Source organism: Bordetella tumbae (assembly GCF_054780995.1).
In genome coordinates, this window is record NZ_BAAGVG010000018.1 from 859101 (window position 1) to 914775 (window position 55675).

Annotated in this window: 55 protein-coding genes and 1 tRNA gene (2 of these 56 only partly in view); 25 read left to right on the forward strand and 31 right to left on the reverse strand. The window is 59.7% G+C overall.

Annotation, left to right across the window (positions count from 1 at the left end; all coding sequences use genetic code 11):
- The 6 genes from ACYVI2_RS18845 to ACYVI2_RS18870 all read left to right on the forward strand — a co-directional run.
- On the forward strand, window positions 1-1028 hold the 3' portion of the coding sequence (locus tag ACYVI2_RS18845; protein ID WP_415816384.1) for an ABC transporter substrate-binding protein. Its footprint begins 151 nt before the window's first position; only the last 1028 of its 1179 coding nucleotides appear in the window; its start codon lies beyond the left edge, outside the window; it ends in the stop codon at window positions 1026-1028.
- 16 nt (window positions 1029-1044) lie between these two features.
- Complete coding sequence (locus ACYVI2_RS18850; protein WP_415816386.1) at window positions 1045-1914, forward strand: branched-chain amino acid ABC transporter permease; 870 nt, start codon at window positions 1045-1047, stop codon at window positions 1912-1914.
- A complete protein-coding gene (locus ACYVI2_RS18855; protein WP_415816388.1) occupies window positions 1911-2924 on the forward strand; it encodes a branched-chain amino acid ABC transporter permease in 1014 nt (337 codons plus the stop codon). The genes ACYVI2_RS18850 and ACYVI2_RS18855 overlap by 4 nt, the downstream gene beginning before the upstream one ends.
- On the forward strand, window positions 2921-3673 hold the full coding sequence (locus ACYVI2_RS18860) for an ABC transporter ATP-binding protein (protein ID WP_415816390.1): 753 nt from the start codon (window positions 2921-2923) through the stop codon (window positions 3671-3673). The genes ACYVI2_RS18855 and ACYVI2_RS18860 overlap by 4 nt, the downstream gene beginning before the upstream one ends.
- Window positions 3666-4388, forward strand: a complete 723-nt coding sequence (locus ACYVI2_RS18865; RefSeq protein WP_415816392.1) for an ABC transporter ATP-binding protein — start codon at window positions 3666-3668, stop codon at window positions 4386-4388. The genes ACYVI2_RS18860 and ACYVI2_RS18865 overlap by 8 nt, the downstream gene beginning before the upstream one ends.
- A 97-nt stretch (window positions 4389-4485) precedes the next feature.
- Complete coding sequence (locus tag ACYVI2_RS18870) at window positions 4486-5358, forward strand: LysR substrate-binding domain-containing protein (protein WP_415816394.1); 873 nt, start codon at window positions 4486-4488, stop codon at window positions 5356-5358.
- A gap of 51 nt (window positions 5359-5409) precedes the next feature.
- Here the strand turns inward: ACYVI2_RS18870 and ACYVI2_RS18875 are convergent, their stop codons facing one another.
- From ACYVI2_RS18875 to ACYVI2_RS18910, 8 genes are all read right to left on the reverse strand, one after another.
- Entirely contained in the window at window positions 5410-6216 is an 807-nt protein-coding gene (locus ACYVI2_RS18875) for an MBL fold metallo-hydrolase (RefSeq protein ID WP_415816396.1), read from the reverse strand.
- A 749-nt stretch (window positions 6217-6965) separates the two neighbouring features.
- Window positions 6966-7949 carry a Bug family tripartite tricarboxylate transporter substrate binding protein gene (locus tag ACYVI2_RS18880; RefSeq protein ID WP_415816398.1) on the reverse strand — a complete coding sequence of 328 codons (984 nt, stop codon included), beginning with the start codon at window positions 7947-7949 and terminating at the stop codon, window positions 6966-6968.
- A gap of 114 nt (window positions 7950-8063) precedes the next feature.
- Window positions 8064-8840: an enoyl-CoA hydratase/isomerase family protein gene (locus tag ACYVI2_RS18885; RefSeq protein ID WP_415816400.1), complete on the reverse strand. Its 777-nt coding sequence runs from the start codon at window positions 8838-8840 to the stop codon at window positions 8064-8066.
- Window positions 8841-8849: 9 nt separating this feature from the next.
- A complete protein-coding gene (locus tag ACYVI2_RS18890; protein ID WP_415816402.1) occupies window positions 8850-10040 on the reverse strand; it encodes a CaiB/BaiF CoA transferase family protein in 1191 nt (396 codons plus the stop codon).
- A gap of 1 nt (window position 10041) precedes the next feature.
- On the reverse strand, window positions 10042-10860 hold the full coding sequence (locus ACYVI2_RS18895) for a Bug family tripartite tricarboxylate transporter substrate binding protein (protein WP_415816404.1): 819 nt from the start codon (window positions 10858-10860) through the stop codon (window positions 10042-10044).
- Between the two features lie 176 nt (window positions 10861-11036).
- Window positions 11037-11816 (reverse strand): SDR family NAD(P)-dependent oxidoreductase, encoded by a 780-nt coding sequence (locus ACYVI2_RS18900; protein ID WP_415816406.1) that lies wholly within the window; start codon window positions 11814-11816, stop codon window positions 11037-11039.
- An 11-nt stretch (window positions 11817-11827) separates the two neighbouring features.
- On the reverse strand, window positions 11828-12964 hold the full coding sequence (locus ACYVI2_RS18905) for a thiolase family protein (protein WP_415816408.1): 1137 nt from the start codon (window positions 12962-12964) through the stop codon (window positions 11828-11830).
- A gap of 4 nt (window positions 12965-12968) precedes the next feature.
- Window positions 12969-13325: a Zn-ribbon domain-containing OB-fold protein gene (locus tag ACYVI2_RS18910; RefSeq protein ID WP_415816410.1), complete on the reverse strand. Its 357-nt coding sequence runs from the start codon at window positions 13323-13325 to the stop codon at window positions 12969-12971.
- Window positions 13326-13513: 188 nt separating this feature from the next.
- Between ACYVI2_RS18910 and ACYVI2_RS18915 the strand changes: the two genes are divergently transcribed.
- Both ACYVI2_RS18915 and ACYVI2_RS18920 read left to right on the forward strand, forming a co-directional pair.
- A complete protein-coding gene (locus tag ACYVI2_RS18915) occupies window positions 13514-14656 on the forward strand; it encodes a PrpF domain-containing protein (protein ID WP_415816412.1) in 1143 nt (380 codons plus the stop codon).
- A gap of 67 nt (window positions 14657-14723) precedes the next feature.
- The gene (locus tag ACYVI2_RS18920) at window positions 14724-15503 is read left to right on the forward strand and encodes an SDR family oxidoreductase (RefSeq protein WP_415816414.1); all 780 of its coding nucleotides are present in this window, start codon (window positions 14724-14726) and stop codon (window positions 15501-15503) included.
- A 25-nt stretch (window positions 15504-15528) separates the two neighbouring features.
- On the opposite strand, the gene ACYVI2_RS18925 is transcribed toward ACYVI2_RS18920, so the two are convergent.
- Entirely contained in the window at window positions 15529-15690 is a 162-nt protein-coding gene (locus ACYVI2_RS18925) for a helix-turn-helix domain-containing protein (protein WP_415816416.1), read from the reverse strand.
- Window positions 15691-16561: 871 nt separating this feature from the next.
- Here ACYVI2_RS18925 and ACYVI2_RS18930 point away from each other — a divergent pair.
- Window positions 16562-17257: a hypothetical protein gene (locus ACYVI2_RS18930; RefSeq protein WP_415816418.1), complete on the forward strand. Its 696-nt coding sequence runs from the start codon at window positions 16562-16564 to the stop codon at window positions 17255-17257.
- Window positions 17258-18662: 1405 nt separating this feature from the next.
- Window positions 18663-19127: a hypothetical protein gene (locus ACYVI2_RS18935; RefSeq protein WP_415816420.1), complete on the forward strand. Its 465-nt coding sequence runs from the start codon at window positions 18663-18665 to the stop codon at window positions 19125-19127.
- 18 nt (window positions 19128-19145) lie between these two features.
- Here the strand turns inward: ACYVI2_RS18935 and ACYVI2_RS18940 are convergent, their stop codons facing one another.
- A complete protein-coding gene (locus tag ACYVI2_RS18940; RefSeq protein WP_415816422.1) occupies window positions 19146-20543 on the reverse strand; it encodes a uracil-xanthine permease family protein in 1398 nt (465 codons plus the stop codon).
- Between the two features lie 343 nt (window positions 20544-20886).
- On the opposite strand from ACYVI2_RS18940, the gene htpG reads away from it, so the two are divergent.
- Window positions 20887-22785 (forward strand): molecular chaperone HtpG, encoded by a 1899-nt coding sequence (gene htpG, locus ACYVI2_RS18945; RefSeq protein WP_415816424.1) that lies wholly within the window; start codon window positions 20887-20889, stop codon window positions 22783-22785.
- 258 nt (window positions 22786-23043) lie between these two features.
- On the opposite strand, the gene ACYVI2_RS18950 is transcribed toward htpG, so the two are convergent.
- Window positions 23044-23994: a LysR family transcriptional regulator gene (locus ACYVI2_RS18950; protein WP_415816426.1), complete on the reverse strand. Its 951-nt coding sequence runs from the start codon at window positions 23992-23994 to the stop codon at window positions 23044-23046.
- A 92-nt stretch (window positions 23995-24086) separates the two neighbouring features.
- Here ACYVI2_RS18950 and ACYVI2_RS18955 point away from each other — a divergent pair, with 92 nt between their 5' ends.
- Genes ACYVI2_RS18955 through ACYVI2_RS18965 form a run of 3 tightly spaced genes read left to right on the forward strand, consistent with a single transcriptional unit; the run spans window position 24087 to window position 27590 of the window.
- Window positions 24087-25562 carry an aldehyde dehydrogenase gene (locus tag ACYVI2_RS18955; protein WP_415816428.1) on the forward strand — a complete coding sequence of 492 codons (1476 nt, stop codon included), beginning with the start codon at window positions 24087-24089 and terminating at the stop codon, window positions 25560-25562.
- Between the two features lie 5 nt (window positions 25563-25567).
- Entirely contained in the window at window positions 25568-26590 is a 1023-nt protein-coding gene (locus ACYVI2_RS18960) for an NAD-dependent epimerase/dehydratase family protein (protein WP_415816430.1), read from the forward strand.
- A gap of 37 nt (window positions 26591-26627) precedes the next feature.
- Window positions 26628-27590: a tripartite tricarboxylate transporter substrate binding protein gene (locus ACYVI2_RS18965; protein WP_415816432.1), complete on the forward strand. Its 963-nt coding sequence runs from the start codon at window positions 26628-26630 to the stop codon at window positions 27588-27590.
- Window positions 27591-27599: 9 nt separating this feature from the next.
- Here ACYVI2_RS18965 and ACYVI2_RS18970 read toward each other — a convergent pair whose 3' ends face one another.
- Window positions 27600-28328: an ArsR/SmtB family transcription factor gene (locus ACYVI2_RS18970; protein WP_415816434.1), complete on the reverse strand. Its 729-nt coding sequence runs from the start codon at window positions 28326-28328 to the stop codon at window positions 27600-27602.
- A 189-nt stretch (window positions 28329-28517) separates the two neighbouring features.
- On the opposite strand from ACYVI2_RS18970, the gene ACYVI2_RS18975 reads away from it, so the two are divergent.
- The gene (locus ACYVI2_RS18975; protein WP_415816436.1) at window positions 28518-29795 is read left to right on the forward strand and encodes an MFS transporter; all 1278 of its coding nucleotides are present in this window, start codon (window positions 28518-28520) and stop codon (window positions 29793-29795) included.
- Between the two features lie 182 nt (window positions 29796-29977).
- Here ACYVI2_RS18975 and ACYVI2_RS18980 read toward each other — a convergent pair whose 3' ends face one another.
- The 3 genes from ACYVI2_RS18980 to ACYVI2_RS18990 all read right to left on the reverse strand — a co-directional run bounded on the left by ACYVI2_RS18980 (window position 29978) and on the right by ACYVI2_RS18990 (window position 32804).
- On the reverse strand, window positions 29978-30943 hold the full coding sequence (locus tag ACYVI2_RS18980; protein WP_094823441.1) for a Bug family tripartite tricarboxylate transporter substrate binding protein: 966 nt from the start codon (window positions 30941-30943) through the stop codon (window positions 29978-29980).
- 117 nt (window positions 30944-31060) lie between these two features.
- The gene (locus ACYVI2_RS18985) at window positions 31061-31543 is read right to left on the reverse strand and encodes a DUF3237 domain-containing protein (RefSeq protein WP_415816439.1); all 483 of its coding nucleotides are present in this window, start codon (window positions 31541-31543) and stop codon (window positions 31061-31063) included.
- On the reverse strand, window positions 31530-32804 hold the full coding sequence (locus ACYVI2_RS18990) for a flavin-dependent oxidoreductase (RefSeq protein ID WP_415816441.1): 1275 nt from the start codon (window positions 32802-32804) through the stop codon (window positions 31530-31532). Before ACYVI2_RS18990 ends, ACYVI2_RS18985 begins: the two co-directional genes overlap by 14 nt.
- A gap of 272 nt (window positions 32805-33076) precedes the next feature.
- Between ACYVI2_RS18990 and ACYVI2_RS18995 the strand changes: the two genes are divergently transcribed.
- The 3 genes from ACYVI2_RS18995 (at window position 33077) to ACYVI2_RS19005 (ending at window position 35271) form a co-directional block, all read left to right on the forward strand.
- Window positions 33077-33568 (forward strand): MarR family winged helix-turn-helix transcriptional regulator, encoded by a 492-nt coding sequence (locus ACYVI2_RS18995; RefSeq protein WP_415816443.1) that lies wholly within the window; start codon window positions 33077-33079, stop codon window positions 33566-33568.
- Window positions 33569-33754: 186 nt separating this feature from the next.
- Window positions 33755-34015 carry a helix-turn-helix domain-containing protein gene (locus ACYVI2_RS19000; protein ID WP_254924372.1) on the forward strand — a complete coding sequence of 87 codons (261 nt, stop codon included), beginning with the start codon at window positions 33755-33757 and terminating at the stop codon, window positions 34013-34015.
- Window positions 34015-35271: a type II toxin-antitoxin system HipA family toxin gene (locus tag ACYVI2_RS19005; protein WP_415816445.1), complete on the forward strand. Its 1257-nt coding sequence runs from the start codon at window positions 34015-34017 to the stop codon at window positions 35269-35271. The genes ACYVI2_RS19000 and ACYVI2_RS19005 overlap by 1 nt, the downstream gene beginning before the upstream one ends.
- Window positions 35272-35498: 227 nt before the next feature.
- Here ACYVI2_RS19005 and ACYVI2_RS19010 read toward each other — a convergent pair whose 3' ends face one another.
- From ACYVI2_RS19010 to ACYVI2_RS19025, 4 genes are all read right to left on the reverse strand, one after another.
- Entirely contained in the window at window positions 35499-36119 is a 621-nt protein-coding gene (locus tag ACYVI2_RS19010; RefSeq protein ID WP_415816447.1) for a glutathione S-transferase family protein, read from the reverse strand.
- A gap of 9 nt (window positions 36120-36128) precedes the next feature.
- A complete protein-coding gene (gene ampD / locus ACYVI2_RS19015; RefSeq protein WP_415816449.1) occupies window positions 36129-36710 on the reverse strand; it encodes a 1,6-anhydro-N-acetylmuramyl-L-alanine amidase AmpD in 582 nt (193 codons plus the stop codon).
- A 93-nt stretch (window positions 36711-36803) separates the two neighbouring features.
- Window positions 36804-37064, reverse strand: a complete 261-nt coding sequence (locus tag ACYVI2_RS19020; protein WP_094823433.1) for a PP0621 family protein — start codon at window positions 37062-37064, stop codon at window positions 36804-36806.
- 1 nt (window position 37065) lies between these two features.
- Window positions 37066-37908, reverse strand: coding sequence for a cytochrome C assembly family protein (locus ACYVI2_RS19025; RefSeq protein ID WP_415816451.1), 843 nt, complete (start codon window positions 37906-37908; stop codon window positions 37066-37068).
- Window positions 37909-38018: 110 nt separating this feature from the next.
- On the opposite strand from ACYVI2_RS19025, the gene ffh reads away from it, so the two are divergent.
- Window positions 38019-39428, forward strand: a complete 1410-nt coding sequence (ffh, locus tag ACYVI2_RS19030) for a signal recognition particle protein (RefSeq protein ID WP_415816453.1) — start codon at window positions 38019-38021, stop codon at window positions 39426-39428.
- A gap of 201 nt (window positions 39429-39629) precedes the next feature.
- On the opposite strand, the gene lysM is transcribed toward ffh, so the two are convergent.
- The 5 genes from lysM to trmB form a co-directional block, all read right to left on the reverse strand.
- On the reverse strand, window positions 39630-40076 hold the full coding sequence (lysM, locus tag ACYVI2_RS19035) for a peptidoglycan-binding protein LysM (protein WP_415816455.1): 447 nt from the start codon (window positions 40074-40076) through the stop codon (window positions 39630-39632).
- A gap of 156 nt (window positions 40077-40232) precedes the next feature.
- Window positions 40233-40949, reverse strand: a complete 717-nt coding sequence (locus ACYVI2_RS19040) for a class I SAM-dependent methyltransferase (RefSeq protein ID WP_415816457.1) — start codon at window positions 40947-40949, stop codon at window positions 40233-40235.
- A 223-nt stretch (window positions 40950-41172) separates the two neighbouring features.
- Window positions 41173-41373, reverse strand: a complete 201-nt coding sequence (thiS, locus tag ACYVI2_RS19045; protein WP_094839128.1) for a sulfur carrier protein ThiS — start codon at window positions 41371-41373, stop codon at window positions 41173-41175.
- A 9-nt stretch (window positions 41374-41382) separates the two neighbouring features.
- Window positions 41383-42324 (reverse strand): alpha/beta hydrolase family protein, encoded by a 942-nt coding sequence (gene pip, locus ACYVI2_RS19050; protein ID WP_460490334.1) that lies wholly within the window; start codon window positions 42322-42324, stop codon window positions 41383-41385.
- A gap of 2 nt (window positions 42325-42326) precedes the next feature.
- A complete protein-coding gene (gene trmB, locus ACYVI2_RS19055) occupies window positions 42327-43091 on the reverse strand; it encodes a tRNA (guanine(46)-N(7))-methyltransferase TrmB (RefSeq protein ID WP_460490335.1) in 765 nt (254 codons plus the stop codon).
- Window positions 43092-43239: 148 nt separating this feature from the next.
- Here trmB and ACYVI2_RS19060 point away from each other — a divergent pair, with 148 nt between their 5' ends.
- Entirely contained in the window at window positions 43240-44148 is a 909-nt protein-coding gene (locus ACYVI2_RS19060; protein WP_415822598.1) for a LysR family transcriptional regulator, read from the forward strand.
- A gap of 121 nt (window positions 44149-44269) precedes the next feature.
- Here the strand turns inward: ACYVI2_RS19060 and ACYVI2_RS19065 are convergent, their stop codons facing one another.
- On the reverse strand, window positions 44270-44935 hold the full coding sequence (locus ACYVI2_RS19065; protein WP_415822597.1) for a glutathione S-transferase: 666 nt from the start codon (window positions 44933-44935) through the stop codon (window positions 44270-44272).
- 195 nt (window positions 44936-45130) lie between these two features.
- Here ACYVI2_RS19065 and ACYVI2_RS19070 point away from each other — a divergent pair, with 195 nt between their 5' ends.
- The 4 genes from ACYVI2_RS19070 (at window position 45131) to ACYVI2_RS19085 (ending at window position 48585) form a co-directional block, all read left to right on the forward strand.
- A complete protein-coding gene (locus ACYVI2_RS19070; RefSeq protein WP_415822595.1) occupies window positions 45131-46324 on the forward strand; it encodes a CaiB/BaiF CoA transferase family protein in 1194 nt (397 codons plus the stop codon).
- Window positions 46321-47286 carry a hydroxymethylglutaryl-CoA lyase gene (locus tag ACYVI2_RS19075; protein WP_415822594.1) on the forward strand — a complete coding sequence of 322 codons (966 nt, stop codon included), beginning with the start codon at window positions 46321-46323 and terminating at the stop codon, window positions 47284-47286. The genes ACYVI2_RS19070 and ACYVI2_RS19075 overlap by 4 nt, the downstream gene beginning before the upstream one ends.
- Window positions 47287-47455: 169 nt before the next feature.
- On the forward strand, window positions 47456-48442 hold the full coding sequence (locus tag ACYVI2_RS19080) for a Bug family tripartite tricarboxylate transporter substrate binding protein (protein ID WP_415822593.1): 987 nt from the start codon (window positions 47456-47458) through the stop codon (window positions 48440-48442).
- Between the two features lie 69 nt (window positions 48443-48511).
- Window positions 48512-48585: transfer RNA gene (locus tag ACYVI2_RS19085), tRNA-Gly, on the forward strand.
- A gap of 124 nt (window positions 48586-48709) precedes the next feature.
- On the opposite strand, the gene ACYVI2_RS19090 is transcribed toward ACYVI2_RS19085, so the two are convergent.
- From ACYVI2_RS19090 to ACYVI2_RS19110, 5 genes are all read right to left on the reverse strand, one after another.
- On the reverse strand, window positions 48710-50002 hold the full coding sequence (locus ACYVI2_RS19090; protein ID WP_415818590.1) for a type II toxin-antitoxin system HipA family toxin: 1293 nt from the start codon (window positions 50000-50002) through the stop codon (window positions 48710-48712).
- A complete protein-coding gene (locus ACYVI2_RS19095; RefSeq protein WP_415818588.1) occupies window positions 50002-50328 on the reverse strand; it encodes a helix-turn-helix domain-containing protein in 327 nt (108 codons plus the stop codon). The genes ACYVI2_RS19090 and ACYVI2_RS19095 overlap by 1 nt, the downstream gene beginning before the upstream one ends.
- A gap of 180 nt (window positions 50329-50508) precedes the next feature.
- Complete coding sequence (locus tag ACYVI2_RS19100; RefSeq protein WP_415818586.1) at window positions 50509-51066, reverse strand: hypothetical protein; 558 nt, start codon at window positions 51064-51066, stop codon at window positions 50509-50511.
- Window positions 51067-51225: 159 nt separating this feature from the next.
- Window positions 51226-51579 carry a VOC family protein gene (locus ACYVI2_RS19105; RefSeq protein ID WP_415818584.1) on the reverse strand — a complete coding sequence of 118 codons (354 nt, stop codon included), beginning with the start codon at window positions 51577-51579 and terminating at the stop codon, window positions 51226-51228.
- 111 nt (window positions 51580-51690) lie between these two features.
- A complete protein-coding gene (locus ACYVI2_RS19110) occupies window positions 51691-52575 on the reverse strand; it encodes an arginase family protein (RefSeq protein ID WP_415818582.1) in 885 nt (294 codons plus the stop codon).
- 269 nt (window positions 52576-52844) lie between these two features.
- Between ACYVI2_RS19110 and ACYVI2_RS19115 the strand changes: the two genes are divergently transcribed.
- Window positions 52845-54941 carry a catalase gene (locus tag ACYVI2_RS19115; RefSeq protein ID WP_415818580.1) on the forward strand — a complete coding sequence of 699 codons (2097 nt, stop codon included), beginning with the start codon at window positions 52845-52847 and terminating at the stop codon, window positions 54939-54941.
- 71 nt (window positions 54942-55012) lie between these two features.
- Here the strand turns inward: ACYVI2_RS19115 and ACYVI2_RS19120 are convergent, their stop codons facing one another.
- Window positions 55013-55675, reverse strand: partial view of a DJ-1/PfpI family protein gene (locus ACYVI2_RS19120; protein WP_415818578.1) — the 3' portion only. The gene runs 18 nt beyond the window's last position; the window shows 663 of its 681 coding nt (coding positions 19-681); the start codon falls outside the window, past its right edge — the gene reads right to left on this strand; its stop codon occupies window positions 55013-55015.

The window sequence follows — 55675 nt, forward strand, 5'->3', positions numbered from 1 at the left end:
ATCAGAAGCTCAATGGAACAACGGCGGGAGGCCACACGGTCCAGGTCATTTTTCGCGATCTTCCTGAAATCAACCCCGCGCAAGCCAAAGCATTGGCGCAGGAGCTCATCATCAAAGAGGGCGCCCAGTACATCGGCGGCCTCTACTTCACGCCCGATACATTGGCCGTAGCGGCGCTCGCGCGAGAGGCCAAGGTGCCTGTCGTGATATTCAACGCATCAACATCTTCGCTTCTCGAGAAATCGGACTACCTTTTGCGAACTTCGTACACCCTGCCACAGATGGCAGTGCCCGTCGCCAAGTACGCACTGGAGAAAGACGTCAAAAATGTTGTTACGCTGGTCAGCGATTTCGGCCCAGGTCTCGATGCAGAAAAGGCCTTCACCACCGAGTTCGTCAACGGCGGAGGAAAATTGCTCGAAGCGATCCGCGCCCCGCTGAAGACGACTGACTTCGGCCCCCTGATGCAACGCGTGAAGGCGCTCAAGCCCGATGCGCTCTATGTCTTCGGCCCGAGTGGCCCCGCCACCTACGCAATGGTTAAAGCCTACAACGAAGCAGGCTTGAGGGCTGCGGGCGTGCGCTTTCTCGGCACTGCCGAAACCGATGAAGATCAATTGCGCGCGATCGGTCCGGACCTGCTCGGCATCGAGACCGGCTTGTTCTATTCGGCATCACACGACTCGCCATTGAACAACGTCGTCATCAAGACCTTGGGCGAAGTGGCACCCAAGGCTATCCCGACCGTTCAGTTGGTGAACGCATTTGACGGCTTGCATGTGATCTATCACATGGTCGAGGCAACGGATGGCAAGCGCGATGGCGCCAAGGCCCTGGCGGCCGCCAAGGGCTTTTCGTGGAAAAGCCCCCGTGGTCCTGTGAAGATCGATCCGGTCTCCCGCGATTTTGTGCAGAACGTCTACATGCGCGTGGTTGAGCAAGATGCTTTAGGCCGATACGTCAACCGGGAGTTCCGGACTTTCGAGATGCAACCCGACTACGGGCGCATTCAGAACGCGTCCAAGTAACCCCAGGACGGCAGACATGTCTCTTTCTCTTCTTAGCAGCATTCTGATCGACGGGGTCACATATGCGATGATCCTGTTCATGATCACCGTGGGTCTGTCGATGACCATGGGTCTCATGCGGGTAGTGAATCTGGCTCATGGTGCATTTGCCATGCTGGGCGGGTTTCTCGCTGCCAGTCTTCCTCGGCACCTGGGCGTACCGATCGGCGTGGGCTTCGTGCTTGCGATCGTTTTGGTCGGCCTCATCGCGTTGGTGTTCGAGCACATCCTGTTGCGCCGTTTGTACCGGCGCAACGATCTCGATCAGATGCTGGTGACGATCGGGCTGATGTTTGTCGCGACGGCCGCAGTAAACCTGCTCTTCGGATCCTCGGTGACATCGGTCGCGCTGCCCGAAGCATTCACCGGCTCGGTGGATCTTGGCTTTCGTTCGATCCCCCGGCATCGGCTCATTGTTGTTGCCTGCGGCCTGGTTGTCGTCATCGTTCTCTGGCTGGCGGTGGACCGATCGTCTTTCGGCATCCGAGTGCGTGCCGCGGTCGACAACGCACCCATCGCACGGACCATCGGTATCGACACCACGAAGATCTACGCGGCCACCTTTGCAATCGGCGCAGCACTTGCGGCGTTGGGAGGTATCGCTGGCGCGGAGTTGTTGCCGATGGAGCCTACCTACGCCTCCAAGTACCTGGTGATTCTCTTGGCGGTAGTGGCGGTGGGGGGCAACGGAAATTTGTTTGGCTCATTCTTCGCAGCGTTGCTGCTTGGTATTGTGGAGACCTTCATGAAATACATGGTTCCGCAGCTCGCATCTGCCGCATTTTTTCTGACGATGATTATCGTTTTGCTGGTGCGTCCGCAAGGATTATTCGGGAGGCAGGCATGAGCGTGGCGAGTCCACCCTTGGCGATGGTCGATTCGCCTCCAACCCGCCCGTGGACGCAACTGCGTGTCGAGATCGTGCTGACGCTGGTGGGATTGCTGGCCTTCGTGCTGTTCCCTCACGATCTCGGGTTGCTGACCAACATGGCAACCATGTCAATTTTTGCGCTGTCGTTAAGCCTCGTGCTTGGCCAAGCAGGCATCGCAACCCTTGGTCAGGCCGCGTTGTACGGCAGCGGCGCATACGTGGCAGGTTGGACGGCGCTGTACCTGACGGCCGATCCCATCGTTGGCCTGCTGCTGGGCGCACTGGGTGGTGGTTTGATCGCATTGCTGAGTGGTGCCATCATGCTGCGGGCGACCAAGCTCACGCTGGTCATGCTGACCATTGCAGTGGCCCAACTTCTGTTGGAGTTGGCCAACTGGGCCAGGTGGCTCACCGGCGGCGACGACGGTCTTGCGGGCTTCAACATAGGCCCTCTGTTCGGCATCTGGGAATTCAACTTCCTCGGCCACACTGGCTACTTCTATGCGCTGGGTTCGTTAGTTCTTGTGTACTTCCTTGTTCGCAATCTGGTGGAGTCGCCTTTTGGTCTGACGGCCAAGGCGATCCGGCATGACCCCGGACGGGTCCAGGCGTTGGGGGGCCGTGTCTACCTGCATTTGCTGGCCATCTACACCGTAGGCGGCATTGTGGCAGGTCTTGCTGGCGCGTTGACGGCGCAAACCAGCAAGGTGGCCAATCTCTTCATGCTGGACTTCACAACGTCTTCGGGTGTCGTGGTCATGATCGTGCTGGGTGGCACCCGCCGTCTTTCGGGTGCGGTGCTCGGCACTGTCGCTTATATGACAATCCACCATATCGCATCAACATTTAACCCGTATCACTGGCTGTTCTTTATCGGGTCGATGCTGATCGTCGTACTCATCGTCCTACCTGAAGGTCTGATCGGGCTTCTAGATCGCGCCATGGTATACGCGAAGCGGCTGGGTGCGAGCAGGAGATCCAAATGACTTTCCGACTGCAAACCCAGAATCTGTGCCACTCCTTTGGAGGCTTAGCCGTCACGCAGAATGTCTCGCTCGCCCTTGCTAAGGGCGCCCGCACGGCATTGATCGGACCCAATGGCGCCGGCAAGACGACCTTGGTGAACCTGCTGAGTGGATCGCTGCGCCCGCAGTCCGGTGACATCTTGCTCGATGGTCGGTCCATCGTCCAGCTACCGCAATACGCGCGCGTGCGCAACGGTATCGTCCGCACGTTCCAGATCAGCCGTCTGTTCAAAGACCTCACTGTGGAGGAAAACGTCAAGGTCGCCGTGCTGCAGCGGCAACGGGCATCCATGCAGTGGTGGCCCTCACGCGCGCGTTCTATACAGGTTCGCGAGGAAGTCTACGAGACGCTAGGCATACTGGGGCTGCAGCCTTTCGCGAATCGGGTGGTGGGGCAATTGGCGCTCGGCGAGCAAAGATTGGCGGAAATCGCCCTGGCACTTGCAATGAGGCCCGAAGTGCTGCTGCTTGACGAGCCAGGTGCAGGGGTACCGCAAGGAGAAGGCGGTCGCATCATGGACGCTGTCGAGAGCCTGCCGAAGGACCTGTCCGTTCTGCTCATAGAGCACGACATGGATCTGGTCTTCCGGTTTGCCTCGCACATCATCGTTCTTGTAGCCGGTGCGGTGATGGTCGAGGGGTCGCCGCAGGAAGTTTCCGCCAACGAACAAGTCAAACAAATCTACTTTGGCAGAGACGGTCATGCCTAAACCCCATATTGAACTTCGGTTCGACAACGTCACGACAGGCTATAGCGGTGTGCCGGTTGTCGAGCACCTCAGCTTCTGCGTGCGTGAGGGCGAGCGTCTCGGACTGATCGGACGCAATGGCGCGGGCAAGACAACGACACTGGCGACAGCGATGGGGCTGGCCGACTTGATGAAGGGGCGCATTCATTTCGGCGGCAACGACATCAGCGGCGCGAGCACGTATGCGCGCGCCCGAGCCGGCCTCGGATACGTACCACAAAGCCGCGACATCTTCCCGTCGCTGACGGTGGAAGAGAATCTGCTGTCAGGCCTGCAGGGGCGCTCGGCGAGCGTTGCCCTGCCACCGATCTATGCCCTGTTCCCGCGCCTCAAGGAGCGGCAACGCAACGGCGGCACGCAGCTTTCGGGCGGCGAGCAGCAAATGCTGTCCGTGGCGCGAGCCCTCGTCGGCCAGCCTCGCATTCTGCTGTTAGACGAGCCCCTGGAAGGTCTGGCCCCGATGGTGCGCGAGGAGTTGATGGATGCCATCGTTCGAATGAGCGATCAGTTGGGCGTCGGCTGTGTCCTCGTGGAGCAGCATGTGGACGTCGTTCTCGAGTTTTCCACGAACGTCATCGTGCTGGAACGCGGCATCGCCGCTTACTCGGGCTCAGCGGCAGCGCTGCGAGACGAAGAGGAACTACTGAACCGAACCATAGGTATCCAGAAGTGCTGAAGCCGACGCCTGACGCTCAACGTCAACATCGCGGTCTGTTGTGGCCGGTGGTCATCCTCGTCGCAAGGGCCGAATTACTCCGCGCTCCTATCTGGTCATGCAGACGCTGCGCGCACTCCTAGGCTCATTGCGTGTGTTCGACGCGGTATGCCGAGCCAGGGGGGTTTCGCGCGCCGCGCACCTGCTCCATGTCACGCCGGGTGCCGTAAGCCAGCAGATCAAGCATCTGGAGACGGGGCTTGGCGTACAGCTGTTTCAGAAGTCTGGTCGCGAAATCGAGCTTACAGCGGTGGGTGAACGACTCGCTCTCCGCGTCTCGGATGCGTTTGATCGCCTGAACGATGCGTTGAGCGAAGTGACGAACGAGGCGGCGGAAAAACGGCTGCGCCTGAAAGTGGTGCCCAGTTTGGCGATCCGCTGGCTGGTTCCTCGCCTGCACGGCTTCTACGCGCGCCATCCCGACATGGATCTGGAGATCGCCACGATTGCGATAGCTGACGACATCCGGCTCGAAGGGGTCGACTGTGCGATCCGGCACGGTATGGGCGAGTGGACCGATGTCGAACTGGATCACCTGTTTGATGACGAGTTTCTCCCTGTCTGCTCACCCAGTCTGGCTGCGCAGGTGCGAGCGCCTGAGGATCTGCTGCACGCGAATCTGCTGCACTCCATGATGCGTCCGGAAGCCTGGCCGATATGGTTCAGCTCCGCCGGGTTGGTGGATCCCCCGCGGCAGCGAGGAATCACGCTGGCCAATGCTGCTTTGTGCTACCAGGCAGCAGCAGATGGCCTTGGTATCGCAATGGCTCAACGAGCCTACGTGGAGGATGACGTGCGCATCGGGCGCCTCGTCATTGCCGCGGATCACGTCGCCAAGACAGAACTCGGCTATTACCTTGTCTGCGATGCCATGAAAGCGACCACGCCCCCCGTCCGGCTGTTTCGCGACTGGATCCGTTCGGTCCGATAGGGACGTTGTCAGACTGTCGCGCGCCAGCAACGTGGTCACGACAGACCTCCCTCAGCCATCGACTGCAGCCAGAAATCGATCGAAAGAGGCGTCCACCGCGGCCCTGCCGTCGCCGATGATGTTCAAGCCCCAGGTAAATCCGAACACGTCCGCAAAATCATAGCCGTTCAACCGCTCGCGCATCGCCCGAATGTCACTGGACTTCATCGGCACGAAGTTCGGATAGCTGTACATGAACGAGACGTGCCGTCGGTCGTATACCACTTGCAACGCGTCACCCGGGAAAAGCGCACCGCCCGCACGTGGCCCTTGCTTCCAATGAAGCACCGAGCTTCCTGGAAAATGGCCGCCGACGCGAAGGAGTGTCACCTGATCGGAAACCCTATGCACATCCCCATCCCAGAATTCGATCTGAGGCGCCTCTCGCTGGATCCACGCTTTATCTGCAGCGTTCAACAGGATCGGTACGCCGCCCAAAGCTTCGCTCCACTCGATCATGGATGCGTAGAAATGAGGATGTGAGATGATGATTTTTCTTACGTCCCCACGCGCCTTGATTGCGGCAACGGCCTCGTCTGTCACCAGACTCACGCATTCCCAAAGAATATTGCCGGCGTCCGTCGGCAGGAGAAGCGCCCGCTGCGGAATGGCGAACCCATTCGGCATGCCAATACCCAGCAGACCACAGTCCTCTTCGATTCGAAGCTTGTACTTCTCTATCAGAGCATCGTGTGTGGTCCACTTCTGACCTCCCCACCCGACATACTGTCGGTCATCCACGCATATGGGACACTGGAGCGGCGGCTGGTCGGATTCTGCGTATTGCGTTCCGCAGGTTTCACAAATGTAATTTGGCATCGTTCTCTTTCCTAGATCTACGTGGTGAAGCCTATGGTCTTCTTCTGCGAAAGTCCGCAACGGCCGAGGTCGAATTCCGTTCCCAAAGTTGCGATTCATCCCGTGATGCGCTCGACATATAGGGCTGATCAGAACGAAGTTTCGATGTCAATCCCAAAACTCCGAAGGAAGTAGCACACGCATTTATAGAGTCCTACTGTCAAGACCAGGTCAGACACCTGCCCTGTTTCGAAGGTTCGCAACGCTTGCTCCCGCCCCTCTGAAGACAGTCCGTCGTTCGCCAGAATGTCGTCAGTCAAGAAGATCACTGTCCGCTCGATGGACCGAATCGAAGAGATACCTTTGTTGGATCGTGCTGCTTCGATCGCCGCTCCGGACAAGCCGGCCAATCGGCCGTAGCGCTCGTGCCTTGACGTTTGGTAGGTTGCCCTACAGGTGTAACCCACACGAAGAATCGCTAACTCCGCCAAGTCAGCAGGCAGAGAATTTTCCCGCTTGACTGCCTCTGCAAAGGCAAGAAGACCGGGCGCTATCCTCGGTGAATGCATCAACATCCGGAAGACATTTGACCCTTTGGTCCGGAGCATTTCCTGAAGCGGCGGCGGAAGGGACTCAGCAGGGGGATAGTCGATATGCGCCATATTTGGATGTGGCCGATTCAGATATGAAACGACGCGTTGGAGTTAACGAATGAAACGACGCTGGCCTTGTGCCCGGGGCGGGCGATGAACCGAACAATGCACTGGTATTTAGTCTGCCTTGAATCCCGACTCCTTGACCACCGGTTCCCAAAAGTCGCGCATTTCCTTGAACCTGGCGCGCGCTTCAGCTGGCGAGCTTCCCATGTTCACAAAGCCGAGCGTTCGAATCTTGCTCGCGAACTGCTCGGTCGCAACCGCCTTGCGGACGGACGTGCTCCATTCAGAAACGACAGGCGCAGCCGTACCGGGGGCCAGGCATATGGCCAGTAAGCCAACTGCGGTGAGGTCCTTTCGGCCAAGTTCGCTGAAGGTCGGTACATCCGGCAGAAGTGGAGAACGCTGGGCAGAGGTGACGGCCAGCACACGCAGTTTGCCGGCATTGTGGTGCTGCGCAAAGTCTCCGACGGTGGAAGTTCCTGCAGCGACAATGCCTCCCATAAGGTTCGTAATCACGGGGGCTGCGCCTTGGAAAGGCACGTCTTGCAGTGGAGCACCAATAACCTTGGCAATCTGCAATCCTAGGAAGTGCGTCGGGCCGCCTGACGCGGCATGGCCGAAGTAGGCCTTCTCCGGGTTGGACTGCACCCAATCAGCGTACTCGCGGAAGCTCTTGGAAGATGAGGAAGCGGGAACCGCCAACGCCATCGCAAACTCGACCACCGTTGACACCGGCAGAATATCCCTTTGAGGATCGTAGTCGAGCTTGTTGAAGACGAAGGGATAGATCGATTCAAGGAAGTCCGGACACAACATCGCCACACTCCCATCGACTGGTGCGGCGAGTAGCGTATTGATCGCGATCCTACCGCCGGCTCCCGGCTTGTTCTCCACCACGACCGCCCGATTCAGCGGGGCACTCAATTGGTCCGCAAGCGCACGGGTCACCACGTCCAACGTCCCACCGGGGGAGAAACCCACCAGGATTTTTACCGGGGGCCGGCTGGTTTGCTGCGCAACAGCCTGTGATGCGCCGAGAGACGCGGCCATGATAATGCCGAGCTTACATAGCCACGTGGGAAGAGGGTTTTTCACGAGCTGCTCCAGGATGAATACAGGTCTGTCACATCGGGGTTGAAAGGGAGGGTACCGGGCGACAAGCTTCGTAGGACATGCAACGATGGCGCAGTAGTCCTCTCGACGAGGCTCTCAGCGGCCCCGAAAGACCGGAGGGCGCTTTTCGGCGAAGGCCCGGCGTCCCTCCAGCCGGTCCTCACTGTCCCTCAGCACCCCGAAGGCCTGGCGTTCCAGTTCCAGCCCGCCAGCGAGCGGCAGTTCCCGCCCGGTCATCGCCAGGCGCTTGGCAGCCGTCATCGCCAGCGGGGCATTGGCGGCCAGGGTGTGTGCCAGGCGTAGGGCCGTTGCCTGCAACTCGGGCAGGGGCACCACTTTACTGACCAGCCCGATTCTCCAGGCTTCGTTAGCATCGATGCGTTCACCCGTCAGCAGCATCCACATCGCGTCCGATTGCCCCACAGCACGGATCAGGCGTTGCGTCCCGCCGGCCCCCGGGATGCTGCCGACCCGCACTTCCGGCAAGCCGAACTGGGCGTTTTCAGAGCAGATCCGGATGTCCGCAAGCAACGCGAGTTCCAGTCCACCACCGAGGGCATAGCCATTGATTGCAGCAATGACCGGCTTGTCTGTGTGCAGCGTACCAAAGTTAAAATGCTTGCTCCCAGCACGAAAGACCTGTCGAGCTGCGCTGTCGGCGGGTGGCATCGTTTTCTTGAGGTCTGCACCTGTACAAAACGCACGCTCGCCCGCGCCGGTGAGGACGGCTACGTGAATGCCTTCGTCGTTCGATACCTCTTCCCAGATCTCGAGCAATCGCTCATTCGACTCAGGATCGATCGAGTTCATGGCTTCTGGCCGATTAAGGGTAACGATGGCGACGCCATCTTGGACTGTCTTGGTGATGGGCATGGGATTGCTTCAGTTATGTGTAGGGCAGGCGGCTGTCACCGCCTCAATGTCTTCAGGCGACATGCCGAGTTCGACAAGCACCTCTCGGGTGTGCTGTCCGATCGTGGGTGCAGTTCTCCGTGCATGAGGACGCTCACCAACCGCACCCAATACGCTGCGTGGCATCGTCAGAACGCCTGCGACTGGATGCTGCAGGCGCTCAGTGAGCGCTGCCTCGACAAAGGGCGCGGACCGCGTCACCTCTGCATAGTCGTTGATGGGGCCGCAAATAATGTCCACGGCGGTGAACTTCTCGAGCCAGAAAGCACGGGGATGGGCAAGCATCCGTGCTTCGAGCAAGCGAAGCAGCGCCTCGCGGTGTTGCAGCCGGCTCCTGTTCTCGGCGAAGCGCGGATCGGATGCCAGTTCCGGCGCGCCGATGGCGACACACAAGGCCTGCCATCGCGCGGGGTGATATGCCGCCACCATGACCCATCCATCGGCACAACGAAGCGCTTCGTTCGGCGTGGCATAGGGCGCCGCGTTGCCTTGTGGACCGGGCACCTCGCCATCCGCAAGATAGGACGCAAAACTCACGTGCTGCAGCGCAATGGCGCTGGCAAACATGCTGGCTTCTACGTGCTGCCCCAAGCCCGTCCTCTGCCTCTCGGCAAGGGCGGCCAGAACCGAGATCGTGGCCAGCGACCCCGTCATCAGGTCGACCACTGGCACCGGAACCTTGCACGGCTCTCCATCGCGTGCGCCTGTGACGCTCATCAGGCCACTGACCGCCTGCAGTACGCCGTCCACGCCCGGCAGGTCTTTTGCGGCTCCGTGCTGGCCGTAAGCCGAGATCGAGCAGTAGATCAGCCGCGGGTTTTCAGCAGAAACCGAGACGTAGTCCAGCCCGAACCGGGCCATCACGCCCGGGCGAAAGCTCTCCACCACGACATCTGCTTTCGCAATCAGATGCAACGCCGCCTGCCGGTGCAACGGCTGCTTGAGATCCAGCACGATGCTGCGTTTGTTGCGATTGAGCGCCAGAAAGGGAACGCCCTCTCCGTGGACCCAGGGCGAGAGCGCCCGCGAGAGATCGCCTGCAGGTGCCTCGACCTTCACGACATCAGCGCCGAGATCGGCCATGCACAGGGTGCAGGTCGGCCCTGCCATCACCTGGGTGAAGTCAATAACCCTCAAGCCCTTAAGCGAGTTCGCCAGCATCCTACGAACCTATTTGGATATGGTTGGCGCGGACGATCGGCTCCCATTTGGCTCGCTCTGCTTGCAGCATCCGTTGGTACTCATCCTGCGTGACGGCCATAGGTTCGAGTCCCGCCGCAGTGAGAGCTGTTCGGACCTCGGTGTCCTGCAGGGACTTGGTGACCTCAGTATGCAGGCGTCCCACGACGGCCTTCGGGACACCCTTAGCAACGCAAATATCATACCAGTAGCTTGCGTCGTACCCCTTCACTCCGTCCTCTGCCAGCGTCGGGATCCCAGGTGCCAGTTCGGAGCGCTTTACGCTGCCCACACCCAACACCTTCAACTGACCGCTTCGGGCAAATTGAATTGCGGTCGACAGCCCGACGATCGCAAGTGGTAAATGCCCGCCGATGACGTCTTGAACGGCGGGAGCAGTGCCTCGATAGCCGACGTGGGTCATTTGCAGTCCAGCCATTGAAGCGAGCAGCACTCCGGCCAAATGATGCGGAGTCGCGGGACCAGGCGTTCCATAATTCATACCCGGGTTCTGCTTGACATGAGAGATCAGTTCGGCGATGTTTTTGGCAGGAACCTTGTTGCCTGCGATCAGAACAATCGGCACGCTCGCCAGAGGGACTACCTGCAACAGGTCCGTGGCGGCATCGAATGGCAACTTGCTATTCAGGAGATTCAATAGCGATGTAATGCTGGAGCCCGTCGTCAACGTGTATCCGTCGGATTTGCTTCGCAAGAGCTCGGCGTAGGCAAGTACGGCCCCGGCTCCAGGCTTGTTCTCTACGATGATCGGCTGGCCCAGCTGCTCACTTAGCTTCCTCATCACGACTCGTGCCGCGAGATCGGTACCTCCGCCAGCGGTGTAGGGGACGAGCAATCGGAGCGGCCGAGACGGATACTCCTGCGCAAACGCTGGTCTGGCGGTCACTGGCCCTAATGCCGCCAAAGATTTGATGAATGTCCGGCGTTTCACCACGGCTGTCCTGTTGTTGGTTGGCATCAAACAGATGGGCTGCTCAGGCTGCGTCCGCCGCAGACGTAGAGAAGCTGTCCAGTGACGTAGCTGGAGCCGGGTTCCGCGAAGAAACGGACGGCGCGGGCAATGTCTTCCGGCTGGCCGATGCGCTCCATCGGCACGGTCTTGTGAAGACTCTGCCGGACCTCTTCCGTCAGCGTTTCAAACAGCGGGGTCTCGACGATGCCCGGCGCGATGGCATTCACGGTGATGCCCTTGCGCGCGTATTCCAGCGCCAGCGAGCGGGTCAGACTGACCACGGCGCCCTTGGATGCGGAGTACGCCGCCTGGCCGCGATTGCCCAGCCAGGCGCGAGAGCCGATGTTGATGATGCGTCCGAAGCGGTTCTCCGCCATGTGCGCCAGCACCGCTTTGGAGCAGATGAACTGGGAATGCAGGTTGATCTCGATCACCCGGCTCCAGAACGCGAGATCCATCTTGGAGACGAGCTTGTCGCCGCCAATGCCGGCGTTGTTGACCAAGATGTCGATACGCGCATGGGTCGCCAAGAGCTGCGCTACGGTCGCCTCCACCAGCTCCATGGAGCTGACGTCGACCTTGAAGGTCTTCACGTCCCCGCCTTCACTGGTGAGGATGCGTTCGGCCTCCTGCAGCGCCCCTTCGTCGAAGTCCCAAAGCGCGATGCGACAGCCGGCCGACGCCAGTTCGCGGGCAATGCCAAAGCCAATGCCTTTCGCACCGCCGGTGACGACGGCGACAAGGCCCCGCAGTGAGGCGGGCGCGGTGGTATTTGTCTGGTTCATGCTGTTTGCCATCAGAGCGACAGAATGTTGATTGAGCAGGCTGCGTGGTCCACTCCCCAGATGCCGCCGCCGGTCACCTGAGTGAGACCGATCCGCGCGCCCTGCACCTGCCGCGCTCCCGCACGGCCTTGCAGTTGTTCACACACCTCCACGATTTGTGCAACGCCGGTCGCACCCGGGGGATGCCCCTTGGCGATGAGTCCGCCACTCGGGTTGACGGGTACCCGTCCGCCCAGTGCGGGTGCGCCGCTTTGCAAGAAGCCTGCGGCGTCACCACGGGCGCAAAGCCCGAGCGCTTCGTAGTAGAGCAACTCGGAGATGGTGAACGCGTCGTGGACCTCGAGAAGACTCAGGTCCTGCGGTCCGATGCTGGCCTGCTCATAGGCGAGTCGGGCAGCGCGTGCCGTGATCTCGGCCTCGGTCATGTCAACCGGCGTGGTTTCGAACAGGCCGGACTGCACCACGGACGCCAGCACCCGCACCGGCTTTGCAACACCCTTCGGAGGTCGGGTGCTGAGCACGATCGCCGCTGCCCCGTCCACCACGGCGGGACAGCACTGCAGCAGCGTGAGCGGATCGGCCACGGGGCGCGAAGCGAGCACCTCCTCGCGCGTGGCCTGTTTCGCAAACTTGGCGATGGGATTCAGCGCCCCGTGCTTTCGGTTCTTGACCGAGATGTCCGCCAGCGTCTCCAGTTTCAGGCCATGGTCGTGCATGTAGCGCTTCGCGCGCATGGCGTACAGAGCTGGCATGATCATGCCGCGCCTGTTGTTCCAGTCCTTCTGGCTAAGCTGCAGCGGCCCGCCTCCGAGGCTGCTCAGGTGGTCCATGCCGAACACCATAACTGTGTCGTACTGCCCGACCTTGAGCGCCTGCAAGGCGAGGTTGAGTGCGGTCGCGCCGCTCGAGCAGGCGTTGTCCACGTTGTAGACAGCGCCGCCACTGACATGCAGTTCACGCAACGTGCGCTGCCCCGGCAACGAGGCGCCGAGTGCGTTGCCGCAATAGAACGCCTGCACCTCGGAAAGAGGCGTATCCGCATCTGCCAAGGCGTCAAGAATGGCCGACTGGGCCATGACCTCTTCGGTCAACTCAGGAAAGCGGCCAAAATCCGTGATGCCCACACCGGTGATCAGGGGTTGTTTCATGGCATCACTCCTGGAAGGCGTAGTCGGGCGTGCCGTCAGGCAACGTGAAGGGCACCACACGTAGGCGGCTTCCGATGGCGGGTGGCTGGGTATCGAAAAGCAGCCGTCCGAATGCGCGCACGCCAGGCTCAAAGTCGACCATGGCCAAGCCATATGGCGACTTATCCTTCCCAGGGTGAACAACGGTGAAGCTGTAGAGCGAGCCAGTCGGCCCGAGCTCGATGTCCTCGGCCTCCTGATCATTGTGAACGAATTCAATCGGCGGGAATTGGGGCGACTGTCCGACAGCGTGGGCTGCAATCAGTACCATGCCGCCAGCGGTTTCACGGAAATGAGATCCCGTTCGCTTGATGATCTTCAAAAGTATCTCCTGTTCGTGCAGTGCTTGCCACGGCGACAGGAAGCATAGGGTATTCATGACCAAGTGGTCACTGGAGTTCTGCTTTGCAAACTTTAGCTGCGCTAAAGCATGCAAAGCTTGCAGTTCCGCTAAAGAATGGCCAGCCGAACTGAAATGACGGCTGGCAGGTGGACATGCATACTGAAGCAATGAAAGAACAAATTCGCGTGCCGGTTACCATGATGCGCGGTGGTACCAGCAAGGCCGTTTTTCTCGCGCAACAGGACGTGCCCACCGACCCGCAGGCACGTCAGAGATTCCTTCTCGCACTGTTCGGTAGCCCGGATGTGCGTCAGATCGATGGACTCGGCGGCGCCGATATCTTGACGAGCAAATGCGCCATCATTGGACCGCCCTCGCGACCGGACGCTGACATCGACTACACGTTTGTGCAGATTGGCATCGACCAGCCCACCGTGAGTTTTGAGATCGTCTGCGGCAACATTTCATCCGCCACCGGGGTCTACGCCTTGCAGGAGCGCTTGATCCCTGTGCAGGAACCGGTCACCACTGTGCGCGTGCACAACACCAACACCGGGAAGATCCTGCGGATGGTGGTGCAGTGTGCGGACGGCGAGCCGTGCGTGGAAGGCGACAGTGAGGTGGATGGGGTACCTGGCACGGGCGCTGAGGTCGCATTGGACTACTCGGGCACCAGCGGCGCCACCACAGGCAAGCTGTTGCCCACCGGCCAGGCACGGGACTGGGTGCATGTGTCCAGACTCGGTCGCGACATCCCCGTCTCGGTCGTGGATGTGGGCACGGCCTGTGTGTTCATCCGTGCGGCCGATCTGGGTGTCACCGGCAAGGAGTTGCCCGGCCAGCTCAGCCCCGACATTTACGAGATGGCCGAGGAGGTTAGGCGGTGGGCGGTCGATCGTTGCCATCTGCCCGCTGAAGGCATCCTCACGCCCTACCAGGTCCTCATCGGCCAAGCGCAAGACTACCGGACCATCGCCGACCGCGCCGTCGCGGCATCAGAGATTGACTTCGTCGCGCGGATGGTTCTGCATGGGGGGGCAATGCACAAGGCATTCCCGGGCGGCGGCTCCGTTTGCCTTTCCGTCGCGGCGCAGATCGCGGGGACGATTCCGGCTGAAGCGCGAGGGGCCCATGCGGGGCCGGCGCGCATCCGCATCGGCCATCCGAGCGGGGTGATCCAGATCTACGCGAATGTGGAACACACCGCCAAAGACGATTGGACGGTGCGCGAAGTGCACTTCTCCCGCACAGCCCGGCGCCTGTTCGACGGCACCGCTTACGTGCGGCGCGCCCTGCTCGAAACCATCTGATTCCGTAGATGGGAATTGACCCGAGAAGCACATTGATGCGGATGAATACCATGACGAAAGCTTCTCCATGAACACCCAGGATCTCTTTTCTCTACGGGGGCGCACGGCATTGATCACCGGCGGCTCACGAGGCATCGGCCGCATGATCGCCGAAGGGTTTCTGGCCCAGGGTGCACGGGTGTACATCAGCGCTCGCAAGGCCGAGGCCTGTGATCTGGCAGCGCAGGAGCTGGCTAAGCACGGCCACTGTGTCTCGTTGCCCTATGACGTGTCCACGATCGCCGGCTGCGAGGCTTTGGCCGCTGCCTACGCTCAGCACGAACCCACGTTGGACATTCTGGTCAACAACGCCGGGGCGGCCTGGGGTGAAGACTTTGATGCCTTCCCCGAGAACGGTTGGGACAAGGTGGTGGACTTGAACCTGAAAACGCCCTTCTTTCTGACGAAGGCGCTGGCCGAACCGCTGCGCGCTGCGGCGCAAGCCCGTGTGGGGAAGGTCATCAACATCGCGTCGACCGATGGCATCGGGCTTAACCCCCAGGAAAACTATTCCTACGTCGCCAGCAAAGCGGGCCTGATCCACCTCACGCGGCGCATGGCGCTGCGTCTGGCCCAGGACAACATCGGGGTCAGTGGCATCGCGCCCGGCGCGTTTCCCTCCGAGATGAACCGCAACGCGCGCGACCACGGGGAGAAATTGTCTGAGCACATTCCCGCCAAGCGCATAGGCACGGCGGAAGACATCGCGGGCGCGGCCATCTTTCTGGCCTCGCGAGCCGGCGACTACGTGATGGGCGCCACCGTGGTGGTGGATGGCGGCGTGACCCACGCCCGCGCCTACAGATGAAAGCTTCAGGCAGATCGGGCGCGTTTCAACCGCCGGCCTGAAGCCGGTCGTTGATGTAGGTCGCAGGAGGCTTTCTAAACGCTTTCCTGAACATCGTGATAAAGGCAGAAGGCGACTCGTAGCCCAGGTCGTAGGCCACTTGCTGGACGGTCGCCCCACCAGACAGTTCCCGCAACGCCATGATCATGTGCAGTTGGCGTCGCTAGCACCCAAAACTCAGGCCGGTCAGTGATGTGCACAACCTGTTCAGTGTGCCCTGCCATGTACGGGATCATCTCGCTCAACATCGGGCTGATGCGCAAGGTGCACCAGTGCGAGGGCAGTGGAGCAGCGCGTTGCGGTGACGTCCCATTCAAAAGCCAGTCACCTGCTGCGCAGCTGATCTCTGCCTGGCGCACGAGTGCGCGTAATCGTGCTCAGTATGCTTCTTTGCCGTGCCCATCCATCTTGGCGAAAGCCTTGCGCAAGTTCTCCTGAACCTGTTCCGGTGTCAGGTCTTGTTTGTGCGTGACCAGCGACCAACGATGGACGACTGGGTCGGTCGGTGGCCGTAACGATTGCCTCAGAGCATGCCGACCGGCGGCACGGTCACATTGTCAGGAGTCTGCCTGAACACGCGAAGGTTGGTGGCTGCTTGGGATATGAGAGCGTCCATTCCATTGATTATGGGGAAGAACCTGAGTAACCGGGCCTGATAAGTGTTCATCCTCCGTTAATTGGGGAAAAGCTGATTATCATTTGTATGTGTATGGGCACAAATGGGTGACTCCACTATTTGAACAGACGTTCTGGCAAGCGGTTGCGGCGACTGTGCTGCTTGTCCCTGTTGCTTAGTATGTCGACGGGCGACTTCCGTCGGTTGTTCCAGTTCGCACGCTGGAGTGGAGGGTATTCGGGACCATCTTGAAAGCTTTGCCAAAATCATCGATAGAAGCTAATTTTTAATATGCCGCATACCATGACCGCAAATCACTGACGGGCCGCACGATGAGCGATAGCCGAGGGGCAAACTTTATCTTTCGAGTTCTCCGTTCTACATTGATTAATTTTGGAGATTTATGATGGCCATGCTGTCTGACGCCTCATTGCGCCATGCATTGGAGCCAGCGGTAGTTGTGATGAACGCCTTTAGAAAGGCCTCTAGTTGGCGGGCGGTCCATGCGGCGTGGGCCGCCTCGAAACGGCGCGACCGCTGGTGCTTTATAGGTCTTTCCGTGCTTTTTATCTCACTGGGCGTTGGTTGCGTATGGCTGAATGATCGTTGGCTGTTTGGATTGGCATTAATTTTTGGCGTGCTGGGAATTTGGATCTTTCGTTGTCGAGTTATTGATCGTCATCCTCTTCGCCACGCATATGGACAGCTAGATCGCTACTTCGGGCTGAATTATCGGTTTCGGCGCTATCTGATGTTTCGAGCTCAGTTGCAGAGCGAAGGGATAGACTTAAACACGATAGATAGAGTGAAGAGAATGCTAGTTATAGAGGCGAAACTGCACGAAAGTCGTAGGCCAAAACTGGATTCTGTGGCCGGCACGGTGGTTTCTTTTGTCGCAGGCTTATTGTTAGCCCTGAGTACCCAAGAATATTTGATGAAGTCCGGATGGACCCTACTTATTTTCGTCATTTGCATGGTTGCTTTGTATTTTTACGTTCTATGGAAGAGCATATTTCCGGGGCATCGGCATACCGAACAAGAGTTAGAATGTTTTCTGACTTGGCATGCAGAAGAGTTTGCTTTTGCAAAGCAGAACTAATCGCGAATTGGCGTCACGAGATTTGAAAAGTCGTCCGCTTGCGGTGCGAACGGTACAAGAAGCCTGAGCGGCTAGTGCGCCTTCTCATAGCATGTGAAGAGTGGCAGCATCATCGTGCCCCGGCCACACGGGGAACATTGCCCATAAACCGTAGCCAGCACGGCGAAACGCAAGCGATCAAGGATTCCGGACGATCAGAGTCCTCCAACCTGCTCACAGGCACCGCCCTTGAACGCTGAGCACGCCGTGGTACGGTGAATGACAAGGTAAGCCACCCCAACGCGCAGCAAAAGGGTGGTTAAAGCCCCTCGACAATAGCAGACCTCGTTCGACAAAGAATATCGTCGCATTATCGGCCACAATGATGTGATCGGGCAGGCGGATATGACGCTGGAGAATACAGTGATAAAGGACGCTCTGAACCGAGAATTCTAACGCCGCCGGCCACGCGAAAAGTGGCTTTTCTCGCTAGGCAACTGCCTTCTGATCTCGGTTTCAGATTCCATAGGTCGAAAAAAACAAAAGGCCGTCTCTGCAAATACAGAAACGGCCTTCGAAATTGGTGCCCGGGGCCGGAATCGAACCGGCACGCCTTGCGGCGGGGGATTTTCTTCCCACTTCGGCTTTCGCCGCCGACGCTCCGAAGAACGGCGTTCGTGGTCTGGAGCACGCCTTCACCATAGCATCGCGTATTACCGCTATGCCTTAGGTGCCCGCCGTCTGCTCTCTACACCTTCCGAGGAGCCTTTCGGCTCCAGGGCTTGGCTCGGTATTAGCTCGGACTGATCGTCCAGGGCCTTCGCCGAGTTTGACGGGCTTCACCTCTGGGGTTTCCCCCGGAGGGCTCAAATTTGGTCTGAGTCCCCTGCGTCTACCAATTTCACCACCCGGGCAAAATTGTGAAGCAGTCCTACTGCACTACCTCGTACTACTACCTACTAGGAGCCAGTACGAACTGGCTTGGCTCCTATTTGGCTCCTAGAGCAAAAAGCGAACTTTCTGTTCCGGCGCCAACAAATCCCTCAAATCCTTGCCCCATGCGGCTTGGCGAGCATTTGACTCATGTTGCAAATAGGTAGAAGTCCCTATTTTTGAGTCCCCTGCGTCTACCAATTTCACCACCCGGGCTAGGAGGTCGCGAGCAGTCTGATGACTTGCTGCGGGAGATGCGAAGACAGCGATTGTATGCTGTTTTTAAAAAAATGTCAGCTCGCCCCAATTCTCGTCAGCGAGACGTGAAACTCTTCGGCGCGCACTACGCAATATTCACCTCCACCTATGTCAAATATTCACAACAATCGCAATGGATCGTTGCTTGGCGCGTTATAAAGCCTACTTGGACGGCGAGGGCTCGCCATACATGCCCATAGACCGTCACGCCGTCAACAGAGGAAGCCTGAGTAATATGAAGCGCAGCAATTCGCCATCGATCTCGTCGCCGTGTCGGTTTTTGGCGGTGCTGGCGATAGTCATGCTGGGTGCCTGCTCATCAACCCCACCGACGCCCCCAACCTCTGGAAACACCGGCCCTGTAGCCTATCTAAAGGCAAACAACGGCACTAACAACACGCGTATCCCAGGCAGCCCCCGGTCTGTACTGGAGCTACATGTGATCGAGGGCCGTCACCACGTCGAGCCGGTCGCCCAATGCGACCAGATCTACACCGGTACGGCGTTGGGCGGCGGCACGGCGCGCGAACTGCAAGTCGTGCTGTGCGATGGTGACTGGAATAACGACGGGGAATACTGGCTGATCAGCGAGGCGGGCGTCGTCAGCGTGCGCCGTGTTTCTGCCGGCAACTATCAGCAGACCGTCTTGGAATACCGCCTGCGCGATACAAAGGCGCGCGCGATTGCCAAGAGGGATTAGCAATTCCTCCGTTCGCGGTTACGCCCGCTTTCTCTCAGGCAAGAACCAATTCATCACCAACGCGCAGATCCCGCCCGTAGCTACCCCAGACTCCAGCACACTGCTGAGCGCATGCGGCAGATGCGACAGGATCTCCGGCACCTGCGATACCCCCAGCCCCAGAGCCAGGGACACAGAGATGATCAACAACGCCCGGCGGTCCAGCTGAATACTCGCCAGGATATTGATCCCCGCCGCCGCGACGGCGCCGAACATCACCATGGCAGCACCACCCAACACCGGCTCAGGCACGGCTTGCAGCGCCCCAGCCACGGCAGGAAACAGCCCCAGCACGATCAGCATGCCGGCAATCCAGATCCCTACGTGTCGGCTGGCGATCCCCGTCAGTTGAATCACGCCGTTATTCTGCGCAAACACCGAGCTGGGAAAGGTGTTGAACACGCCCGCCAGCAGCGAATTCACGCCGTTGACCAGCACGCCGCCCTTGATTCGCTGCATCCACAGGGGACCTTCGACAGGCTGCTTGGAAACCTTGCTGGTGGCGGTGACGTCGCCGATCGCCTCGAGCGAAGTGACCAGATAGATGATCAACATGGGCACAAACAGCGACCACGAGAATCCCAATCCAAAATGCAGCGGCACCGGGATCTGGAACAGCGCAGCCTCGCGCGCGCCGGTGAAATCCAGCCGTCCCATGTAGGCGGCGGCGACGTAGCCGACGATCAGCGCGATGACCAGCGCCGTGCTGCGGATCCAGACGATGGGCAGGCGGTTCAGCAGGATGATGGTGCCCAGGACCAGGCCGGACAGGGTCAGGTTTTCCGCGCTGGCGAATGTGCCGTCCTTCATGGCGTTGTAGCCACCGCCCATGCTGATGAGGCCGACTTTGATGAGGGTCAGGCCGATCAACAGGACGACGATGCCGGTGACGAGCGGGGTGATCAGCCGTTTGACGAACGGCAGGATGCGGCTGATGAAGATCTCGACAAAGGATCCCGCGATGACGACGCCGAACATGGTGGCGAGCACCGTTTCGACCGGGGTGCCGGATTTGACCATGGCCGAGCCGGCGGTGATCAGGGGCACGACGAAGTTGAAACTCGTGCCCTGCACGATGAGCAGGCCCGCGCCCAGCGGGCCGAATCGGCGGCACTGGATATAGGTGGCGATGCCGGAGACGACCAGCGACATGGAGACGATCAGGGTGGTGTCGCGGACGCTGACGCCCAGGGCCTGGCAGATCAGCAGGCCAGGGGTGACGATGGGCACCAGGATGGCCAGCAGGTGCTGCAGGGCGGCGACAAAGGCGACTGGCGGCGCGGGACGGTCGTCGGGACCGTAGACCAGGTCGTGCGCAGGGACGTCGTCGTCCGCAGCGCTGTGAGGGGCGGTTTGGGTGAGAGAGGCAGGTTGCATGAGCGGGCGCCGGCCGGCTGGGGAAAATGGGAATGGGCAGGATTTTAGCGAGGCAGGGGGCGGTATGTCCGAGGGAATGCCTGTTTTTAGGGCTCGCAGGGCAGTTTTGCGTGGGAAAGATGCCGGAAAAACCACAAAAAGGCTCAAAAAAGGGCTGATTTAGAGGTCGGTCTCGCCCAGGCCCCGCCTGACGGCGGTCTTGAAACCCTGGCCATCACCCCCATATGGGTGGGGTTTCTCAGGTTTCGTCCTGGCGAATTGCGCGGATTTCCCGGTTTTTGGGCATCCGATCAGATTCGCAGGGCTGTCCAATTTTCCTCTCGTTTTTCTGACCTTTAAAACTATGAGCCAAACCGCCACGTCTTCCAATTCTGAAACCCTGGGGTTCCAGGCCGAGGTAAAGCAACTGCTGCACCTGATGATCCACTCGCTCTACAGCAACAAGGAAATTTTCCTGCGCGAGCTGGTTTCTAACGCGTCGGATGCCTGCGACAAGCTGCGTTTCGAGGCGATTGACCAGCCGGGGCTGCTGGATGGTGATAGTGAGCTGGCGATCCGGGTGGACTACGACAAGGACGCGCGCACGATCACGATCTCGGATAACGGGATCGGCCTGTCGCGCGACGAGGCGATCGCCAATCTGGGTACGATCGCACGCTCGGGTACGCGTGAGTTTTTCTCGCAATTGACCGGTGACAAGCAGAAAGACGCGCAACTGATTGGTCAGTTTGGCGTGGGCTTTTATTCGTCGTTCATCGTGGCGGACAAGGTCACGGTGGTCAGCCGTCGTGCGGGCAGCACCGACGCTATCCGTTGGGAATCCGACGGCCAGGGCGAGTTCAACATCGCCGCAGCGGAAAAATCCACGCGCGGCACGGACGTGACGCTGCATCTGCGCGAGGACGAAGACGAGCTGCTCAATGGCTGGAAACTGCGCGAGATCCTGCGCCGCTATTCCGACCATATCTCGCTGCCGATCCGCATGTTCAAGGAAGACTGGGATTCGGAAAAGAGCGCACAGGTAAAGACCGAAGAACTGGAAACGGTGAACCAGGCCAATGCGCTGTGGACGCGCAGCAAGGGCGATGTCACCGACGAACAGTATCGCGAGTTCTACAAGACGGTCTCGCATGACTATGACGACCCGCTGGCCTGGACGCACAATCGCGTCGAGGGGCGCAGCGAATACACGCAGCTGTTGTATGTGCCAAAGCACGCGCCGTTCGATCTGTGGGATCGTGATGGTCGTCGCGGTGTGAAGCTCTACGTCAAGCGCGTATTCATCATGGACGATGCAGAGCAACTGCTGCCGTCGTACCTGCGTTTTGTGCGTGGGGTGATTGACTCGGCGGATCTGCCGTTGAACGTGTCGCGCGAGATCTTGCAGGAAAGCCGTGATGTGCGTGCGATCCGTGAGGGCTCGGCGAAACGCATTCTGTCCTTGCTCGAAGATATGGCCGAGAACAAGGCCGAAGACTACGCGACGTTCTGGACGGAATTCGGCCAGGTGTTGAAGGAAGGCACGGGCGAGGACGCGGGCAATATCGAGCGTATTGCAAAGCTGCTGCGTTTCGCCTCGACGCACACGGGCGATGCGATCCAGAACGTGTCGTTTGCCGATTACGTGTCGCGCATGAAGGAAGGCCAGGACAAGATCTACTACGTCACGGCTGATACCTTTGCAGCGGCTAGCAACAGCCCGCATCTGGAGATTTTCCGCAAGAAGGGCATCGAGGTGCTGTTGTTGTCGGATCGCGTTGACGAGTGGATGTTGTCGTATCTGCGCGAGTTTGATGGTAAGTCGTTGGTGTCGGTGGCCAAAGGCGGTCTGGATCTGGCCGAGTTGGCGGACGAGGACGAGAAAAAGCACCAGGCCGAGGTCGAGGAAAACTTCAAGCCTTTGGTCGAGCGTTTGAAAGAGACGCTGGCGGATCAGGTAAAAGAGGTGCGCGTGACGCTGCGTCTGGTGGACTCGCCGGCGTGCGTGGTGGTGGGGCAGAACGAGCTCAGCCCGCATTTGCTGCGCATGCTAAAGGCCGCGGGCCAAGAGGCGCCGGATGTGAAGCCGGTGCTGGAGATCAATCCCGAACACGCCTTGATCACGCGTGTGCGTGATGCTGACGATAGCGAGTTCGAACAATGGGCTCGTCTGTTGTTGGATCAGGCGTTGTTGGCTGAAGGCGCGCAGATCGCGGATCCGGCGGCGTTTGTGAAGCGGTTGAATGCGTTGTTGTTGAAGTAAGTGGGCGGCCTCTGTTTTTGAAGCAGAGGCGCGTTAGCAAGGTCACCCCTATGTGGTTGGATGTGAATTCAATCGCATAGGGGTGTTTTGTTGTCGGCTCGTCCCAGGCATGGGGCGAATCTGAACGGCACGCTAGCCGCGAGTGAACAGTCGAGCCAACGACGCCGCGTATTTTTTAGTAGGGCCATCTTGTGGGAACGCTATCTCAGAAATAACGCAAGATGTCCACGGGATATTGTCGCGACCTATCGATGGACTTCAGTCCGAGTCGGGAAGTGCCGGCAACGGCAACAGCTGTTGTGAAATGCTGTTGAGCGCAGCCTCGAGTTGCGCGATGAGCGCCTGCGCAGCAGGAGACAGTGATCGATCGCGCCGATGAAGCACACCGATATAGCGCCGTGCTGATGCGTCTCCTAGGGGCACGCAGCATAGCCCCGTCAGATTCAATTCCGGCAATGCCATGCGTGGCAACACACTGACGCCTAATCCCTGGCGCACCATGCCCGCTGCTGTGCCCATGTTGGTGACGTCATAACGCAGTGCAGTGATGGCGGCGCCGACTTCCTCTCGCACGGCCCGGTCGAATTGTTGACGCGCGTTGGATCCCTGGGACAGCAGGATCAGGTCATATTGCAGCAGATCGCGCCAGTGCAGCATGCGAGTCGCATGGCCCAAGGGATGACCGGCAGGGAACACAGCACAAAAGCAGTCCTCCGCCAATGGAGTGAAGGTCAAATCGGGGGCGGGCTCTGACTGCGCAGCGACCGCAAACTCGATCTGGTTGGTGCGCAGCATGGCGAGCAATTCGTCGTTGTGGGCCTCGACGACTCTCACCTTTAACGCTGGGTGCACCTGACGCAAGGTCCCCACGGCGGTAGGCAGCAAGGTCAATGCGGTCGAGGGCAGGGCGCCCAATGCAACGTTGCCCCGTCGTACGGCAGCGAGGTCTGCCAGGCTGCGGTAGGCCTCCTCCAGGTCGGCAATGGGGCGTTGAATGCGTGAATAGAAATCTTCACCGGCCGAGGTCAGGCTGATGGCGCGCGTGGTGCGCTCGAACAGGCGCAGGCCGAGGACTTCTTCCAGGTCCTGGATCAGTGCGGTGAACGACGGCTGCGTGACGCCCAGTTGATTGGCCGCATGGGTGAACGAGCCGGTGTGTATGGCCAGCAAAAAGGCTTTGAGAGGGCGGTATTTGATATTTATAGCCATGAGCTAATAATAGGGTAAAAATATCTATTTGTGTCTAATAATTGATCGGCTCATGATGACGTCACCGAAGAACTCTCGGATTCAAAGACGTTATGGACGCATCAAGCCACAAGCCTTTTCGGCTGGGCGCCAATTGGCGCCGTAGCCAGGACGGCGACGCCGTCATCACCTCCATCAATCCCGCCGACGGCAGTATTGCCGGCATCGTGACACGCGCATTGCCGCGAGACGTAGACACGGCTGTCGAGATTGCGCGGGACGCTTTTTTGCATAAGCCCTGGCGCAAGCTGCGCCCGGATCAGCGCGCGGCCACCTTGTATGAGATCGGCCGGCGTCTGTCGGCAGAGCGAGAGCCGCTCGCACGTCTGCAAATGCAGGATAGCGGCAAGCCCTGGAAAGAATGCCTGAATATGGTCGACAGTGCGGCCGGGCATTTTCGTTATTACGCCGCTGTGTGCGAGACATGGCAGAACGAGATGACCTCGCCACGTGGGGAATATTTTTCCATGGCACTGGCCGAGCCATTTGGCGTGGTCGCGGCGATTACGCCGTGGAATTCTCCGATCATGAATGAGGCGCAAAAGGTTGCGCCTGCGTTGGCGGCGGGTAATGCGGTACTGGTCAAGCCCTCTGAGGAAACGCCGCAACTGGCGCTGGAATTGGCCCGCATCTGCGACGAGGCCGGATTGCCGGAAGGTCTGGTGACGGTGTTGCCGGGACATGGCGAGGATGTGGGCGCGGCGCTGGTCAAGCATCCTGGTGTACGCATGGTGTCGTTCACAGGGGGGACCGAGACAGGGCGCGCGATTGGCGCGATTGCCGGTCAGCGGTTGATCCCTGTCGGGCTCGAGCTCGGCGGAAAGTCTCCGCATATTGTGTTTGACGATGCCGATCTGGATCGTGCTGTCGCGGGCGTGATCTCGGGGATTTTTGGCTCTGCGGGGCAGAGTTGTGTGGCGGGCTCACGCCTGTTTGTGCAGAAGTCTATCTACAAGCAGTTCATGGAAACGCTGGTGGCTCGCACACAGCAGTTGCGCGTGGGTCTGCCCGACGATCCGGCTACGCAGATGGGGCCGTTGGTATCGCGTGCGCATCGGGACAAGGTCGCAGGCTATGTGGATATCGGGCGCGCAGAAGGCGGCCGCGTATTGGTCGGTGGATCTGTGCCGGATCGTGCCGAGCTTGCGAATGGCTGGTTTTATCTGCCTACCGTGATCGATGGGCTGGGTAACAAGGCTCGTGTGTGCCAAGAGGAAATCTTTGGCCCGGTACTGGTTGCGTTGCCGTTCGAGGATGAGGGCGATGTGATTCAGCAGGCTAATGACACGCCCTTTGGACTGGGCGCCGGCATGTGGACCGGTGACTACGCTCGCGCATGGCGCGTGGCGCGCGAGATCGAGGCGGGCTCGGTCTGGATCAATACATACAAGCAATCGCATATCGCAACGCCGTTTGGTGGGTTCAAAGACAGCGGCATCGGACGCGAGAAAGGCCTGCATGGTCTGCGCCTGTATAGCCAGATCAAGAGCTTGTACTGGGGCATGCACGAAAAACCTATGGGACTGTAAAGAAAATGAGTACTGAAAAAAAGAACGCCGCGTTGTCGTTGGCGGATTCGCGTATTTTGATTGCTGGTGCGGCCAGCTTGGTGGGCTCGCACACTGCGGATGCGTTGTTGGAGGCCGGAGTAAAGGAAGTCATTCTGCTGGATAACTTCGCGTTTGGCACGCCGGAGGCTATCGCGCATCTGCAAGACAATCCTCGTGTGAAACTGGTGCGTGGCGATTTGATGCGCCTGCCGGATTTGTTGGCTGCCACTGAGGGCGTTGATGGGGTGCTGCATCTGGCGGCCTATATGACGCTGGGATTTGCGCAGACGCCTTGGCAGGCGGTGGACGTGAACGTGCGTGGCGCGCAAAACATGTTGGAAGCGTGCCGCGCCAACAAGGTGAAAAAGATCGTCTTTGCATCGTCCAATGCCGTTTATGGCTATGGCACAGGCATTGTCGGCGCGTTGGAGGAAACGGGACCGTTCCATTCGGTGGGGGCGCCTCCCGCGGCGATTCTGTATGGCGCGTCCAAGATCATGGGCGAACAGCTATGCCGTCAGTACTATCAAAAGGCTGGTCTGGATTACGTGGTGCTTCGTTATTCCACGGTCTATGGTGAACGGCAACACTATCGCGCCGCGAATTCTCTCTACATCATGGAGACCTATGATCGCGTGCGCAAAGGCGAGCGTCCCGTGCTGCCGGGTGATGGTACTGATACCAAGCATTTTGTGCATGTCTCCGATGTTGCGCGTGCCAACGTCGCTGCATTTCAGAGCCCGGCGACGGATGTGGCGGTGAATGTGTCGGGGCCCGAGCCTATTACGACGGGTGAGTTGGTGCGTCTGGTGCTGGACTATTGCAAGAGCGATCTGCAACCTGAAATCAAACCGGATCCCCCCGGCACGGTGCGTCTGACTTCGGGCGGTGCGTTTCATATTCCGCACGATCTGGCAGGCCAGCATATCGGCTGGCAGCCCAAGGTCGGTATGGCCGAGGGTGTCGCCAGGTTGCTGGCTTGGCGTGAGGCGCAGGAGTCTCGCTAGCGTTGTGCCCTAATTCTTATTCATAATCAGGAGACAAATGATGTTCCGTTCATGCAAGACGTTCGTGCGTGCCGTATTTTCCGCGGCGGTGCTGTGTGCCGCGATGCCGGCTTGGGCTTGGCCGGATCGGCCTATTGAGTTGGTGGTGGGATTTGCGCCCGGTGGTGGCACGGATCTCACGGCGCGTGCGCTTGCTGTGTATCTGGAAAAGGAATTGGGGACCACGGTTGTAGTGCAGAACAAGCCCGGGGCATCCAGCGCGATTGCGCTGTCATATGTCGCACGTGCCAAGCCTGATGGATACACGCTTGCCATGACGAACATGCCGGGCTTGGTGTCATTGCCTATTGAGCGCGATGCAGGTTTTACGACGGCGGATTTCACGTATTTGGCGAACCTGGTTCGTGATCCGAGCGCATTCAGTGTGGCGAGCACCAGCCCTTATCAGACATTGGAATCCCTGATCGCCGACGCCAAGGCGAAACCCGGGACGATCAGCTACGGATCTACCGGGGTGGGCACCGACGATCATCTGGCGTTGGTGTTGTTCCAGAGTTTGACTGGCACAAAGTTGAACCACGTTCCCTATAACGGTGCTGGCCCGTTGCGCAGTGCGGTGTTGGGCGGGCATACGGTGATCGGGGGACTCAACCTCGGTGAAGTCATGCCGTATCACGGCAAGAATATGCGTGTGCTGGCGCAAGCGAGTGAAAAGCGGTCGCCGCTGGGGAAGGATGTGCCCACGTTCAAGGAGTTGGGGGTAGACCTCGTGTTTGCCTCTGAACGCGGTATCGTGGCTCCAAAGGGTCTGCCCCCCGAGGTGTCGGAGAAACTGCGTGAAGCATTGAAGAAAGTGGCCGCGAATCCGGAGTTTCAGGCGCAGATGAAGCAACAGTTCACGGAGATGGATTATCTGGATGGACCGCAGTGGCAAGAGCGGCTAAAGGGCGATGATGCGCGTTTGCGTGAGATCTGGGCCAAGACGCCGTGGGTGGAATGAGCGCGAGGTTTATTGTCTTTGCGGTAGTTTGAATGTCTTTTCGAAGGCCGCCTGCCCGCGAGGGGTGACGGCTACCGCACGCGTGCCGTCCAGCCGTCGTACCCAATCCTGCTCGATATAGTGGGTCAGCAACGCCGCCCCAAGTGTGCCGGCCAGGTGGTGGCGGCGTTCGCTCCAGTCCAGACAGGCGCGGCAGAATACGCGATGGGATTTGCCGCGCATGGCGCTGACAGTTAACGCGTCGATGTCCATGCCTATGGATTGGAGGGTATTGATGCCTTTGGGGGTGAGCGCTCCGGCTTCTGCCGTCAATTCGATATGCCCCGCTTCGATCATGCCGTCGGTGATCGCGACGGCAATTTCGCCGGCCAGATGGTCGTAGCAGGTGCGGGCGTAACGCAGAGCCTTGTCGCGCGGGCCGGTGATGACGCGGGGGCCTCGCACCGCGGCGCCTTGTTCGCGCTCAATGGATACCGACATGATCTGTTCCAACATGCGGGCGACCGATGGGGTAGCGAGGCGGTGATAATGATGGCGGCCTTGTTTTTCCCGGGTTAATAGCCCTGCATCGGTGAGCTTCGCTAAATGCCCGCTGGCGGTTTGAGGCGAGATGCCTGCGATATGGGCGAGCTCGGAGGCGGTCAGGGCGCGGCCGTCCATCAGGGCGGCGAGCATGTTCGCGCGCGCCAGGTCGCCGATGAGGGCGGCGGTTTCGGCGAGTGAGGCGGTGCTGACCATGACGGCTCCTGTGATGAATCTGGTGATAGGTCCGGTATACGTCTCGTGATGAATCCCGTGATAAACCTCATCTGCGGGTTTCAGTCAGCTTAGCAATTTTTCTGCTGACGATACTACGGTCTGGGCCGTAGCATAGGCGCGTCGACACACGGCACAGTGTGGGCTCTGACTCTTTGGAGCGTTTGCGTGATGGTTAACGAATTTGCCTTGCCGCAGTATCGCTTTTTCGGGCCCTGGGTGGTCAGGGCGGCGTTTGTGCTGGCCATGTTCGGCTGGGGCGTGGGTTTTTACGGGCCTTCGATTTATCTGGCCGAGGTGATCGCGCGCACGGGATGGTCGTTGCAATGGGTGTCGACGGCAGTGACGGTGCATTTTTTGTTCGGTGCATTGGTGGTGGCGAATTTGCCGCGGGTGCACGCTCGGTTGGGATTGGCGCCGAGTATTGCTTTGGGGGCGGTGTGTACGGCGCTGGGCGTGTTTGGCTGGGCGATGGCTGCGCAACCGTGGCAATTGTTGGTGGCGGCCCTGGTTAGCGGCTCGGGCTGGGTGATGATGGGGGCGGTGGCAGTCAATGCGGTGATTGCGCGTTGGTACGCCGTGGGCCGGCCCTCTGCGCTGGCCAAGGCGTATAACGGCGCGAGTATCGGCGGGGCGATTTTTGCGCCCTTGTGGGTGGCGCTGATACAAGGCCTGGGCTTTCCTGCGGCAGCGGCGTTGGTTGGCGTGGTGATGATCACTGTCATCGCGGCGTTGAGTGTCGTGGTTTTTTCCAAGACGCCGCAAACCCTGGGGCAATCGCTGGATGGCCAGGCGGTCGCGCACGAGACGGTGAACAAGACCCCGTCATCAGCGCGTGGCGTGCTATCGGGCAAGGCGCTATGGCGGGATCGCGCCTTTGTCACGTTGTCGTTAGGGATGGCGATCGGCTTGTTTGCGCAGATTGGTTTGCTGGCGCATCTGTTCAAGCTATTGGTGCCGACGCTCGGTGCGCAACCGGCAGGTTGGTTGATGGGGGGCGGCACGGCGTGCGCCATTATCGGCCGTATGGTGGCGGCTCGGGCGATGGGATATGTGGGAGATCGACGCACGATCGCGGCGGCTAGTTACTGCATGCAGGCGCTGGGTTCGGCGGTGTTGTTGTGTGCGCCTGCAGGCACTGTCTGGCCTCTGGTGCTAGGTGTGGTGTTGTTGGGGGCGGGGATCGGTAATGCTACGTCGTTGCCCCCGTTGATCGCGCAAACGGACTTTGCATCGCAGGATGTATCGCGTGTGGTGGCGCTGATTGTGGCGATCAGCCAGGGGGCTTATGCGTTTGCGCCGGCTATTTTTGGTGTGTTGCAGGGGCCTACGGTCGATGTGTCGGCGGGCATGGTCCATCATGCAAGTGCGTTGTTTGCGACGGCGATGGTGATTCAGCTGATTGCTGCCGTCGTATTTTTGCTAGGCCGGCGTCGGGTGCTGGATTAGTGCGCGGATGGAGATGCGATTGGCAATGGGCTGCGGGTAAATGGCGGCGGCAGGCAGGATGCGAGACGACAGGAAAATGTGGTATCGGCATGCTCGAGCGGTGCCAAATGACAATGCGGCAGTTTCGCGAAGCCCGTTGCTGGACGCAAAGCTGACTCCCACGCTTTGCGTCCGCCTAGATATCAATTAGCCTTGAATCCTGTCGCCTTGACGACGGCGGACCAGCGTTTGGCTTCGCTGTCTAGCAGGCGTTGCAGATCTTGGCGCGTGGATCCCACCACGATAAAGCCTGCATCTCCTAACGTTTTTGCGGCCTCGGGGGTGCGTAGCGCAGCGGCGCTTTCTGTTTGCAGACGATCCAGAATGTCTGCGGGTGTGCCTGCTGGGGCAAACAGAGCGAACCACGCACCGAAATCGACTTTGCCGTATCCGGCCTGGGCAAAGGTCGGCACGCCAGGCAATGCGCTGGACGGCTTGGCACCAGTGATAGCCAGGGCACGCATTTTGCCGCCTTTTACCTGCGGCGCGGCCAAGGCCGTGGTGACAAATTCGGCCTGTACGCTGCCGGATACTAATCCGGACACGGCGTCGCCGGTGGATCGGTAATGGACGGGTTCGATTTGCATGCCGACTTCGCGTGCGAATAGTTCAGCGCCAAAATGGCCCGGTGTGCCCGCGCCGAATGTGCCGAAGTTCACGCGGTCTTTCGAGGCTTTGCCGGCTTTGATGAAGTCGGCCAACGTTTGATAGGGCGAGGTCGCCGGCACGACCAGGACGAAATCGGCGCGTACAACTTCGGATATGGGCGCAAAGTCTTTGGCCGGGTCGTAGTTCAGGTTGTTGTACGTGGCGGGTGAAATGCTGATGGAACCGACTTCGCCTAACAGCAGGGTGTAGCCATCAGCGGGGCTGCGCGCGACGGTTTGTGCGGCGATCTGGCCACCCGCGCCCGCGCGGTTTTCTACGACGACGCTTTGTTTCAGGCGCTCGCCGAGTTGTTGCGAGAGCGTGCGTGCAACGATGTCAGGTCCTGTGCCGGGCGGGAAGCCGACGTTCAGACGAATGGGCGCGTTGGGATACTGTGCGAGGGCGATGGCGGGCAAGCACAGCATGGCTGTGACGAGCAGTCGGCGCAAGGGGGATGGCATGGGATGTCTCCGTGTCGGTGATGTGAGCTGCCAGTACGTTGCTGGTGGCGTAAGTATTGATGGAACGGGGTGTTGAGCGCGGCGATGGGTGCGGCTGGTAGAGCCGTCCAAGCTTTCTCAGCAAACCCGGTAAAAGCACAACTCAACATGATCAGGAAAGCGCGCGCCGGTGCCGATGAAAATCTGTTCGTGCAACCAGCTCAGTTCGGGTGCGGCCGTTTCGAATCGTGGATAGCTGCGAAAGTAGATGCGCGACGGATCGACTTTTTCGCCGCGGGCCAGTTTCGCGATGTCCTCGGCGCTGCCGGTGCGGATGCCTGTGTTCTCGACATACACGCGATGACCGTCGGTCGTTTCGATGACGTAGCGTGCGTGAATGTCGGTATACGTGGCCGAACGGATCGACTGAAAATCCGCACCGCCGGGCAGGATGGTGCCGTTGAGCTTGGGGCCTGTGACAGTGCCGCCCAGAATCGGAATGACGCGGCGGCGGCCTTGTGGCGTGTCGCCGACCTCTTGCGGCGGGCCGACTTGTACGTGCAGCGTGGCGAGGTGTTCGAGTTTCGGAGGCGTGGGCTCGGTTGGATTAACGGTGCTCATTTTTTTCTCCGGTATGGCGACGCAGTGCGGCGGGGTCAAATCCCGCCAGCTGCTTGTAGCGCAGCGATACGGCTTGCAGTTCGTGTTCGGGGATGACGTCGGCAATGTTGGCAAAGCCTTGCGGGGCGCGCTCTTCGGCCATTTGCATGACTTGCTCTGGGCCGTTCAGGCGATTGCGCAATACGATACCGGCCGTGCGCGGCAGGCGATCGGCTTCGTATTCGAGCAGAGCGGTTTCTAACGCGCGTACTTTGCCTTGCTGGGCTTGGCTGATGCAATCGGCCAGGCAGCGGGCATCCAGAATGGCTTGGGCTGAACCGTTCGAGCCGATGGGGTACATGGGATGCGCGGCATCGCCTAACAAGGTGAGACGGCCCTTTGTCCAGCGTGGCAGGGGATCGCGGTCCACCAGCGGGAATTCATAGATGGCCTGTGCGCCGTCGATGATCGAGGGAATATCGATCCAGTCCCAGCGCCAGTCGGAAAATCGATCGGCAAAGACGGATTTGTCGACGCGGCGATTCCAATCGGTGGCGGGCAGCGTCGCGTCTGGAATGGCCAGTTCGGCGATCCAGTTGATGAGTGAACGGCCCTCCCGATACAAGGGCGCCGAGATCGGATAGCAGACGAATTTCTGATCCTGATGGCCCGCCATGAACATTGTGCGGCCATCCAGATACGGCGCCGCCTCGGTGACTGCGCGCCACAGCATGCGACCGGAGAAACGCGGTTCGTCGCCGGTGGAATAAAACTGTTTGCGTAGGGCCGAGTGAATGCCATCGGCGCCGATTACGGCATCACCCACTGCGGTATGCAACGAGCCGTCGGCGCGGCTGCGAAAATGCGCGCGCGCTGTGGTGCCGTCATTCTCGGCCGACTCCAACACCATTCCTGTGACGATGGCATCGTGACCCAGGCGCGCGCGTACTGCCTCGGCTAGCAACATCTGGAATTCGCCACGATGTATCGAGAATTGAGGCTGCGGATAGCCTGCTTTCAGGCCACGCGGTTCCTGCCAAATGGCTTGGCCGAACTTGTTGTAGTAGTGCAGGGCGGATGTGGGGATGGCGTGTTCGGCGAGCGTGTCCAGCAGACCCAGCGGTTCCAGTTCGTTCACCGCATGCGGCAGCAGGTTGATGCCCACGCCTAATGGGCGCAGTTCTTGCGTGCTTTCATAGACGCGGCAGTTGATGCCTCGCTGATGCAGCATCAGGGCCAGCGTCAGTCCACCTATGCCGCCGCCGGCAATCACGATATTCATAAAGTCTCTCTCTCTCCGACTTACCTTCGTCGCTCACGCACGAATTTTATATTGTTATGTACCATAACAAATTGGGCGTGAGAGTCGGCACTGGGACTAACCCGTAATGGGGTGGGCCTGGAGGCCGAGGACGGGCCGCGGGAGCCTGGATTCATCGAAGTATCAGGTCTTGTCATCCGTGGGCGGTTCACGCGCTTGTCGGGCGGCATGTAGCGCTAGACTCCCGTCTGCGGTAGTGTGTAGTTCCTTTTTTATTTCACTCATGGCGTGCTATGCCCTCAGCCTCTGCATCGCGACCGCGTCGGCCATCGGCCCGTGGCGAACATTTTGATCCACATGTCGCGGGCATCGAATATGGTGCGCTGGATTCGCTGGTGGGCTATGCGATCCGGCGAGCGCAGATCCTGATTTACGAGGATTTTCTGGCGGCGCTGGAGCCCTGGGACATTACGCCACAGCGATTCTCGGCTTTGACGCTGATTGCATCGAATGCCGAATTGAAGCTCACCGATCTGGCGCGGATTCTCGGTATTGCCCGGTCGGGAGCCGTGCAATTAGTCGATCAGCTGCAGGCGATGGGCTACGTCACGCGTCGCGACGCCGTAGCAGACAAACGAGCCTACGCCTTGACGCTGACGCCAGCCGGGCGACGCGCGCATACAAGTATCACTCGGGCGGTACAGGCCCACGATCAACGTATCAGTGCGCAGTTGAGTGATGTGGAACGCAAGCAGTTGATTGCGTTGTTGGGGCGGGTTGGGTAAATCAATATTCCCGGTCGGGAATAATCATGGGAATTTTGCGCGTCGTACGTTTTAAAATTACCGATCGGGAAATTTTTGATGAAAACGTCGCTTTTTTTGAATAAAAGTTCCTGAGCGGTAATTTTTTATCGCCAATCATCTATCAAACTCTCTAGAATTACCGATCGGGAATTAGCAAGTGTAATCATGACAACCGACTCTATGCCCATCGATGTGTACGCGCCGACCAAAGTCCGTACTTCTGCCGAGCTAGGCAAACTCGTCAAAGCCGTGCGGGCGGAACAAGCGTTATTGCAGGTCGACTTGGCCGGACTCGCGGGGACTGGTAACCGGTTTGTCGTTGATCTGGAGCGGGGCAAACCCACACTGCAGTTACAGAAGGTGCTCGACATGTTGGATCTGCTCGGGTTGGAGGTGGTGATCCAGCGCAAACGCGGAGACTTTTGATGGCGACGGTCGATGCGTTAGACGTCTATGCCGCCGGACGATGTGTTGGGCGTCTTTTTGACGACCAGCCGTTGAGGTTCCGCTATGACCCTGCTTGGTTGGCTTGGTCTGAAGCTCGCCCGATCGCACCGGATTTGCCCTTAGGCGAACAGGATCTGGTGGGCGATCATGTGTTCGCGTATTTCGAGAACTTGTTGCCAGAGGGCAACCTCCGGCGTTTGTTATCTGTCAGCCGCCATGCCAGTACGGTATTCGGACTCTTGCGCAGTGTGGGCGGTGATACTGCAAGCGGTGTGACGATTTTGCCTCAGGGCGAAAAACCCGCACCCCCCAGTTATCGGCCGACGAGTTGGGCGGAGATCGCGCAGCGGATGCAACAGGCAGTTGTTCCGGCGTTAGTCGCGGAGAATGCGGAGGGTACGCGCGTCTCTTTGGCGGGGGCACAAGACAAACTGCTGTTGATGGTGTTGCCGGACGGCTCACCCGCGATTCCAGAAGGCACGGCGCCGTCCACGCACATTCTCAAGCCCGATATTCGGGGGCTTGATGGTGTCTGGTCATCGGCATTGAATGAAACGATGGTGATGAAACTGGCTGCTGCGTTGCAGCTCGGGGCTGCCGAGGTCGAATATCAGCCCGATACGCGCGCTTGTCTGGTGCGCCGATATGATCGCAGGCCTGATGGCGCAGGAGGATTGGCCCGATTACATCAGTTGGATTTGTGCCAATTGGCGGGAACGCCATCGGAGGTCAAGTATGAGGCCGATGGTGGACCGACTCTGGCGCAATGTCGGGAGATCATGCGGCGTATGGGGGTGACGGCACAGGATGTGCAGCGTTTTGTGCGCTGGGTACTCTTTAATTTATTCGTGGGTAATAACGATAGTCATGCCAAGAATCTTTCGGTGATACAAGACGCGAGAGATGCATGGAGGCTGACGCCATTCTACGATTTGATGTGTACGGCTATTTATCCGGGATTGTCGCGACAGTTTGCCTTTCGGATTGGCGGTGAGATGCTGCCGGGCAAGATTGGGGTGAGCCAGTTGCAGGCGCTGGGGCGGGATCTGGGTGTTTCTGGTCGTTATGTGTTGCGCGCGGGGCGGGAGTTGGCAGATGAATTGCCTGCGGCGCTAGAGAAGGTAGTCGCAGAACTGCGAGGGCAGACTCGGGCGGGGACTGAGCATACGTTGCTGGAGCGACTGGAGCAGTGGATTCGGGGGAATACGCGTAAGCATGTGGCTCGGTGGGAGTAACGGGGGGCGTTAGTTGTCGTATGCGCAGCGGGTGTTTCTATTTTGGCCGTCCCTGTCGGTCGCCTGCAAGCCGCACCGAGCCTATCGCGGCGACTCGGCCCGTTAGCAGGGGCCTCGGCCTCGCTGCGCGAGGCTAAATCGCCGCTCAACGGCCCGGTGCGGCTTGCAGGCGACCGACAGGGACTCGCAGTAGTGGCATGCCGAGGCAGTGCTGAAGGGTTGTCGGGTTACGACAGCGGCAGCGTCAGCACGCCTTGGGTCGCCGGGCGCATCATCAGGCGGCGGTACCAGACGTTCAAGGCGGGTGTCGCGGGGCGCTCGATGGGCATTGCCAGCCAGCGGTGAGCGACGCAGCCTAGGACGATGTCGGCCATGGTGAGATGGCTGCCGATGATGTATTCCTTTTGCTGCAGGGCGTTTTCCAGGATCAGGCCCAGATCATTTGTCTTGCGCGTGGATGCCTCGATGACAGCGTGGTCGCGTTTGTCTTCCGGGGTGCGGATCAGGCCTAGGAATGCGGGGCCCATGGCGGGTTGCCATTCAGTCGCGGTCCAGTCCATCCAGCGATCGGCTTGGGCGCGCACGGCGACGTCGGTGGGCCAGAGGGTGCCTTCGCTGTAGCGTGCCGCCAGGTAGCGGACGATGGCGTTGGATTCCCACAGGATCAGGCCGCCGTCGTCGATGACGGGGACTTTGCGGTTGGGGTTCATGGCGCCGTATTCGGGCGTGTCCAGGCCACCAAATTTGCCGCCGACTTGTTCAGCGGTGTGCGGCAGCGCGAGTTCGCGCACGGTCCACAGGACTTTTTGTACGTTGACCGAGCTTGAACGTCCCCAGATTTTTAGCATGATGATTCCTTAGGTTTGCGGCGCAAGTTGGCGCCGCGCAAAGCCAGCCGTACGACCAAAGCGTGACCAATTGAATGCCGGCCCGGGGTCGGTCTTGCGCCCCGGAGCGATGTGTTCGTGGCCCCACGCCGCGCGCAGCGGATAGCGGGCGCGCAACAGACGGGTCAGTTTGGCCAGGCTGGTGTACTGGGCGTCAGTGTAGGGCAGAATGTCGGTGCCCTCGAGTTCGATGCCTAGAGAAAAATCATTGCAGCGCTCGCGGTTTTCAAAGCGCGAGACGCCTGCGTGCCAGGCCCGCTTGTCGGTCGATACGAATTGTACGATCTGGCCGTCACGTCTGATGAAGAAATGCGCCGATACTCGCAGGCCGCGTAGCCGCTCGAGCCAGGGATGGGCGGCATAGTCCAGGCGGTTCAGGAACAAACCGGCGACATGAGGCCCACCAAATTGGTTCGGCGGCAGGCTGATGTTGTGGATGACCAGTAAGGAAACCGTGGACCCGGCAGGGCGCGCGTCATGGTTGGGTGAGGGTAGCAGGCGCACCGCAGGAGCAGGCCTCAGCCACCCGTGTCGATCAAGCTGTAAAGACATAGATGCGGCTCGTTAATGGTAACTGTAAGCCTCATTATGCCTGCCTTGCTTGATGCATCAACTGGATGCCACGTTACGGCATGTGTGATCAGGTTAACGCTCGCCCAATCGCGCGTGCTCGTTGCTGCACCAGGTCTTGCCTGCGATCAGCAGCGCCTCTGAGCGCGGCAAATGCACACCACAGTGCGCACAGCGCACCATGGATTCGACGGGGCCGCTGCCGGGCTGGCGGGCGGGCGCGCTCGGGGGCGCTTTGGCGGCGGCGCTGCGTTTGGCGCTATTGCGGGCCGACACGATACGCATCACCACCATGACCGCCAGGATGATGACGACCCAGATTAACAACTTGCCCACTTCAACTCCGATGAAGAATGACTTCCAGTACAAACCGGCTGCCGGTGTAGGCCAGGATTAGAAAGGCGAATCCGGTCAGTGTCCAGCGCAACGCGACGCGGCCGCGCCAGCCGCGAATGTGGCGGCCCAGCAGTAATACTCCAAAGGTCAACCATGACAGGAGTGTGAAAACCGTTTTGTGGTCAAAGGGCAGGACCTTGCCTGTCAGTTCCATCGAGGCGATGGAACCGGTGATGACGGCGGCGGTCAGGACGGCGAAGCCGATCCAGATGACACGAAATAACAGCCGCTCCTGGACCAGTAGCGGTGCCTGGGCATCGAGGACGCGGCCGATGAGGCTGCGTGCTGCGGGGGCTTCGAGCGGGCGGTGCAGGTGGCGGTCGAGCAGGGCCATCAGCAGGGCATGCAGGGCCGCCACCGTGATCAGGGCATAGGCGGCCAGGGCGATGAGTAGATGCACGCGTAGCGAACTGTTTTCGGCATGGGGGACGAGCTGCCCCTGGGGAAACAGCGCCGCGAGGGCGCAGATCACCGTGGCGGCTGGCAATAGCAGTAGCTGCAGCCCGTCAATGTGGACCAGCAGGCTTTCCAGCCAGAACACCACCATGCCCAGCCAGACCGCGGCGGACAGGGCGAGCGCCCACCCTATGAACAGGGGTGAGCCGCCCAGCATGGCCTGATACAGGCCGATGCCGTGCAGAACCAGGGCGCCCAGCAGGCTCGCGCGGGCGACTTTGCCCGCTTTTTCGACGCTGCCTGCACCTTTCAGGCGCCACCAGAGGGCCCCACCGAGCACGGCGTAGGCCAGGGCGGCCGCTGCGTGAAATACAATGCCTAATGACATAAAAACCGTTGTCTGGATGGGGCCTCTCAGGCGCTAGTCGCTGGCAGGGATAAAACCCCCTGCTGCCCGGGCCACCGTTCAATCAACTAGTGTAAGCGGAAACGCCTCTCATGCTCGATAACCTGACTCAACGTTTGTCGCGCGTCGTCAAGACGCTGCGCGGCGAAGCCCGCCTGACCGAGGCCAACACGCAGGAAATGCTGCGCGAAGTGCGCATGGCCCTGCTCGAGGCTGACGTGGCCTTGCCTGTCGTGCGCGATTTTGTCGCACGCGTTAAAGAAAAAGCCCTGGGCGAAGATGTCGTCGGCAGCCTGAGCCCTGGCCAAGCCCTGGTGGGCGTGGTCAGCAAGGAGCTGACGGCTCTGATGGGCGGCGATCTGGGCGCCGGCGCCGGCGATCTGTCGCTGGCCGTGCAGCCCCCCGCCATCATCCTGATGGCTGGCCTGCAGGGGGCGGGTAAAACCACCACCACCGGCAAGCTCGGCCGCTGGCTGGCCGAGGGCAATCACACCCAAAACGGCCGCAATACCGGCAAGAAAAAGGTCCTGACGGTCAGCGCCGACGTTTATCGCCCGGCCGCTATCGATCAGCTGAAGGCCGTCGCGGCCCAGGCAGGTATCGATTTTCTGCCCTCGGATCCTAGCCAGAAACCCGAAGACATCGCCCGTAATGCCGTCGATCACGCCCGTCGCCATCACTACGATGTGCTGATTCTGGATACGGCAGGCCGTCTGGGTATCGACGAGGCCATGATGCGCGAGATCCGCGCACTATACGATCTGGTCAAACCTGTCGAAACCCTGTTCGTGGTCGATGCTATGCAGGGGCAGGATGCGGTCAATACGGCCAAGGCCTTTGCCGAGGCGCTGCCCCTGACGGGTGTGGTGCTGACCAAGCTGGATGGTGACGCACGCGGCGGCGCCGCTCTGTCCGTGCGCCACGTGACCGGCAAGCCTCTGAAATTCGTCGGTGTCTCGGAAAAATTGGATGGGCTGGAGCCTTTCTACCCCGACCGTATGGCGCAGCGTGTGCTGGGCATGGGCGACATCGTGTCGCTGGTCGAACAGGCACAAAAGAACATCGATATCGCCGAGGCGCAAAAGCTGGCGACGAAACTCAAATCGGGCAACAAGTTCGATCTGAACGATTTCCGTGAGCAATTGGGCCAGGTGAAAAAGCTGGGCGATATGGGTTCGTTGCTGGAAAAGCTGCCTTCGCAGTTCCAGCAGGCCGCGGGTCAGTTGCAGGGCGGCCAGGCTGAAAAGCAACTGCGTCGTACCGAAGGCATCCTGAACTCGATGACGGCTGCCGAACGCGCCAAGCCCGAATTGATCAAGGCATCACGTAAACGCCGTATTGCCGCGGGTTCCGGTGTCCCGGTGCAAGAGGTCAACCGTTTGCTGTCCCAGTTCGAGCAGATGCAGGGCATGATGAAGCAAATGAAGAAAGGCGGCATGGCCAAGATGATGCGCGCCATGGGCGGCATGAAAGGCCTGGGGCGCTTTGGCGGAATGCGATAAAGCAAAGCCGCCGGCGGCAAAAAATACCCCCACGCTGCGCCTTCGGCTTGCTGCCCCCCGAGGGGGTGTTTTTGTCTTGGGGCGGCCCGGCGACAAAAAAACGGCCAGACATGAGTCTGGCCGAGTCAACCAACGCGAACGGGGATTGTCCGCGTTGGTGCAAACCGGCAAACGCTGCGGGGGCTTGCCGGTTTGTGCGGTTCAGTTCAGCGGCGGGATGCGCAGTACTTGGCCCGGATAGATCTTGTCCGGATGCGTCAGCATGGGCTTGTTGGCTTCGAAAATCACGGTGTGCTTGGCGCCCTGGCCGGCACCGTAGTGAGCTTCGGCGATTTTCCAGAGGTTGTCGCCTTTTTTGACGGTGTACATCTGGGCCTCGGGTGCAGCTTGTTTGGCGGTCAGTTGGTTATCCACCTGGGCCACGCCCACGGTGTTGCCCAGCGCCAGCGTGATTTTCTCGGCTTCTTCGGTCGAAGCCGCTTCGCCGGTCACGGTGACTTTATCGCCATCGACTTGAATGTTCAGGCCATCGGCACTCAGACCGTGCTTGTCCAGTTCCTTCTTCAGTTCATCTACCGATGCCGCCTTGGCTTCGCTGGCGCCAAACAGTTTTTCGCCGACATCTTTAATAAAGCTGAGCAGACCCATAGTGTTTCCTCTTTTAGACTGTTAAGAAACGTTAAGTGCGTGTTGGCAGAAGATGGCGTTATTTAACCCGCTGACGACATCTGCTGGGAACTCATTATGGGCCGATTCCGTGAAGGCTGTGCTCTTCTCCCGCCGATAATCGGTAACTAAACATTACTATGTGGGGGCGTGCAAGGCGCCAGCCGCTGTCCGGCGGGTCAATTTCCACACATGCGCGGGTGGCATATTGGCGATGACTGTCTCGACGCGCCGTGCCCGCAGGCCGAGGCGATCGAGCACGCGTTGTCGGACGGGGCAACGTGGTCCATATGTAAATAGGACCATTGAACCGCCGGGGCGCAGTTGTGCAAACGTGCTGCGCAAAATGCCAATCTGCTGTTTCACCGGCATATTCAATAAGGGCAACCCACAGACGGCGACGCCGGCCAGGCTGTCGGCAAACAATGGCACGCCGACCAATTTGGCGGCATCCCCTTGATAAACATAGGCATCGGGGAAATCATGCCGCAGTTGCTTGGCGAACTGCGGGTCCATTTCCACCAAGGTGAGCTGTGCCGATGTCAGACCGCGCGCCACCAGGGCACGGGTAAAGGACCCGGTCCCTGCGCCCAACTCCAGGCACGGCCCCGAACTCGGCGTGATATCGCGCGTCATGGCGGCGGCCAAGCGGGCACTGGAAGGCCAGATAGCGCCAATGCCTTTGGGATTGGCGCGCCAGGCACGCAGAAAACGTATGCGCTCAGCCACCCAGGAATGGCGGCTAATGCGACTCGCAACATGCCCGGTGGCGCGGCCTGCAACCCCTGCGATACGAAACAGCCGCGAACCTACGGGCAGACCGGATTCGTCTCCGGTCAGGAACTTGAGCAGCATATGGACTCCTGTGAGCAGAGTTGGCTTGCCGCAACGCAATAAATATGCTTCTTGCGAGCCAACATCAAACACAGGCGCCAGCGTACTACGTGGTTGGTCTTGTGCAAGAGCTAACTACGTCTGGGTATCGCACCGTTGATAATTTTCACATTCTGTGTCGAATATCGCCGACGGTGACACGCTTGGTCACGCCTGTCTGCCCTGGGTCAGTGCGGCCTGCGATTCAGCCTCCGCCGACGGCCACGACGATTTCGACTTGGTCGCCGTCCTTTAGGATGGTGGCTTCGTGCTGGCTCTTGGGGACGATTTCGCCATTGCGTTCTACCGCCACGCGTTTGCCTGCGTAGCCCAGGGTCTGGAGCAGTTCGATAACCGTGGTGTCCAGCGGGAATTCGCGTGCGGCACCGTTGAGCGTGATGTGCATGATGGCTCCTTATTGTGCAGCGTAGGCGTCGGTGGCTTCGATGAGCTTGGCTAATGTGCCGGGCTCGTCAAAGGCATGGCCGGCATCCGGTACCAGGTGAAACTGCGCCTGGGGCCATGCACGGTGCAGGTCCCACGCGGTGCGTGCGGGGGTGCAGATATCGTAGCGCCCTTGCACGATGGTGCCAGGGATGTTGTGCAGTTTGTGCGCGTCGCGAATGAGCTGGCCTTCTTCCATGAAGCCGTTGTTCACAAAGTAGTGATTTTCAATGCGGGCAAAGGCCAATGCGGCGCGATCTGCGGCGTGGCTTTGCTGGTGGCGAGGGCTGGGCATGAGGGTAATGGTGCTGTCTTCCCATTTGCTCCAGGCCTTGGCGGCGCGCAGCTGCGCGACGGGGTCCGGGCCAGTCAGCCGCTTGTGATAGGCGCCGATCATGTCGTCCCGTTCCTCTGGCGGAATGGGTTCGAGATAGGCTTCCCAGTGGTCGGGGAACAACCACGATGCCCCCTCCTGGTAGAACCACTGCAGCTCCGAACGGCGCAGGCTGAAGATACCGCGCACGATGAGTTCGCTGACATGGCTGGGGTGCGTCTGTGCGTAGGCCAGCGCCAGCGTCGAGCCCCAGGATCCGCCGAATACCAGCCAGCGGTCTGCGCCCATGACTTCCGTGCGCAGGCGTTCGATGTCCGAGACCAGATCCCACGTTGTGTTGTTGTCCAGGCTCGCGTGCGGCGTCGAGCGGCCGCAGCCGCGTTGATCGAACAACAGCACGTTGTAGCGCTGTGGATCAAACAGTTGACGGTGCACGGGAGCGCTCCCGCTACCTGGGCCGCCATGCAGAAACACGGCCGGTTTGCCCTGCGGATTGCCACAGAGTTCCCAATAGACTAGGTGCCCGTCGCCAGTGTCCAGCATGCCGTGGCGATAGGGCTCGATAGCGGGGTACAACATAGTTAAGCGGTCCTCTGGAAGATCAGGTCCCAAACGCCATGGCCCAGACGCAGGCCGCGGGTTTCGAATTTGGTTTGTGGGCGGTAGTCAGGGCGCGGAGCGTAGTCGGCAACGGTGTTGCGCAGCAGCGGCTCGGCGCTCAGGACTTCCAGCATTTGTACGGCGTAGTCTTGCCAATCGGTGGCACAGTGCAGGTATCCGCCTGGGGCGATGCGGCTGGCCAACAGCGAGACGAACGGGGGTTGCAGCAGGCGGCGTTTGTGATGGCGTTTTTTGGGCCACGGGTCGGGGAAATAGACGTGGACGCCGGCCAGGCTGTCGGGGGGGATCATGTCGCGCACGACTTCTACGGCGTCGTGCTGAATGATGCGCAGGTTCTGCAGGTCGGATTCTTCGATGCGGCGTAGCAATGAACCTACGCCGGCGTTGAAGACTTCAACTCCCAGGAAATTGTCGTCAGGGCGGGCCTGAGCGATTTTCTGGGTGGTTTCGCCCATGCCGAAGCCGATTTCCAGCACGGTGGGGGCTTGGCGGCCAAACGGGGCCGCCAGATCCAGGCGCTGGGGAGAGTAGGGGATGGACCATTTCTCCAGCAGATGCTCCAGCGCATCGCGTTGGCCTTGGGTGATGTGGCCACGGCGGTGGACGAAACTGCGGATATGGGTCGCGCCTGGGCTGTTCGGGGCTTGCGTGGCCGGTTCTAGGGCGGCGCGGGTGGCTTCCGACAGGGGGGCGGAATCGGGAGAGTCGGGGGTGTTCGTGTTCATAGGGGGGATTGTAGTAGGGCCCGGGGGGAATTTCCCCGGGGGGGGAGTGGTTCTTCTGGAGGTCGTTCATGGGCAATAGGGTCGGAGGGGTTTCGCTGGGCCAGCCCGGCGCACGGGCGACGATAGCTATTGGGGTAGCATTTCGCCTATGAATGTTGCTCGGTTTGATCTCACTACGCTGGCTTTGTTCGCCGCTGTCGCGCGGGCGGGCAGTATTTCTGCGGGCGCGCGGCTGTCGCATTTGGCGGTGGGAGCGGCGAGCAAGCGGATTTCGGATCTGGAGGCGGCGTTGGGAACACCGTTGCTGTATCGGAATACGGCGGGGGTGGAACTGACGGATGCGGGGCAGGCTTGTCTGGTGCATGTGCAGCGTGTGCTGCAAGAGGTCGAGCAGATGGCGGGCAGTTTGTCCGACTTTGCCCAAGGGGTGAAGGGGCAGGTGCGGATTGCTGCGAATACGTCGTCGCTGACGCAGTTTTTGCCAGAGGACCTGGCGGCGTTCATGGACGAGCACCCGGCCGTGCGGATCGATCTGGAAGAGCAGAACAGCACCGATATCGTGACGGCGGTCTTGGAAAATCGTGCGGATATCGGCGTGTTTGCGGATCGCACGCCGGCGCAGGGATTGTTGACGGTGCCTTATCGACCGGATGAGTTGGTGTTGATTGCGCCGCAGCGTCATCCGCTGGCGAATTCACCGTCTATCGCATTCGCGCAAACGCTGGATTATGAGTATGTCAGCCTGCCGCCGTCGACGTCGTTAGCCTCGCGCTTGAACGAGGAAAGTGCGCGATTGGGCAAGGCGATGCGGCTGCGGATTCAGGTGCGCAGTTTTGATGCGATCTGTCGGATGGTGGTGGCGACGGGGGGCGTGGGGGTGTTGCCGCGTATCGCGGCGGAGCCGCATGCGCGGTCGATGTCGATACGTTTGATCCCGTTGACGGATGAGTGGGCGCACCGATGGTTGCTGTTGGGTGTACGTGATGCGGATACGCTGACAGTGGCAGCGCGGTTGTTGTTGGCGCATCTGCGCAGTGATGCGGGTGCGAATGTGTAGGCACGCGGGGCTCGTATCCATGGGCATTGCAGGCGGCGTGGATCACGCGGTATTGACTGACCGCCTCGTGTATAAACAGGCCTATTGATTCGCCCACTCGGCCGGCATCATGCGTTGATGACTACTCGTTGTCATGAGGAAAGCAAATGCCTTCTGTGCCGGATACCCACGGCGCGTATTTTTCCATGACTTGCTGAAACCGCGCGTCTGCCAGAAAGGCTTCTAACCAATGCGTCAACGCAGGCCAAGATTGCGCCTCGAACCATGCTTGGTCGACATGCGCGAATTGGCGCACGAAGGGCGCGATGGCCATGTCGGCCAGGCTGCGGCGTGCACCAAACAGATAATCCTGCCCCTGCAAGCGGCGGTCCAATTCCATCAAGTATTTCGCCCCTGCGGTGCGATGCGCAAGAGCATCGGCGTTCTCATAACGGCCAGGATATTTATAACGATCCAGATCGGTCTTGAACGCTCCATCGCATTGCTGAATCAGCGCTTCCATCTCTGTTGTCGAGCCTCGATCTGGCGTCAGCCAATATTCGGGGTCATGTTGTGTCAAGGCCCAACGCATGATGTCCAGACTCTGGTCTATCACTTTTCCATCCGGCAGCACTAACACCGGCACAGTGGCTTTGGGCGAGGCCGCCAGCAATTCCGCGGGTTTCGCGCGCAGAACCACTTCGCGTAATTCGCAATGCTGGCCACTGGCGGCTAATGCCAATCGTGCCCGCATCGCATAGGGGCAGCGACGGAACGAATAGAGGACGGGTAAAGCGGGCGAGGACATAAGCTGGGTAATAGGCGGGTTTCTTTGTGCGAGTTCTCAGGTTAGTACATTCCCTAGTTTTTCCGTCGGGTTTCTCCGCCCGTCAGTCGGGCCTTTCTCGTTTGGGAAACCCCATTTCTTATAAGAACAATTCCCGAGCCGCACGCTTTCGCGCACACTCCCATCCGCTGCAATCCATCTTTCATAGGAACACACATGGCTGGGCAAATTCTGGCGGGCATACGCGTACTGGAGCTGGGGCAACTGATCGCCGGTCCCTTCGCCGCCAAAACCTTGGCCGATTTCGGCGCGCAAGTCGTCAAGATCGAGCCGCCAGGCCTGGGCGATCCACTGCGTAAATGGCGATTGTTGCATGAGGGTACCTCTGTCTGGTGGGAGGCCCAATCCCGCAACAAGCAATCCGTCTGCGTAGATTTGCGCCAGAAAGAAGGCCAGGAAATCATTCGTTTGCTGGCGGCCCAAGCTGACGTGTTGATCGAGAATTTCCGCCCCGGCACCATGGAAAAATGGGGTATGTCCTGGGAAGAACTCCACGAGCTCAACCCACGCCTGATCATGCTGCGCGTATCCGGCTATGGCCAAACCGGCCCCAAAGCCCGCGAGCCCGGTTTTGCTGCGATTGGCGAGGCCATGGCTGGCCTGCGTTATCTGAATGGCGAACCTGGCCGTGCTCCTGTACGTGGTGGACTTTCATTGGGCGATACCATCGCCGGTCTGCACGGTGCAATGGGCGTGCTGCTGGCCCTGTATCAGCGCGATGCGCGCGGTGGACAAGGCCAGGTCATCGACGCAGCGCTCTACGAGAGCCTGTTCAACTTGACCGAAAGCCTGCTTCCCGAATACACCGCCTTTGGTGCTGTGCGCGAGCCGTCTGGCGCATCCTTGCCGGGCATCGCGCCCTCGAATGCCTATCGTTGCAAAGACGGCTACGTGCTCATTGCCGGCAATGGCGACGGTATCTACACCCGATTGATGTCTCGCATCGGTCGCGATGATCTGGGCAAAGATCCCGGCCTGGCTCACAACGATGGCCGTGCCGCCCGCGTACACGAAATCGACAGTGCCATCAGCGCCTGGACGGCGGAACGTGATATCGACGAGGTCCTGCAAGCCATGCGCGAGGCCGACGTTCCCAGCGGCCGTATCTATTCGGTCGCCGACATCGCTCGCGACCCGCATTACCGTGCGCGCAACGCGATCGCTGAAATAGAGGGCGCCAGCGGCATTCGCGTCGAAATGCCTGCCGTTTTCCCCATCCTGTCCGATAACCCCGGCGCCATTCATGATCGTGCGCCCACCCTGGGCGAGCATACCGATACCGTACTCGCCGGCGCCGGGATGACCGAAGAACAACGCGCCGAATTGCGCGCCCGCGGAGTGATCGCATGAATACCGGTACGCCCAGCATCGAAATCAACGAAGTCGGCCCGCGCGACGGCCTGCAAATCGAAAAGGCCTTTGTGCCTACCGAAGAAAAAATCGCTTTGGTCGACGCGCTTTCCGACTGCGGATTCTCACGCATCGAAGTCACCAGCTTTACCTCACCCAAAGCCATTCCCGCGTTGGCCGACGCGCAAGAAGTCATGCGCCGTATTCGCCGGCCTCCCGATGTCATCTACACCGCACTGGTTCCCAACATCCGCGGCCTGGAGCGCGCCATTGAGGTCGGCACCCAGGAGATGAATCTGGTGATGTCCAGCAGCGAAACACACAACCGCGCCAACCTGCGTATGACGCGCGATCAATCCCTGGCGGAGCTGACCAGCATTCTGCATGCGGCACAAGGCACCTCGACCCCTTGCAACGTCTCGCTGTCTACCGTATTCGGTTGTCCCTTTGATGGTGATGTGCTCGTGGACGATGTGCTGCGTCTGGCCCATCAACTGGCCGAGGCGGGCGCGGCTGGCATCACGCTGTGCGACACCACCGGCATGGCCTATCCCACCCAGGTCGCGGCGCTGTGCGAGACCGTATTGCGAGAACTGCCGGGTCTGCCCATCACCATTCATTTGCACAACACACGTGGCATGGCGCTCGCCAACGCCATTGCTGCCTGGCAAACCGGCGTGACGCGTTTTGATGCAGCGGTGGGCGGATTGGGCGGCTGTCCCTATGCGCCAGGCGCCAGCGGCAACGTCAACACTGAGGAACTCGTGCACATGTTCGAGTGCATGGGCGTGAAAACCGGCGTGTCGTTGCAGCCGCTATTGAACATCGTGCGCGGGTTGCCGCAACTGGTGCAGCGCGAATTCTCGACCCCATTGCTGGCGGCAGGCCATCGGCTGGCGACTCACCAACCGCCTGCATGGTTGGCGGAAAAATTTGGGCCGGCTGACGGCGTCCACGCGTAATCAGCCGTATGTAGTGACGTATTCCGCAGTGCTCTATCGCGGGCGCGTGATCTAGCTGAACAGCGTATTCAGCTAGATCAAAACTTTCGCATGGCATTACCCATAACAAGTTGGCCATCAGAATCATTCCAACAACATCGTCCAGAACAACTATCAGGAGACCTTGTCCATGAATCTATCTTTGCTATCTAAAACCCTGCGCGCTGGCTTGACCGCTACCACCCTGGCTATCGCTGCCAGCCCCGCTATTGCGCTGGCCGACTATCCCGATCGTCCTGTTACGCTGCTCGTTCCCGCAGCACCCGGCGGTACGACGGATCTGGCGGCGCGTCTGATCGCACAACCCTTGGGCGAGGCCCTCGGCCAAAGCGTCGTCGTGGAAAACAAACCTGGCGCCTCTGGCAGCATCGCCTCGCAAGCCGTCGCCAAAGCTGCGCCCGACGGCTATACCTTGTTGCTGCAGTACTCCGGATACAACGCGATTTCTCCGCATGTGCAGCCCACCGATTGGGATCCGATCAAGGATTTTGCGCCCATTGCCAACATCTTGTCCGCTCCGCAGGTCATTGTCATTCGTCCGAGTCTGCCGATTAATTCCTTAAAAGAATTGGTCGCCTATGCCAAGGCCAATCCCGACAAACTGAACTACGCGTCGTCTGGCAACGGTGCTCTGCAGCACGTGGCGACCGAGTTGCTGAAGCAGATGGCGGACATCAAAATCGCACATATCCCGTACAAGGGCACCGGGCCTGCCTTGAACGATTTGCTGGGTGGTGCGGTGGATATGACGATCACGACTCCACCGCCGTTGCTGGGGCATATCGCTGCGGGCAAGCTCCGCGCCTTGGCAGTGACCGGGCCGAATCGCCTGGCGTCATTGCCGAATGTCCCGACCGTCGCTGAGGCGGGTTATCCGGACTTGCTGGTGTCGTCGTGGTTTGCCATGTACGCGCCCAAAGGTACGCCTCAGGCCGTTATCGACAAGCTGGCCGGCAAGATCGAAACCATCATGAAGACCGATGACTTCCGGAAAAAGGCCGAAGCACAGGGCGCGGAAGCCGAGTTCATGGGGCCGGCAAAGCTCGGTGAATACACCCAGCAGGAATATGACCGCTGGGGCAAAGTCGTGAAAGCTGCCGGAATCAAGGCGAACTAAACACGGTGTTGAAACCCGCGCTATAATCCATCCCCTCTGCCGCGCCTATGGGCGCGGCACGACACCCAAGCGGGTGTAGTTCAATGGTAGAACGGCGGCTTCCCAAGCCTCAAGCGTGGGTTCGATTCCCATCACCCGCTCCACTTCAGCTTTCCACGAACATCTACTTACCCCCAGGGAACGTTGTAAGGTCTCGTCCTGCTAACTGATTTCCTACACATTCCAAAATGCGCCGCATCGGAACAGGTGAACAAAAGGACGATTCCTTTACCCTTTGAGCAGCGCAGCGGCTGCCTCCATCTGTCCATGCTCGAAAGCTGCTGCGAAGTCATCTAATTCGTATGCGCGCAGCCCCACCTCAGGGCCAAGAGCCACCTTTCGCCAATTCACTACTGCAGCATAAATTTCGGCCATGATTGTTTGGGCCTGTTTTTGGTCCAATGAGAAGTAAGCCGACCGAGCCAGCAGCATATGGACATCGGTGATCGGACCGTCTTCCTCAGACAGCCATGTCTTGGATTCACGTTCTTTGTCTGGAAACGGATTGATGTCGAACGCAGGCGCAAGACGCCATAGTCCATGCTCCACATGCAGGAAACCATGGTTCTGCAAGTGATCGTCCACGTTGGTAATCAATAGATTGAACACGAGACGGCGCCAGAGTTGATGCAAATCCCGAGTAGGCGAGTGTCCGTAGGAACGGATGGCATCCGCAATTTCCGTGTAGCTGCGGTCTTCCTCGCGCGAGGCCTGCAACAGTGATGCCGCTGACTGGTATGAAGTGCGGCCATCATTGCCATCACGATCAAATCGTCGGATGACGGCCACGGGGACTTCGGCTAAGGAGACTATGCGAGCAGGGGCGGCATCGATGCCCGCCAACTGTGCCAGTTTCAACGCCAGGACTTCGCCACGCGTGACGCTGCGCGTGTCGTTCACGCTGGGGAACTTGCCGATGGCAAGCCTGCCGTCTCCGTCCACGATCGTGCATTTGGGGCGCATGCCACCAAGTGACGTGCCCTTGCCCTGCAGGTAGCGCAAATCTTCGACCGTCTCTTCTCCGCGCTCGACGGCGCGGCTGGCTTGGTAGATATGTTCGAGCTCTATCAACGGTGGGGTAGTGCGCCAACCCTCTGGTGCCGTTCTATGCCAGGTTCCATTCGGATCGCGCAGGCGCAGTGCGCCAATGCGGCTGAAGTCATCGACCGCCAGCAGATAATCTAATTCCGTCAGGGGCTGCAGTTTCGGGTCGGTGCGGCGACGCTTCGCATGGTCGCGGGCGATGACGCGACGGCCCCAGGCGTCGGGGGCTGTATCGGCTATTGCACCATGGAATACAGAGTCATGAGGCGAGGCTGCCTTGTGTGGCTGGTGACCAGGCATCAGCTGCAGGTCTGCCGATACGTTGAACCGATCAGGGCTGGTCAACCAGATCTCATCGTAGGCGAAAGCGCAGTTCTGGCGACGTCCTTGCTGGACGTACACGAGCGTGCCTAGCGGCAGGCCAGCCTTGCCGATGCATACCTGGACTTGTTGGCGGGTGGGAGCGGCGACGGGCATCACAGTGCTCCCGAAGAGCCGCCGGACTTGCTGCGCACGCGTTTGGGCAAGTGCTCGTCCATCAGCGTCAGTCCGATCTCGTCGTTTGACGTATCCAGCAGATGTTCAAGCGCGCGAATCTCGCCGAAGACATGTAGTGCGCGGGCAAAGAAGTGGATGGGCACCTTGACATCGCCTTTCTCCATCCGGCGCACGGTGGATAGGGACGCACCCATGCGCTCGGCAAGCGAGGCCTGAGAGATGTGGCGTCGCCTGCGAGCCAAGGAAATATCGCTGCCGAGCTTCCGTATCGCACGCTCAACGGGTAAAGGAAGGGGAGGGGTCATGATTAAAGTTCCCTTGAGAACATTAATTATAGATAGATGTTCTCAAAGGAGCAATTATGGCTCATAAGCTCAAGTAGTTCCAGAGGGTGACCAACAGCCTCAAACCGGTACATAATCCGGTACATTCCTGTTCCCCGAACAGGAATAGCCCTTGTGCAGCGTTAACGGTCGTGCGGTCGGTTAATGCGTTTCCGTGCAGCTTTGACGGTAGTGTGCCGCGAGACGATTTGTGCCCTCTCGAATCTGCCTGATCTCCGCATTGGCGTCGAACCCGCCTTCCGCCGGCGTCGCCCGCATATGCCCTGGTACCTCGGAAGTCCTCATGGCGACCAAGACGTGGTGATGAAGAAGAACCGTATCCAGCCATTCGGCCTCGTTGACGGTCAACAATGGCGTGAGCTGTGCTGCGCGTTTCTCGAAGGCTACCTTGTCCGTGAGCAGGCCCGGGGGCATCGGCGCAACAACGCCAACCGGTATGGTCGCCGCGTAGCCGCGGTCAGCCGCATAGTGAATTTCGGCGGCGAGCGTGGCCGCTGTGCGCAACGTTTGGCAATGGAGCTCTTCGCCTTTGGCGCGCCGCTCGGCCGATGCTCTCGCCGATAGCTCTTGCATGGCGAAAGGAAGCATGAAGTACGACGAAAGGGCGGTGCCGAGTGCTGTTGCAACGGCAATCACGACAGTCCAAAGAGCTGCGCTCGGAAGTGAACGGAGTTTCGGTGGTTCTTTCGGTCGGTCCACGAGCACTGTCTCCTAATCGCAAAGAGAAAGCGACATTGTGCCCTAGAGGCTGAGACTAGTACCCAAGGTCAGCGACACTTTGCGAGGGGCGAAAATAGTGTTCCGGAGCACTGAGAGGCTCACAAGTGCTAGGCGGCGCCGATGCTGTATCCCCCGAGTTCAGATGTGCGCAAGGATATTGACGAGCTTTCCAAACGGATCACGAACGTAGAATCGGCGCACCCCCCAAGGCTCGTCAACAGGCCCATATTCGATGGAGAATCCCGCATCTCTCATACGCTGGAATGTCGTGTCCACGTCGTCGACTTCGATCGATAGATCCGGCACAGGCGTTCCAGATCCGCCTTGCACTGCAAAGCTCAACTGGACAGTCATTTTTTCCGCCATGCGGCCATACGTCTGAAGCCAGCCGTGATCCATCAAAAGCTCCAGGCCGAGAATGTCTTGATAAAACGCGCGAGCTAGACTTGGGTCCGGCACGTCCAGGTTGGCCACTATACGTTTGACTTGCAATCTTGACTCCTTCTACCTCGCTGGCGAAGTTAGCAAAAAAGTTGCTTCAGCTATTTTAGAGAAAGCTGTCGAGAACACTGCAGCCTGAGCGCATCACTCCTCACAGCGTGCTTACTGTCGCAGCGCTGTTGCTATTACGTCGGCCAAGCCTCGTCCTGCGCTGCCGTCCTCATCCAGACGTGGGTTATAGATGGTGATCTCGATGCCGACCGCCTTACCGCTTGCTAACGCAATCCGAAGCGCGGCCCCTAGCGCATCCCACGACAGCCCGTCTGGTACGCGAAAATCGACAGCCGGCATGATGTCATCATCGAGGCAATCGGCGTCGAGATGAATGAAGAAACCGTCGAGCTCATCTCGGGTCAGGTGGTCGACCGCTTCTCGCGCGGCGGCCTCGATGCCCTTCGCCCGCACGGCCGGAAGATCAATCGCTTTGAGTTCTTTGGGGAGCGGCTGGCTGCCGTATTCCTCCTGGTCCTTATGATCGCGATACGCGAATGCGACAGCATCTTCGGGACGGACCAGCGGGCCGCGACCTTCAAGGTCGGTGAGTGTCGACGGGCCGTAGCCAGTGACCCACGCAAGGTCCATTGAGGCGCCTTCGCCATTCGGCTCCGCCTCAGGTTGAAAGAAATCGGCGTTGCCGTCGATGAAGAACAGGCCGTAGCGGCCGCGCCGTCGAAACGCGAGCATCGAGCCCAGCACAATGGTGCAGTCGCCGCCGAGCACCACCGGAAATTCTCCCGCGTCCAGTATCGTCTCCACGGCGTCGGCAAGTTGCGGCGACCACGCTGCAATTGCCTCGGCATTCAGGATGCCGGTGGTGGGATCGGGCGTAGGATTCTTGCGAGGCACAGCCACCCGCCCTGCGCGTCGCGCACGGATGCGCTGCGCGAGACCGAGTTCCAAAAGCCGATCGGGCAAGCGTTCCACGCCGTCGGTCGCCAAGCCCAGCGTAGAGGGGGCCTCGAGAATTGCATAAGAGAGGGTCTGCATTCGCACCTCCATTAGCAGCTATTTGCAGAGTAAGTCACTACCTTCCGCTCTTGCAACCGTTCAGGCCAGTCGGTGCCAGGACCGATACTTGCGCTAGGGTGTGAGTTATGCCGATCACGTCGATTTTGCAAGTCTGATATCTGACCGATAGCGAAACAGTGTGACTCTTTGTTCCAGTCACCGCATCCGCAATGACCGTTCAGGTATAAAAACTCGTACGTGTTCGAGTTTGTCCATTCAGCCCGCCATCCCTCAAGGAGAGCCCAGCCATGGCCAATATACCGAAAAGTCGTTCCGGTGCGTCCGTCAGCAAGAGCAAGTCCGACCGCCGTGGAAACGGTGATGAGCTTCACCAGGAAACAGGCGGGACGCACCCGCCGCTGACGACCAATCAGGGTATCCCGATCTCCGACAACCAGAATTCCTTGCACCCGACAACGCACGGACCGACATTGCTGGAAGATTTCGTCCTGCGCGAGAAGATCACGCATTTCGACCATGAACGTATTCCGGAGCGTATCGTCCATGCGCGCGGCTCTGCAGTCCATGGTCACTTTGAGTTGACCAAATCGCTGAAGAAATACACCACCGCCAAATTGCTGACGGAGATAGGTGCCAAGACTCCAGTCTTCGTCCGGTTCTCTACGGTGGCGGGCGGTGCCGGCTCGATCGACACACCACGCGATGTACGTGGTTTTGCCGTGAAGTTCTATACCCAGGAGGGTAACTTCGATCTGGTCGGCAACAATATTCCCGTGTTCTTCATTCAGGATGCCATCAAGTTTCCCGATCTGGTGCATGCGGTAAAGATGGAACCGGATCGCGGATTCCCCCAGGCGGCCACGGCCCACGACACATTCTGGGATTTCATTTCGCTCACCCCCGAATCGATGCACATGATCATGTGGGCAATGTCCGACCGGGCAATTCCACGCTCTCTGCGCATGATCGAGGGCTTTGGCGTTCACAGTTTCCGTCTGGTCAACGAGAAGGGAGAGAGCACGTTCGCCAAGTTCCATTGGCGGCCAAAGCTAGGCCTGCAATCGACCGTATGGGACGAGGCGGTGAAAATCGCGGGTGCCGATCCGGATTTCCATCGACGTGACTTGTTCGAGGCGATACAGCGGGGCGACTTCCCGCAATGGGAATTGGCCGTGCAGCTATTCACGGAAGAGGACGCGGCGAAGTTTCCCTTCGATCATCTCGACGCGACCAAATTGATTCCCGAAGAGACCGTGCCGCTCACCGTGATCGGGACCATGGTGCTCGATCGGTGGCCGGATAATTTCTTTGCGGAAACCGAACAGGTGGCGTTCTGTCCGGCCAATATCGTGCCGGGGATCGATTTCAGTAACGATCCTCTGCTGCAGGGGCGTTTGTTCTCGTACCTGGATACTCAGCTGTCCCGGCTCGGATCGCCGAACTTTCACCAGATTCCTGTCAACGCGCCGAAGTGTCCGTTCGCTAACCTGCAACGCGACGGTCATATGCAGATGCAGGTTCCCAAAGGGCGAGTGAACTACGAACCTAGTTCCTTGCAGGTCGATACGCCTCGAGAAACAGCGTCGGGCTTTCGCAGCTACGCGCAGCCCGCCGAGGATGGAACCAAGGGGCGCATCCGGCCGGAGAGTTTTGCCGACCATTACAGTCAGGCGCGATTGTTCTACAAGAGCCAGACTGCACCGGAGCAGGCACACATCGCCTCGGCGCTGGTGTTCGAGTTGTCAAAGGTGGAGACACTCCATGTTCGGGAAGCCATCGTGGGCCACCTGCGGCATATCGATAGCGGCCTGGCCAAGCGCGTGGCCGATGGTCTGGCGTTGGATAGCCTGCCGCCTGTGCCGCCAGCAGCCGTCAAGCCTCAGGATCTGCCACCCTCACCGGCATTGCAGATCATTGGCAAGATGAAGTCCACGCTGGAGGGGCGATCGATTGGTATCCTGATTGACGACGGCTCGGACGCGGCTGAGATTCAGTCGCTACGCCAGGCAGCGGAGGCGGCTGGGGCCTGTGTCACGATCGTTGCACCCAAGGTGGGCGGCGCTAAGCTCAGCGACGGGACCAAGCTGCCCGCCGACGGGCAGCTTGCGGGAACGCCATCGGTCGTCTTCGACGCGGTCGCCATCGTGCTGTCCGCCGAGGCCGGCAAGAAACTGGCCAAGGAGGCCGCGGCAGTTGACTGGGTGCGGGATGCCTACGGGCACCTCAAGGCGATTGCTGCCAGCGGGGGGGCGCAAGCGGTGCTGCAGGCAGGAGATGTGGCGAAGGATCCGGGCGTGGTAGGGGTCGACGATGTTCGCGGCTTTATCAAGGCAGCAAAGACGCGGCAATGGGACCGTGAGCCCAAGGTGCGAATGCTAGCTTGATCCCGTACCTATCTCGCAGCGAGGGTGTGCTGGCGCCTGCGTCCGTCGAAGACCTGGGCGGCGCCGCGCACTCAATTTCGCGAGGCAGCGATGTCGGAAACTATCCGGCGTCGAGCCGCGAGCCCGGGCTCGGACTGTTGTTTTACAAGCTCCACGATTGACCGCGGCGCGACATCCGGGCTGCCAGCATTGAAAGGCGGCGCCGGATCATATTCGAGCTGGAGTTGAATAGCCTGCGCTTGCTCAGCGCCCGCCAGTTCCGCGACCACGGTCAATCCGAAATCAATACCTGCTGTCACGCCGCCGCCTGTGATGATGTTGCCATCACGGACTACCCGTTCGTGAGTCGGAATGGCGCCCAGGGGCTCAAGCAACGAGTGAGCAGCCCAGTGCGTAGTCGCTCGCCGGCCATGCAGCAATCCTGCCGCACCCAACAATAGCGCGCCGGTGCACACAGACGTGATGTAACGGGCGCTGGCGGCTTTTCTTTGGACAAATTCGATTGTTTGACTGTCCTGCAGCAGGTCCGTTACGCCACGCCCGCCGGGCACACAAATAACGTCCAGCGGTGGGCAGTCTTCGTATGTGGTGGAGGGCGTCAGGATGAGGCCACTGCTGGACATAACCGGCTCACGCGTTTTCCAGATCAACTGGATCGTTGTGTCAGGCAGCGACGCGAGGACATCGTGAGGACCGGTCAGGTCCAGTTGTTGTACGTCGGGAAATACCAGAAA

What these genes read in the sequence shown, in the direction of transcription:
- ACYVI2_RS18850 (WP_415816386.1), top strand. Translation starts at nt 1,045, where the DNA reads ATGTCTCTTTCTCTTCTTAGCAGCATTCTGATCGACGGGGTCACATAT.
- ACYVI2_RS18855 (WP_415816388.1), top strand. Translation starts at nt 1,911, where the DNA reads ATGAGCGTGGCGAGTCCACCCTTGGCGATGGTCGATTCGCCTCCAACC.
- ACYVI2_RS18860 (WP_415816390.1), top strand. Translation starts at nt 2,921, where the DNA reads ATGACTTTCCGACTGCAAACCCAGAATCTGTGCCACTCCTTTGGAGGC.
- ACYVI2_RS18865 (WP_415816392.1), top strand. Translation starts at nt 3,666, where the DNA reads ATGCCTAAACCCCATATTGAACTTCGGTTCGACAACGTCACGACAGGC.
- ACYVI2_RS18870 (WP_415816394.1), top strand. Translation starts at nt 4,486, where the DNA reads ATGCAGACGCTGCGCGCACTCCTAGGCTCATTGCGTGTGTTCGACGCG.
- ACYVI2_RS18875 (WP_415816396.1), bottom strand. Translation starts at nt 6,216, where the DNA reads ATGCCAAATTACATTTGTGAAACCTGCGGAACGCAATACGCAGAATCC.
- ACYVI2_RS18885 (WP_415816400.1), bottom strand. Translation starts at nt 8,840, where the DNA reads ATGCCCATCACCAAGACAGTCCAAGATGGCGTCGCCATCGTTACCCTT.
- ACYVI2_RS18890 (WP_415816402.1), bottom strand. Translation starts at nt 10,040, where the DNA reads ATGCTGGCGAACTCGCTTAAGGGCTTGAGGGTTATTGACTTCACCCAG.
- ACYVI2_RS18895 (WP_415816404.1), bottom strand. Translation starts at nt 10,860, where the DNA reads ATGAGGAAGCTAAGTGAGCAGCTGGGCCAGCCGATCATCGTAGAGAAC.
- ACYVI2_RS18900 (WP_415816406.1), bottom strand. Translation starts at nt 11,816, where the DNA reads ATGAACCAGACAAATACCACCGCGCCCGCCTCACTGCGGGGCCTTGTC.
- ACYVI2_RS18905 (WP_415816408.1), bottom strand. Translation starts at nt 12,964, where the DNA reads ATGAAACAACCCCTGATCACCGGTGTGGGCATCACGGATTTTGGCCGC.
- ACYVI2_RS18915 (WP_415816412.1), top strand. Translation starts at nt 13,514, where the DNA reads ATGAAAGAACAAATTCGCGTGCCGGTTACCATGATGCGCGGTGGTACC.
- ACYVI2_RS18920 (WP_415816414.1), top strand. Translation starts at nt 14,724, where the DNA reads ATGAACACCCAGGATCTCTTTTCTCTACGGGGGCGCACGGCATTGATC.
- ACYVI2_RS18925 (WP_415816416.1), bottom strand. Translation starts at nt 15,690, where the DNA reads ATGATCATGGCGTTGCGGGAACTGTCTGGTGGGGCGACCGTCCAGCAA.
- ACYVI2_RS18930 (WP_415816418.1), top strand. Translation starts at nt 16,562, where the DNA reads ATGATGGCCATGCTGTCTGACGCCTCATTGCGCCATGCATTGGAGCCA.
- ACYVI2_RS18935 (WP_415816420.1), top strand. Translation starts at nt 18,663, where the DNA reads ATGAAGCGCAGCAATTCGCCATCGATCTCGTCGCCGTGTCGGTTTTTG.
- ACYVI2_RS18940 (WP_415816422.1), bottom strand. Translation starts at nt 20,543, where the DNA reads ATGCAACCTGCCTCTCTCACCCAAACCGCCCCTCACAGCGCTGCGGAC.
- htpG (WP_415816424.1), top strand. Translation starts at nt 20,887, where the DNA reads ATGAGCCAAACCGCCACGTCTTCCAATTCTGAAACCCTGGGGTTCCAG.
- ACYVI2_RS18950 (WP_415816426.1), bottom strand. Translation starts at nt 23,994, where the DNA reads ATGGCTATAAATATCAAATACCGCCCTCTCAAAGCCTTTTTGCTGGCC.
- ACYVI2_RS18955 (WP_415816428.1), top strand. Translation starts at nt 24,087, where the DNA reads ATGGACGCATCAAGCCACAAGCCTTTTCGGCTGGGCGCCAATTGGCGC.
- ACYVI2_RS18960 (WP_415816430.1), top strand. Translation starts at nt 25,568, where the DNA reads ATGAGTACTGAAAAAAAGAACGCCGCGTTGTCGTTGGCGGATTCGCGT.
- ACYVI2_RS18965 (WP_415816432.1), top strand. Translation starts at nt 26,628, where the DNA reads ATGATGTTCCGTTCATGCAAGACGTTCGTGCGTGCCGTATTTTCCGCG.
- ACYVI2_RS18970 (WP_415816434.1), bottom strand. Translation starts at nt 28,328, where the DNA reads ATGGTCAGCACCGCCTCACTCGCCGAAACCGCCGCCCTCATCGGCGAC.
- ACYVI2_RS18975 (WP_415816436.1), top strand. Translation starts at nt 28,518, where the DNA reads ATGGTTAACGAATTTGCCTTGCCGCAGTATCGCTTTTTCGGGCCCTGG.
- ACYVI2_RS18980 (WP_094823441.1), bottom strand. Translation starts at nt 30,943, where the DNA reads ATGCCATCCCCCTTGCGCCGACTGCTCGTCACAGCCATGCTGTGCTTG.
- ACYVI2_RS18985 (WP_415816439.1), bottom strand. Translation starts at nt 31,543, where the DNA reads ATGAGCACCGTTAATCCAACCGAGCCCACGCCTCCGAAACTCGAACAC.
- ACYVI2_RS18990 (WP_415816441.1), bottom strand. Translation starts at nt 32,804, where the DNA reads ATGAATATCGTGATTGCCGGCGGCGGCATAGGTGGACTGACGCTGGCC.
- ACYVI2_RS18995 (WP_415816443.1), top strand. Translation starts at nt 33,077, where the DNA reads ATGCCCTCAGCCTCTGCATCGCGACCGCGTCGGCCATCGGCCCGTGGC.
- ACYVI2_RS19000 (WP_254924372.1), top strand. Translation starts at nt 33,755, where the DNA reads ATGACAACCGACTCTATGCCCATCGATGTGTACGCGCCGACCAAAGTC.
- ACYVI2_RS19005 (WP_415816445.1), top strand. Translation starts at nt 34,015, where the DNA reads ATGGCGACGGTCGATGCGTTAGACGTCTATGCCGCCGGACGATGTGTT.
- ACYVI2_RS19010 (WP_415816447.1), bottom strand. Translation starts at nt 36,119, where the DNA reads ATGCTAAAAATCTGGGGACGTTCAAGCTCGGTCAACGTACAAAAAGTC.
- ampD (WP_415816449.1), bottom strand. Translation starts at nt 36,710, where the DNA reads ATGTCTTTACAGCTTGATCGACACGGGTGGCTGAGGCCTGCTCCTGCG.
- ACYVI2_RS19025 (WP_415816451.1), bottom strand. Translation starts at nt 37,908, where the DNA reads ATGTCATTAGGCATTGTATTTCACGCAGCGGCCGCCCTGGCCTACGCC.
- ffh (WP_415816453.1), top strand. Translation starts at nt 38,019, where the DNA reads ATGCTCGATAACCTGACTCAACGTTTGTCGCGCGTCGTCAAGACGCTG.
- lysM (WP_415816455.1), bottom strand. Translation starts at nt 40,076, where the DNA reads ATGGGTCTGCTCAGCTTTATTAAAGATGTCGGCGAAAAACTGTTTGGC.
- ACYVI2_RS19040 (WP_415816457.1), bottom strand. Translation starts at nt 40,949, where the DNA reads ATGCTGCTCAAGTTCCTGACCGGAGACGAATCCGGTCTGCCCGTAGGT.
- thiS (WP_094839128.1), bottom strand. Translation starts at nt 41,373, where the DNA reads ATGCACATCACGCTCAACGGTGCCGCACGCGAATTCCCGCTGGACACC.
- pip (WP_460490334.1), bottom strand. Translation starts at nt 42,324, where the DNA reads ATGTTGTACCCCGCTATCGAGCCCTATCGCCACGGCATGCTGGACACT.
- trmB (WP_460490335.1), bottom strand. Translation starts at nt 43,091, where the DNA reads ATGAACACGAACACCCCCGACTCTCCCGATTCCGCCCCCCTGTCGGAA.
- ACYVI2_RS19060 (WP_415822598.1), top strand. Translation starts at nt 43,240, where the DNA reads ATGAATGTTGCTCGGTTTGATCTCACTACGCTGGCTTTGTTCGCCGCT.
- ACYVI2_RS19065 (WP_415822597.1), bottom strand. Translation starts at nt 44,935, where the DNA reads ATGTCCTCGCCCGCTTTACCCGTCCTCTATTCGTTCCGTCGCTGCCCC.
- ACYVI2_RS19070 (WP_415822595.1), top strand. Translation starts at nt 45,131, where the DNA reads ATGGCTGGGCAAATTCTGGCGGGCATACGCGTACTGGAGCTGGGGCAA.
- ACYVI2_RS19075 (WP_415822594.1), top strand. Translation starts at nt 46,321, where the DNA reads ATGAATACCGGTACGCCCAGCATCGAAATCAACGAAGTCGGCCCGCGC.
- ACYVI2_RS19080 (WP_415822593.1), top strand. Translation starts at nt 47,456, where the DNA reads ATGAATCTATCTTTGCTATCTAAAACCCTGCGCGCTGGCTTGACCGCT.
- ACYVI2_RS19090 (WP_415818590.1), bottom strand. Translation starts at nt 50,002, where the DNA reads ATGCCCGTCGCCGCTCCCACCCGCCAACAAGTCCAGGTATGCATCGGC.
- ACYVI2_RS19095 (WP_415818588.1), bottom strand. Translation starts at nt 50,328, where the DNA reads ATGACCCCTCCCCTTCCTTTACCCGTTGAGCGTGCGATACGGAAGCTC.
- ACYVI2_RS19110 (WP_415818582.1), bottom strand. Translation starts at nt 52,575, where the DNA reads ATGCAGACCCTCTCTTATGCAATTCTCGAGGCCCCCTCTACGCTGGGC.
- ACYVI2_RS19115 (WP_415818580.1), top strand. Translation starts at nt 52,845, where the DNA reads ATGGCCAATATACCGAAAAGTCGTTCCGGTGCGTCCGTCAGCAAGAGC.